Annotated in this window: 44 protein-coding genes, 1 other RNA gene and 1 riboswitch (1 of these 46 running past the window's edge); of the genes, 30 read left to right on the top strand and 15 right to left on the bottom strand. The window is 28.7% G+C overall.

Annotated elements, in window-relative coordinates; genetic code table 11:
* An RNA gene (rnpB, locus tag ACTQYZ_RS05780) (RNase P RNA component class A) lies at positions 1-237 on the top strand; it begins 107 nt to the left of the window's first position.
* 150 nt (positions 238-387) lie between these two features.
* Here the strand turns inward: rnpB and ACTQYZ_RS05775 are convergent.
* Positions 388-2,217 (bottom strand): phosphoenolpyruvate carboxykinase (GTP), encoded by a 1,830-nt coding sequence (locus tag ACTQYZ_RS05775; RefSeq protein ID WP_441021919.1) that lies wholly within the window; start codon positions 2,215-2,217, stop codon positions 388-390.
* Positions 2,218-2,408: 191 nt separating this feature from the next.
* Here ACTQYZ_RS05775 and ACTQYZ_RS05770 point away from each other — a divergent pair, with 191 nt between their 5' ends.
* The gene (locus ACTQYZ_RS05770; protein ID WP_441416194.1) at positions 2,409-4,166 is read left to right on the top strand and encodes an ABC transporter ATP-binding protein; all 1,758 of its coding nucleotides are present in this window, start codon (positions 2,409-2,411) and stop codon (positions 4,164-4,166) included.
* 12 nt (positions 4,167-4,178) lie between these two features.
* Here the strand turns inward: ACTQYZ_RS05770 and ACTQYZ_RS05765 are convergent, their stop codons facing one another.
* Entirely contained in the window at positions 4,179-5,504 is a 1,326-nt protein-coding gene (locus tag ACTQYZ_RS05765) for an MATE family efflux transporter (RefSeq protein WP_441021915.1), read from the bottom strand.
* Positions 5,505-5,726: 222 nt separating this feature from the next.
* A complete protein-coding gene (locus ACTQYZ_RS05760) occupies positions 5,727-6,665 on the bottom strand; it encodes a sugar-binding transcriptional regulator (protein WP_441021913.1) in 939 nt (312 codons plus the stop codon).
* Positions 6,666-6,890: 225 nt separating this feature from the next.
* Between ACTQYZ_RS05760 and ACTQYZ_RS05755 the strand changes: the two genes are divergently transcribed.
* From ACTQYZ_RS05755 to feoB, 6 genes are all read left to right on the top strand, one after another.
* Complete coding sequence (locus tag ACTQYZ_RS05755) at positions 6,891-7,877, top strand: thiamine pyrophosphate-dependent dehydrogenase E1 component subunit alpha (RefSeq protein WP_441416193.1); 987 nt, start codon at positions 6,891-6,893, stop codon at positions 7,875-7,877.
* A gap of 11 nt (positions 7,878-7,888) precedes the next feature.
* Complete coding sequence (locus tag ACTQYZ_RS05750; protein WP_441021909.1) at positions 7,889-8,863, top strand: alpha-ketoacid dehydrogenase subunit beta; 975 nt, start codon at positions 7,889-7,891, stop codon at positions 8,861-8,863.
* Positions 8,864-8,877: 14 nt separating this feature from the next.
* Positions 8,878-9,888, top strand: a complete 1,011-nt coding sequence (locus ACTQYZ_RS05745; RefSeq protein WP_441021907.1) for a dihydrolipoamide acetyltransferase family protein — start codon at positions 8,878-8,880, stop codon at positions 9,886-9,888.
* An 18-nt stretch (positions 9,889-9,906) separates the two neighbouring features.
* On the top strand, positions 9,907-11,916 hold the full coding sequence (gene lpdA, locus ACTQYZ_RS05740) for a dihydrolipoyl dehydrogenase (RefSeq protein WP_441021905.1): 2,010 nt from the start codon (positions 9,907-9,909) through the stop codon (positions 11,914-11,916).
* A 106-nt stretch (positions 11,917-12,022) separates the two neighbouring features.
* Positions 12,023-12,244 (top strand): FeoA family protein, encoded by a 222-nt coding sequence (locus ACTQYZ_RS05735; RefSeq protein ID WP_441021903.1) that lies wholly within the window; start codon positions 12,023-12,025, stop codon positions 12,242-12,244.
* Between the two features lie 64 nt (positions 12,245-12,308).
* A complete protein-coding gene (gene feoB, locus ACTQYZ_RS05730) occupies positions 12,309-14,450 on the top strand; it encodes a ferrous iron transport protein B (RefSeq protein WP_441021899.1) in 2,142 nt (713 codons plus the stop codon).
* A 5-nt stretch (positions 14,451-14,455) separates the two neighbouring features.
* Here feoB and ACTQYZ_RS05725 read toward each other — a convergent pair whose 3' ends face one another.
* Positions 14,456-14,731 carry a hypothetical protein gene (locus ACTQYZ_RS05725; RefSeq protein WP_441021897.1) on the bottom strand — a complete coding sequence of 92 codons (276 nt, stop codon included), beginning with the start codon at positions 14,729-14,731 and terminating at the stop codon, positions 14,456-14,458.
* A gap of 174 nt (positions 14,732-14,905) precedes the next feature.
* On the opposite strand from ACTQYZ_RS05725, the gene ACTQYZ_RS05720 reads away from it, so the two are divergent.
* From ACTQYZ_RS05720 to ACTQYZ_RS05705, 4 genes are all read left to right on the top strand, one after another.
* The gene (locus ACTQYZ_RS05720; protein ID WP_441021895.1) at positions 14,906-17,122 is read left to right on the top strand and encodes a leucine-rich repeat domain-containing protein; all 2,217 of its coding nucleotides are present in this window, start codon (positions 14,906-14,908) and stop codon (positions 17,120-17,122) included.
* A 133-nt stretch (positions 17,123-17,255) separates the two neighbouring features.
* On the top strand, positions 17,256-17,630 hold the full coding sequence (locus ACTQYZ_RS05715; protein WP_441416192.1) for a helix-turn-helix domain-containing protein: 375 nt from the start codon (positions 17,256-17,258) through the stop codon (positions 17,628-17,630).
* A gap of 6 nt (positions 17,631-17,636) precedes the next feature.
* Entirely contained in the window at positions 17,637-17,819 is a 183-nt protein-coding gene (locus tag ACTQYZ_RS05710; protein ID WP_441416191.1) for a hypothetical protein, read from the top strand.
* On the top strand, positions 17,765-18,205 hold the full coding sequence (locus tag ACTQYZ_RS05705; RefSeq protein ID WP_441416224.1) for a GyrI-like domain-containing protein: 441 nt from the start codon (positions 17,765-17,767) through the stop codon (positions 18,203-18,205). Before ACTQYZ_RS05710 ends, ACTQYZ_RS05705 begins: the two co-directional genes overlap by 55 nt.
* Here ACTQYZ_RS05705 and scpB read toward each other — a convergent pair.
* From scpB to lysA, 4 genes are read right to left on the bottom strand one after another with little or no spacing between them, the layout of a single operon-like run.
* On the bottom strand, positions 18,145-18,768 hold the full coding sequence (gene scpB / locus ACTQYZ_RS05700) for an SMC-Scp complex subunit ScpB (RefSeq protein WP_138269105.1): 624 nt from the start codon (positions 18,766-18,768) through the stop codon (positions 18,145-18,147). The two genes, ACTQYZ_RS05705 and scpB, sit on opposite strands and share 61 nt — an antisense overlap.
* Before the next feature lie 8 nt (positions 18,769-18,776).
* Positions 18,777-19,496 (bottom strand): segregation and condensation protein A, encoded by a 720-nt coding sequence (locus ACTQYZ_RS05695; RefSeq protein WP_441021887.1) that lies wholly within the window; start codon positions 19,494-19,496, stop codon positions 18,777-18,779.
* A gap of 9 nt (positions 19,497-19,505) precedes the next feature.
* The gene (locus ACTQYZ_RS05690; protein ID WP_441021885.1) at positions 19,506-20,114 is read right to left on the bottom strand and encodes a site-2 protease family protein; all 609 of its coding nucleotides are present in this window, start codon (positions 20,112-20,114) and stop codon (positions 19,506-19,508) included.
* Positions 20,115-20,130: 16 nt separating this feature from the next.
* A complete protein-coding gene (lysA, locus tag ACTQYZ_RS05685) occupies positions 20,131-21,405 on the bottom strand; it encodes a diaminopimelate decarboxylase (protein ID WP_441021883.1) in 1,275 nt (424 codons plus the stop codon).
* Between the two features lie 120 nt (positions 21,406-21,525).
* Between lysA and rnr the strand changes: the two genes are divergently transcribed.
* Genes rnr through ACTQYZ_RS05645 form a run of 8 tightly spaced genes read left to right on the top strand, consistent with a single transcriptional unit; the run spans position 21,526 to position 33,070 of the window.
* On the top strand, positions 21,526-23,637 hold the full coding sequence (gene rnr / locus ACTQYZ_RS05680) for a ribonuclease R (RefSeq protein ID WP_441416190.1): 2,112 nt from the start codon (positions 21,526-21,528) through the stop codon (positions 23,635-23,637).
* A gap of 28 nt (positions 23,638-23,665) precedes the next feature.
* Positions 23,666-24,382 (top strand): pseudouridine synthase, encoded by a 717-nt coding sequence (locus tag ACTQYZ_RS05675; protein WP_138269110.1) that lies wholly within the window; start codon positions 23,666-23,668, stop codon positions 24,380-24,382.
* A gap of 1 nt (position 24,383) precedes the next feature.
* The gene (locus ACTQYZ_RS05670; protein ID WP_441021879.1) at positions 24,384-24,947 is read left to right on the top strand and encodes a class I SAM-dependent methyltransferase; all 564 of its coding nucleotides are present in this window, start codon (positions 24,384-24,386) and stop codon (positions 24,945-24,947) included.
* A 10-nt stretch (positions 24,948-24,957) separates the two neighbouring features.
* Positions 24,958-26,271, top strand: a complete 1,314-nt coding sequence (gene miaB, locus ACTQYZ_RS05665; protein ID WP_441021878.1) for a tRNA (N6-isopentenyl adenosine(37)-C2)-methylthiotransferase MiaB — start codon at positions 24,958-24,960, stop codon at positions 26,269-26,271.
* Positions 26,272-26,288: 17 nt separating this feature from the next.
* Positions 26,289-28,964 carry a DNA mismatch repair protein MutS gene (gene mutS, locus ACTQYZ_RS05660; protein ID WP_441416189.1) on the top strand — a complete coding sequence of 892 codons (2,676 nt, stop codon included), beginning with the start codon at positions 26,289-26,291 and terminating at the stop codon, positions 28,962-28,964.
* A gap of 2 nt (positions 28,965-28,966) precedes the next feature.
* On the top strand, positions 28,967-30,883 hold the full coding sequence (gene mutL / locus ACTQYZ_RS05655) for a DNA mismatch repair endonuclease MutL (RefSeq protein ID WP_441021874.1): 1,917 nt from the start codon (positions 28,967-28,969) through the stop codon (positions 30,881-30,883).
* Positions 30,884-30,885: 2 nt separating this feature from the next.
* Positions 30,886-31,812 (top strand): tRNA (adenosine(37)-N6)-dimethylallyltransferase MiaA, encoded by a 927-nt coding sequence (miaA, locus tag ACTQYZ_RS05650; RefSeq protein ID WP_441416188.1) that lies wholly within the window; start codon positions 30,886-30,888, stop codon positions 31,810-31,812.
* Positions 31,805-33,070, top strand: a complete 1,266-nt coding sequence (locus tag ACTQYZ_RS05645) for an aminotransferase class I/II-fold pyridoxal phosphate-dependent enzyme (RefSeq protein ID WP_441021870.1) — start codon at positions 31,805-31,807, stop codon at positions 33,068-33,070. Before miaA ends, ACTQYZ_RS05645 begins: the two co-directional genes overlap by 8 nt.
* A gap of 18 nt (positions 33,071-33,088) precedes the next feature.
* Here ACTQYZ_RS05645 and ACTQYZ_RS05640 read toward each other — a convergent pair whose 3' ends face one another.
* Together ACTQYZ_RS05640 and sigG are read right to left on the bottom strand one after the other, a co-directional pair.
* Complete coding sequence (locus ACTQYZ_RS05640; protein WP_441416187.1) at positions 33,089-33,703, bottom strand: class I SAM-dependent methyltransferase; 615 nt, start codon at positions 33,701-33,703, stop codon at positions 33,089-33,091.
* Between the two features lie 130 nt (positions 33,704-33,833).
* Positions 33,834-34,604, bottom strand: coding sequence for an RNA polymerase sporulation sigma factor SigG (gene sigG, locus ACTQYZ_RS05635; RefSeq protein WP_441416186.1), 771 nt, complete (start codon positions 34,602-34,604; stop codon positions 33,834-33,836).
* Positions 34,605-34,775: 171 nt separating this feature from the next.
* Here sigG and ACTQYZ_RS05630 point away from each other — a divergent pair, with 171 nt between their 5' ends.
* Entirely contained in the window at positions 34,776-35,495 is a 720-nt protein-coding gene (locus ACTQYZ_RS05630) for a 16S rRNA (uracil(1498)-N(3))-methyltransferase (RefSeq protein WP_441021864.1), read from the top strand.
* An 8-nt stretch (positions 35,496-35,503) separates the two neighbouring features.
* On the opposite strand, the gene ACTQYZ_RS05625 is transcribed toward ACTQYZ_RS05630, so the two are convergent.
* From ACTQYZ_RS05625 to ACTQYZ_RS05605, 5 genes are all read right to left on the bottom strand, one after another.
* On the bottom strand, positions 35,504-35,977 hold the full coding sequence (locus tag ACTQYZ_RS05625) for a GerAB/ArcD/ProY family transporter (protein WP_441416223.1): 474 nt from the start codon (positions 35,975-35,977) through the stop codon (positions 35,504-35,506).
* Between the two features lie 17 nt (positions 35,978-35,994).
* Positions 35,995-36,567, bottom strand: coding sequence for a GerAB/ArcD/ProY family transporter (locus tag ACTQYZ_RS05620; RefSeq protein ID WP_441416185.1), 573 nt, complete (start codon positions 36,565-36,567; stop codon positions 35,995-35,997).
* Positions 36,568-37,638, bottom strand: coding sequence for a Ger(x)C family spore germination protein (locus ACTQYZ_RS05615; protein ID WP_441416184.1), 1,071 nt, complete (start codon positions 37,636-37,638; stop codon positions 36,568-36,570).
* 1 nt (position 37,639) lies between these two features.
* Positions 37,640-39,085, bottom strand: a complete 1,446-nt coding sequence (locus tag ACTQYZ_RS05610) for a spore germination protein (RefSeq protein WP_441416183.1) — start codon at positions 39,083-39,085, stop codon at positions 37,640-37,642.
* 104 nt (positions 39,086-39,189) lie between these two features.
* Entirely contained in the window at positions 39,190-42,333 is a 3,144-nt protein-coding gene (locus ACTQYZ_RS05605; protein WP_441416182.1) for a transglycosylase domain-containing protein, read from the bottom strand.
* 259 nt (positions 42,334-42,592) lie between these two features.
* Here ACTQYZ_RS05605 and ACTQYZ_RS05600 point away from each other — a divergent pair, with 259 nt between their 5' ends.
* The 9 genes from ACTQYZ_RS05600 to ACTQYZ_RS05560 form a co-directional block, all read left to right on the top strand.
* Positions 42,593-45,520: an insulinase family protein gene (locus ACTQYZ_RS05600; RefSeq protein ID WP_441416181.1), complete on the top strand. Its 2,928-nt coding sequence runs from the start codon at positions 42,593-42,595 to the stop codon at positions 45,518-45,520.
* A gap of 24 nt (positions 45,521-45,544) precedes the next feature.
* Complete coding sequence (locus ACTQYZ_RS05595; protein WP_441416180.1) at positions 45,545-47,050, top strand: serine hydrolase; 1,506 nt, start codon at positions 45,545-45,547, stop codon at positions 47,048-47,050.
* A 2-nt stretch (positions 47,051-47,052) separates the two neighbouring features.
* Positions 47,053-49,443, top strand: coding sequence for an endonuclease MutS2 (locus tag ACTQYZ_RS05590; protein WP_441416179.1), 2,391 nt, complete (start codon positions 47,053-47,055; stop codon positions 49,441-49,443).
* Positions 49,444-49,600: 157 nt separating this feature from the next.
* The gene (gene recO / locus ACTQYZ_RS05585; RefSeq protein WP_441021848.1) at positions 49,601-50,362 is read left to right on the top strand and encodes a DNA repair protein RecO; all 762 of its coding nucleotides are present in this window, start codon (positions 49,601-49,603) and stop codon (positions 50,360-50,362) included.
* Positions 50,363-50,393: 31 nt separating this feature from the next.
* Complete coding sequence (locus tag ACTQYZ_RS05580) at positions 50,394-51,782, top strand: glycine--tRNA ligase (RefSeq protein ID WP_441021846.1); 1,389 nt, start codon at positions 50,394-50,396, stop codon at positions 51,780-51,782.
* Positions 51,783-51,944: 162 nt separating this feature from the next.
* Entirely contained in the window at positions 51,945-52,451 is a 507-nt protein-coding gene (locus tag ACTQYZ_RS05575; protein ID WP_441021845.1) for a hypothetical protein, read from the top strand.
* An 87-nt stretch (positions 52,452-52,538) separates the two neighbouring features.
* A complete protein-coding gene (gene ppdK, locus ACTQYZ_RS05570) occupies positions 52,539-55,172 on the top strand; it encodes a pyruvate, phosphate dikinase (RefSeq protein ID WP_441021843.1) in 2,634 nt (877 codons plus the stop codon).
* A gap of 50 nt (positions 55,173-55,222) precedes the next feature.
* Positions 55,223-55,636: a GNAT family N-acetyltransferase gene (locus ACTQYZ_RS05565; RefSeq protein ID WP_441416178.1), complete on the top strand. Its 414-nt coding sequence runs from the start codon at positions 55,223-55,225 to the stop codon at positions 55,634-55,636.
* A 152-nt stretch (positions 55,637-55,788) separates the two neighbouring features.
* Positions 55,789-55,955: riboswitch (Lysine riboswitch) on the top strand.
* Positions 55,956-56,054: 99 nt separating this feature from the next.
* Positions 56,055-57,671 (top strand): Na+/H+ antiporter NhaC family protein (locus ACTQYZ_RS05560; protein WP_441416177.1); only part of this gene is annotated, 1,617 nt, incomplete at its 3' end.

The raw sequence follows: 57,671 nt of genomic DNA, 5'->3' as shown, positions 1-57,671 counted from the left end.
AGAAAGGAAACCGCCTTTTAAAGGTAAGGGTGAAAGGGTGAGGTAAGAGCTCACAGGCAAATAGGTAACTATTTGGACGTGTAAACCCCATCGGGAGCAAGACCAAGAAATAACCAGACTTTATGTCAGGTGGCTGCCCGTCACTGGTTAGTGGTAGGTCGCTTGAACTTATTGGTAACAATAAGTCTAGATAGATGATCATTAAAACAGAACTCGGCTTATGAACTTGCTATAAAGAAACACCTTTTGGTGTTTCTTTTTTTGTATAATTAAGTTTTTTATCATTTATGAGCAGACGTATTATACCAATTTTAAAACTTCATTAATATATCTATAATCAATTATACAATCTATAAAAAAAGCATCTGTAAAAACAGATGCTTTTTTTTATTTATAAAATCTGAAAGGTGAAACAACCGCTCTGTCAAATTCTTTTCTTGCTTTTTTTAGTTTATCCATTTCGTTATTAAATTCAACTTTGAATTCATCAGGAAGATTTGTATTTTTAAATGCTTCTTTCATTCTTGCCATTTTTTCAAGATATCTGTCAAGTCTTATGGCAAATTGAGATTTGTATTCATCTTCTGTATAATCTTTATCAAGAGTTTCTTTAAATAATTTTTTTAAATCTTCATATAATGGAATATTTCCAATAGGTGTTTCAACTGCATCATAATCTTCGTGAATTCTTCCTTCAGCCCAAAGTAACCATACTTTTTTATCAAGTTTTCCATTTAAGAAATTGCCATCAATATCTTTTAAGAAATAGTTTGTTGCATATATTCTTGGAATATGTTTTAACTTTCTTCCAAATTCAAAATGTTTTTCAATAAATTGTTTGAAAGGTACTGAAATAAAGTCACAAGTTGCAAGAGGGTCGTGAGTTCTTACACCTTCTTTTCCAATTGAAGCCATTGTAGTTTCTGATTCAATGATGCTTCCTGTTACCATACCTTGATTCCAAGATGATGATTCAGCTATTGGAACTGTTGTATGAGCATCTCTTCCTCCGAATATCATTGCATCAAGAAGAACCCCTTCTTTATTATTTAGATTTTCATCTGCATTAGCAAGTTCTTCTATTTTCATTGTATATCTTGCATTTTTACTTGATGGAATTATTCCGTATTCTTTTTTCCATTCTCCGCTATGGTTAAATCCTTCTTCAGGAAGTTCAACTCCCATTTTATTCCAATACGTTTTTCCATCACTTACAAGTGTATTAGAGAAAATTACTTCTCTTGGAGTTGTTAATGCATCAAATATAACAGGGTCATCTTTACCGTTTATTTCGTTTATTATACCAAATATACCTTGTTCTACATTTACGGCTTTTGGATTACCATCTATATTTCTTATATATGTTATATCATCTCCTACGATACTTTGTCCTGAAATCATGGCTGTACTTGTTTTACCACATCCAGAAGGGAAAGCACCTGCCATATATGTTTTTCTTCCATCTTTTCCGTGTACTCCCATTAAAAACATATGTTCAGCTAACCAATCTTCGTCCATTGCTTTTTTTATTGCAAGTCTGAAACATAATTTTTTTAGTCCTAAACTGTTTCCTGCGTATTGGTTATTACAAGTATATACAGTGTTATTATTTATATCTATGTAAATTCTTCTTTTATCTATGTTTTTAGTAACGCCGTTTACTAATTCTCCTGCACTATGTATTAAATAAAAAAAGTCATCGCTACCATTTAAATTTTTAAAATCTGAATAACCTTGTCTGTATAAAAGGTTTTCGCTGTGTACTACATAAGCAGAATCTGTTATTTGTAAAGCTGGAATAGAGAAAATTGAATTGCTTGGTCCTAGGCAGTAAAAAGCAACGAACATTTCTTTGCCTTTCATCATTCCGTCCATTATTGAGTATATTTCTTTAAGTCCACTGTCTCTGTTTGTCCAGTTTATATCAAGTCCCCAGTTAACTTCTTTATCAAGTAAATATTTTGTGTTTACCTTGTCTCTTGCTTGGTCAAGTGGTGAATCAAAATGATATGTATGACCTTCAAGATTTAAAGGTGTTTCTTCTCCGTTATTTATTGAAATTTCTTTAATATAATTCTGATCTTCAATACTGTCTGTTAAAACAGTAACTTTATTTGGTTTTAATAGTGAAACCATATTTATTACTTTTTGCATAACATATGGATTTTTCAATGCTTCAAGTTTCTTTAGATTTTCAACGCTAATAATATCTTTCATAGTTGTCTCCTTCTTCCTTAATTGTTAAACGTATACACCACATATAAATAATTTACTACAAATTTGATTTTTTTTCAAGATAAGATTATTTATATATTTCAAATTAAAAAAGGAAAAGTTATATTTATTGATAAAAAAAGGCTTTTAATGTATAATAATTTAATTGTAAAAATAAAATTAAGGAGTTTAAAGTGTCTATATTTAGAAAATTTATTAGTTATTATAAACCTTATAAAAAACTATTTTATCTTGATATGTTTTTTGCATTTATTGTTTCGATAGTTGATTTGGCTTTCCCTCAAATTTTAAAATATTTGACAGGTGGGCTTTTTACTTTAGGTAAAGAAACAATACTTAAATATATATGGTTAGTAGCGATTTTAATGTTAATTATGTACATTGTAAGAACATACGGAGAATTTTTTATTACATCTTGGGGGCATATTATGGGTGCAAATATGGAAAGTAATATGCGTCAAGATTTGTTTGATAAATATCAAAGATTATCTTTTTCCTACTATGATGAAAACAATACAGGGGATATGATGTCCAAACTTGTATCAGATTTATTTGATATTTCTGAACTTGCACATCATGGACCGGAAAATATTTTTATTTCTACGTTTAAAATTGTAGGTTCATTTATTTTCCTTTTATTTATAAATATTCCTCTAACTTTAATTTTAATATTAATAACTTTTAGTATGCTTGTTTTTTGTTTGTATTTAAATAGAAAAATGCAAGCTACTTTTACCGATAATAGAAAAAAAATTGCAGGTGTAAATTCAGCTGTTCAAGATAGTTTGGCAGGTATAAGGGTTGTAAAGTCCTTTGCAAACGAAGAAATAGAACATGATAAATTTGATTATAGTAATAGACTTTTCTTATCTTCAAAAACTGCACAATATAAAATTATGGGTAAATATCATGCTGGTACATCTTTCTTTAAAGGTCTTTTATATCTTGCTGTTATAGTTTTTGGAGGATTATTTGTAGCTTATGGAAGTATGAATGCTGCTGATCTTGCTGTATATGCTTTATATATAGGTATATTTATTACTCCTGTAGAAGTTCTTATAAACTTTACGGAACAATTTCAAAAGGGATATGCAGGGTTTAAAAGATTTTTAGAAGTAATTGAACTTAATCCTGACATAAAAGACAGTAAAAATGCAGTGGAACTTAAAGATGTTGAGGGAAATATTACTTTTAAAAATGTTTCATTTTCATATGAACAAAATAATAAAGTATTAAGTAATATTAATATCAATATTGAAAAAGGGAAAACCGTTGCTTTAGTTGGGCCGTCAGGGGGAGGAAAAACAACTCTTTGTTCATTGATTCCAAGATTTTATGATGTTGACAGTGGTGAAATTTTAATTGATAATACAAATATAAAAGATGTAACTTTAAAATCCCTTAGAAGTTCAATCGGGGTTGTTCAACAAGATGTATATATGTTTGGCGGAAGCATAAAGGAAAATATTGCATATGGTAAGCCTGGTGCAAGCGACGAAGAAATAATAGAAGCTGCAAAAAATGCAAATATTCACGATTTTATTATGAGTCTTGATGATGGGTATGACACTTATGTAGGGGAAAGAGGTACAAGACTTTCAGGAGGACAAAAACAGAGAATATCAATTGCAAGAGTATTTCTTAAAAATCCTGAAATACTTATACTTGATGAAGCAACTTCTGCTCTTGATAATGAAAGTGAAAGACATATTCAATTATCCCTTGAAAAACTTTCTAAAGACAGAACAACTCTTGTTATTGCTCACAGATTAAGCACTATAAAAAATGCTGATGAAATAATTGTTATTGTAAATGGCAGAACCACAGAAAGAGGAAACCATTTGGACTTAATGAAGAAAAATGGATTATATGCTAAATATTACAATATGCAGTTTGATGGGCTTGAAAAATTTGATATATATGAAGAATAAAAAAGAGATAGTTTAAACTATCTCTTTTGTTTTTATAAAACGTAAATAATATATTATTCCAACAACCATTGGAATAATAGGGGAGATGAATTCTGCAATATATATTCCTATATAAGATAGATTAAATATTTCTATTAATATTATGCTTAAGGAAACTCGTATTATAACTGCTTGAAGAATTGAGTTTAGCATTGCCGTAAAGGAATCTGATACTCCTGTCATAAATGAATCCATAATATACATTACTGCATAGGATACAAAATTTATTGAACAGCATATTCTTAAATATTTTACTCCTTCATTTATAACCTGTATATCAGTTGTGAATATGCCTATAATTTTATAAGCATATATTTGGAAAATCATAATAAGTATAAAACAACTTAATATTGCATAAATTATGGAAAGATGAATTGTTTTTTTTATGTTATTAATATTTCTTGCTCCATAATAATAAGATACTAAATTTATTACAGCTTGACCTATTGCCCAGCATGGTAAGGCAGCAAAAGTATTTATCTTTAGTCCTATTCCTGCTGCTGATGCTATTGTTGTTCCATATCCGTTTAATATTTTTGTAATTATTAAATACGAAATATTTAAAATAGTCATTTGTACTGCACAAGGTAATCCGATTTTTATTATTTTTATCACGTAATCTTTTTTCATATACATATGTTTATATCTTATTTTTAATAATAGTTTTGTTCTTAAATATATATAAGAACAAAAGAAAGATATTCCTTGTGAAATTACTGTCGCAAAAGCCGCTCCTTTTACTTCTAAATTTAGTTTATAAATAAATATATAATCTAAAAATATATTTACTAAGGTTGAAAGTATCACAAAAAATAAACAACTTAAAGAATCTTCATATCCTTTAAGAATTGAATAGACTGCATTATATCCAAAAGTAAAAATAATTCCAAAGGAAATTATTTTTATATAATCATTTGCATAATTTAATGCACTTAAAGGTACATTCATAAACTCAAAAATGTTTTTATGCGATAATAAGATGATTATAGTAAGCATAAAAGATATAATTACGGAAAGTGAAAACAACGTAGCTATGGTATGTTTTATATTTTCTTTATTATGTTCCCCGTTAAATTTTGAAATCATAACGCTGGCACCTGTTGTTATTCCCATACAAACAGAATTTATTATGAATGAAATCATTATTGCACTACTAAGTGCCGTTATAGCATTTTTACCCACAATATTTCCTACAAAAGCAATATCAACAACTGAGTAAAGCTGTTGTAATATATTAATAAAAAATAATGGTAAAGCAAGTTTAATTAATTTATTATTTATTTTATATTCTTTTTTCATGTTATTCTCCTTATCTTGATATAAAAATAAAAGACCTAAGATAAAACATTATCCTAAGCCTTTAAATTTGTATTAAAATAAGAATTTCATAATATTAAAACATGAAATAGGATTTTTATATTAAAAATCTTTTATTTTTGGCTTCGTATAATGTTTTATCAAAACTTAACTTATACGAAGCTTGGATTATGCAAAGTTTCATTTTTATCTCCTTTAAGGATACTAATGATTCATTATATAGTCTGCCGTATCTTTATCAATTACAAGAGTATTAATATATTTACCTTTTAAAGCTGCAAGAATTGCTTCGTGTTTATCTTCTCCTCCTGTAATACATATGACGTTTTTACTTCTTTTTATTGCATCTATATCAATAGACATTACTCTATTATTAAAATCGCAGTCTATTTTATTGCCGTCTTTATCAAAATAGTTTAAGCAAATATTTCCTACTGCGCCTTTTTCTTTTAATTCGTTGTAGTCTTTTGGATTTAAAAACTGTTCTTTTAGAGAAGATGTTGAACTTGCCATTAATCCAACGCTGCCAAGAATTATATCGCAGTAATTAAATAGGTTGAATAATTTTTTTAAACTTTCTTCTTGCATTAAAGTTTGTTTTGTTTCTTTTTTTGAAACAAATGTAGGTGCAAACATATAGTATGCTTTTGCATCTATTTTTTCTGCAAAGTTTTTTGTTATGTCATTTGTTAGGCGTGTATCTCCAAGATTGTTAAGACTTCCAACCAATTGAAGCGCTTTAATATTTTTGTATTTACCTTTTAATGCAGGGAAATAATTTACTGTATTGTATATTGTTCTTCCCCATGATATACCTATTGTTAAATTATCTTCAAGTAAATCAGTTACAAGCTCTACTCCGGCTCTACCAAGTGAATGGAATATATCTTCGTCTTCTTGAGGCTGTGCAACCATTACTCTTTTTAGTGAGAACTTCTTTTCTATTTCTGATTCAAGATTAATAAGATATTCTTCATATCCTTTAATGTTGATGTCAACAATTCCAAGTTCTCTGCTTTTTTTAAGAAGTCTGTTTACTCTTTGTCTGGACATGTGTAATCTTTGTGCAATTTCACTTTGGGTTAATTCTTGTTTATAATAGTAATATGCTATCTTTGTAAGGATTTTTTCTTCAACTGCCATAACCAACCTCCATAACAAATGTTATTTTTCTAAATTATATCATAATATTGAGCAAATGTGTCAAATTATTTTTAAAAAAAGTTAAAATTGGTACAAATTATAGTTGAAATTTTAATTGTAATGCTTTACAATGTGTTTAAAGAGAAAGTCATTTGTTACTTTTGTAAACAAATGCTCGTTTAAGAAAATTTTTTCTAACAGCATTAAAAAATAGGAGGATTAAAAATGATGACGTTTGAAGAAAGAAAAAAAGACAAAAACGAAATGCTAAAAGTCTTAAAAACAATGCTTACTTCTAGACATTTTGAACTAAAAGTAAACGAAATGTTTATGGCTGGATTGATTCACGGTACAACTCACCTTGGAGTTGGTGAAGAAGCCTGTCATGCAGGAATTAGTTTAGGTCTTAAGGAAGATGACTGGATTGTTCCTACACATAGAGGACACGGACATTGTCTTGCTAAAGGTGCAACTCCTTATAATATGTTTTGTGAACTTTTTGCAAATTATGAAGGTGGTTGTAAAGGACTTGGCGGTTCAATGCATTATATTGATTTAGAACATTGTAACCTTGGAAGTTCTGCAATTGTAGGTGCAGGTGTTCCAACAGCCGTAGGTGTTGCATTTGCACTTAAAAAACAAGGAAAGAAAAATTGTGTTGCCGCATTCTTTGGTGACGGTGCTTCAAATCAAGGAATGGTGCTTGAAGGAATGAATCTTGCAAGCATTTGGGATGTACCTATTTTACTTTGCTGTGAAAACAATAGATACGGAATGTCTACACCAGCAAAATTCACAGTACCAGTTGAAGATATTGCAGTTAGAGGAGAAGGCTTTAACATAAAATCTAAAGTAGTTGACGGAATGGACGTACTTGCCGTTATGGAAGCTGTTATGGAAGCCAGTGAATATTGCAGGGAAGAATGTAAACCTTATCTATTAGAATTTAAAACATATAGATATCTTGGACATTCAAAATCAGACCAAAGAAAATACAGAACAAAAGACGAAGAAGAAGATATGAAGAAAAATCATGATGCTATCGAAAGACAAAAAAATTATATGATAGATCAAGGTATGATTACACAAGAAGAATTTGAAGAATTAGATAAAAAGATCGAAAAAGAAATTGAAGATGCTGCTGAACAAGCAAAGAAAGTTAGCAAAATCATCTCTGTTGAAGAAGCGATGAATTATGTTTATGCTGAGTAGGAGGAAATAAAATGGGAAAAATATCTTATTTACAAGCAATAAAAGACGCAATGAGCGAAGAAATGCGCAGAGATGAAAATGTGTATTTCTTAGGTGAAGATATAGGTTTATACGGAGGATGTTTCGGTGTAAGCAGAGGAATGTTCGATGAATTTGGAAGAGAAAGAGTTATTGATACACCGATTTCTGAAACAAGTTTTACATATGCTGCATTTGGTATGGCAATGTTTGGACTTAGACCAATAGTTGAAATTATGTTTGGTGACTTTGTTTCATTAGTAGTAGATCCAATAGTAAACGGTGCCGCAAAATATAGATTCATGACAGGCGGTCAAGTAAAAGCTCCATTGGTTCTTAGAACTCCATTTGGTTCTGGAACAGGTGCTGCTGCACAACATTCACAATGTCTTGAAGCTTTATTTTTAAATACACCTGGACTTAAAGTTGTTATGCCTGCAACTCCTTATGATGCAAAAGGCTTATTAAAATCAGCAATTAGAGATGATAATCCTGTATGCTTCTTTGAAAATAAACTTTTATATAGAACAAACGGTGAAGTTCCTGAAGAAGAATATACTATCGAACTTGGCAAAGCTGATATTAAAAAAGAAGGAAGCGATATAACACTTGTTGCATGGTCAAGAACTTTACTTTTCTGTTTGGAAGCAGCAGAAAAATTAGCTGAAGAAGGAATAAACTGTGAAGTAGTAGATGTTAGAACTCTAAGACCATTAGATACAGAAACGATAATTAATTCTGTTTGCAAAACAGGAAAAGCGTTGGTAGTTTACGAAGCTCCAAAATTCGGAGGTTTTGGTGGAGAAATAGTTTCAACAATAAACGAAAGTGAAGCTTTCTATCATTTGGATGCGCCTGTTGAAAGACTTGGTGGAATGGAAATTCCTGTACCTTACAATCCAATTATAGAAAAACAAATTGTTCCTTCTGTTGATGATATTGTAGCAAAAGTAAAAGAAATGATGTAAAGGAGGGTGGTAATATGAGTAAAATATTAGCAACTCCTGCTGCCAGAGTTTATGCAAAAGAGAAAAATATTGATCTTGCAAATGTGGTTGGCAGTGGCAAATATGGTGCAATCGTATTAAAAGATTTGGAAAATGTTCTTCCTGTTATGAGAGAAAAGGGAGTTAAGATTACCCCGGTTGCAAAGAATGTTATGAATTATTACGATGTTGACATTAAAGATGTAGCTTATTCTAATAATAAAATAACGAAAAATGATGTAATGAGTGCCGTTGGTTTGGAAAAAGAAGAAAAAACAGCATTGGAAAACGCTACTGTTGTTAATGCTCCTATTCTTGAAGATAAAGTTATTCCATATAAAGGAATGAGAAAAGCAATCGGAGATAACATGATGACATCAATGTTAAATGCTCCTCAAGTATCTCATTTTGCAGATATAGATACAACGGAATTTATGAATATATTTGAAAAAACCAAAGCTGTATTTAAAGAAAAATATAATAAAAAACTTACCGTTACTGATTTATTAATGAAAGCTGTTTGTATGACTTTACAAAGATGTCCTAAAGTAAATGCAAACTTTGACGGAAAAGAAATTCATAGAAGAAGTACAGTAAATATAGGTTTGGCTGTTGCACAAGAAGATGGGCTTGTAGTTCCTGTTTTCAACGGTGTTGAAAATAAAAATATCTTTGATATTTGTGATGAAAGAAGCGAAATTGTACCTCAAGCAAGAGCAAATAAATTAAGCGGTAAATATTACAGAGGTGCAACTTTTACAATCAGTAATACAGGTAGAAGTGTAAATAATTTCTTTACACCAATAATCAATCCTGGTGAAGTTGCAATTCTTGGGGTAGGAAGAACTGCTCAAATGCCTGCTGTTGTTGACGGAGAAATTGTTGTAAGAACATTTACAGGATTTAGTATAACAATAGATCATAGGGTATTGGACGGTATGGATGCTGTTGGTTTCTTAAATACTTTAAATGAAGTTTTAAGCAATCCTATAGGTATAATAATTTAATCAGGAGAATGTTTTAATATGGGAAAATATATGTTAATGCCAAAACTTGACATGTCTATGGAAGAAGGTCAAATTCTAAAATGGATGTGTAAAGTAGGAGATAAGATAAAAAGAGGCGATATAGTCGTAGAAGTTGAAACGGGCAAGGTTGCTTTGGAAGTTGATAATCCAACAGCCGACGGAACAGTTCTTGCCCTTTATGTTGACGAAGGAGAAGATGTAAAAGTAAATACTCCTATAATGTATATTGGAGAAGATGGCGAAGTTCCTCCTACAAAAGAAGAAGCCATGGGGAAAGATGAAGAAGTAAAAGAAGAATCAAATTCTTCCGGTGATGTTTCAATGGATGATTTTGATGGTAAATTTATGTTAATGCCAAAACTTGATATGTCTATGGAAGAAGGAGAAATTCTAAAATGGATGTGTAAAGTAGGGGATGATATAAAACGAGGCGATATAGTTGTAGAAGTTGAAACAGGTAAGGTTGCTTTGGAAGTTGATAATCCAACAGCTGACGGAACAGTTCTTGCTTTATATGTTGAAGAAGGAGATAATGTAAAAGTAAATGAACCTATAATGTTTATAGGTAAAAAAGGTTCAACTCCTCCAACAAAAGAACAAGCTCAAATGCTTACAAACCCAGATAAAAAAGTTGAATCAAAACCTAAAAAACAAGAAAAAGAATATGATTATGATTTAGCTGTTATCGGTGCAGGTCCTGGAGGATATGTTTGTGCTATAAGAGCTGCTCAATTAGGAGCAAAAGTAGTTATATTTGAAAAAGAAAATATAGGTGGGGTATGTTTAAATAAAGGATGTATTCCTACAAAATCATATGTAAAAAATGCAGAAGTTTTAAGAGAAATAAAACATGCTGATGAAATGGGTATTGAAATTGATTCGTTCAATGTAAACTGGTCTAAAGTTTTAGATAGAAAAAATAAAGTTGTATCAAAACTTACAGGCGGTGTAAAAGGTTTATTAAAACGTCATAAAGTTGATGTTGTTATGGGCGAAGCAGTAATCAATACAAACCATGAAATCTTGGTAGGTAATGATTCATACAGCGTAGATAATATCGTTGTAGCTTGTGGTAGTGAATCTGTTATGATTCCTATTGAAACTGATAACAGTGTTGAAATTTTCGATTCTGAAAAAATACTTAACTTAGATAAGTTACCAAAAGACTTGGTAATTATCGGTGGTGGTGTTATCGGTGTTGAATTAGCCGGTGTAATGAATGAATTTGGTGTTAAAGTAACAATAGTTGAAATGCTTGATAGCATTCTTGCAATGGCAGATGATGATGTTATTAACGTAGTTGACAAAGAACTTAGAAACCACGGTATAGATATTATAACAGGAAAAGGTGCAAGCAAGATAGAAGGCGGTAATGTAGTATTATCTGATGGTACTAAAGTTAAAGCTGACTGTGTACTTATGTCTGTTGGTAGAAAACCTGTTAAAGTTGCAAGTAATGTAAATATTGTTGTAAGTGCTAAAGGATTTATTGAAATTGACAATAAATTAAAAACAAGCATTGACAATATTTATGCTATCGGTGATGTTACAGGTAAAGTTATGCTTGCTCATACCGCAAGCAGACAAGGTATTGTTGTTGCAGAAGATTTATTCGGAGAAGGTGAAGAAGTTGATTACAGCATGATTCCTTCTTGCGTATTTACAATACCTGAAGTTGCTTGGATAGGTTTAAATGAAAAACAAGCAAAAGAACTTGGTATTCCATATAAAACAAGCAAGATGCCTTTCGCAGGAGTTGGAAAAGCGCTTGCAATGAATGATACAACCGGATTTGTAAAAGTTATTACAGATGAACGTTTTGATGAAATAATCGGTGTTCATATTGTAGGACTTAATGCTTCAGATATAGTTGCACAAGGTGCAATTGCAATGGATCTTGAAGCTACAAGTGAAGAAATTGCCAATATTACTTTTGCTCATCCTACTTTATCAGAAGGTTTTATGGAAGCATGTGAAGGTATTAAAGGTAAAATGATACATGGATAAGTATTAATTAAAGAGCTTGATAAATTCAAGCTCTTTTTTTTATTGTCTTATAACAAAATTTTATTCAAGTTCATATAATGTAATGTATAATCAGGAGAATATTTATATGAAAAAATTAACTAATGTAAAAATAGGGCAGACAAAAAAAGTAAAAAAAATATTTGCAAATAAAGATGACAAAAGAAGATTTTTAGACTTAGGACTTATAAACGGAACAAAAATAAAGCCTGTATTTGTAAGTCCTTTAAATGATCCTGTTGCATATGAAATAAGAGGAAGTATTATAGCCCTTAGAAAAGAAGACAGTGATAAAATTTATGTATATTGATTATTTGTAACCAAAAACCTCTTTATGCATATTCTATTATTAGGAAGCATAAAGAGGTGATTTTATGGGGTTAACTATAGGTTCAACAGGTTCTAAGTTATTAAAAAAAAATGTGTTTGAAAAAGTTGTTGGATGTGATTTTACCATAGGTCTTTGTGGAAATCCCAATGTTGGTAAGTCTACGGTATTTAATGCTTTGACAGGTATGCATCAACATACAGGGAATTGGACTGGTAAAACAGTAATTAATGCTGTTGGAGAATATGAGTATAAAAATAAAAACTTTCTTTTGGTAGATATTCCCGGCACTTATTCTTTAATGTCAAATTCGAAAGAAGAAGAAATAGCGAGAGATTATATTTGTTTTGGTAAAGCTGATTTAATGGTGGTTGTTGTAGATGCAACTTGTCTTGAAAGAAATTTAAATTTAGTTTATCAAGTTATGGAAATAACAAATAATGTTATTGTGTGTGTAAATTTACTTGATGAAGCAAAGAAAAAAGGAATAAATATCGATTTAAAACTTTTAAGTGAGTATCTTGGTGTGCCTGTTGTAGGAGTAAGTGCTAAATATAAAAGGACTTTATTTGATTTAACAGAAGAAATTTATCGTATTTGTGTAGGTGAAATAAAAATAACTCCAAATAATATTAAATATGACATAAAAATAGAAAATGCAATAGAGCATATATCTTCTGTCCTAGAGGGATATGATTTAAAAAATACATATATCAAAAGGTGGATATCATTAAAGTTTATTGAAGATAATAAAAAAATTTTAAATTCAATTGAAGAATATTTGGAAATTGATTTAAAAAATAATGCTAAGCTTAAAGAAGTAATTGATTATGAAAAAAATAGATTAAATGAATGTTTATCATATGATTTTACTGAAATGATTATGCAAACTATACTTAAAAATAACGAATTTTTATGTTCTAAAGTAATCCGTTTTAATAACAGAAATTATAACGAGCGAGACCGAAAGATCGATAAAATTCTAACTTCAAAATTATTTGGAATACCTATAATGCTGGGTTTTCTTTGTTTAATTTTCTGGATTACAATATATGGAGCAAACTATCCGTCGGAAATACTTTCTAAGTTTTTTTCTTTTATAGGAATTAAACTATATGATTTGTTTGATTATATGAATATTTCTGTATTTTTTAAGGGCATGTTGTTAGATGGTATGTATAACACATTAACCTGGGTTATAAGTGTAATGTTACCGCCTATGGCAATTTTTTTTCCATTGTTTACGATTATGGAAGACCTTGGGTATCTTCCAAGAATTGCATTTAATTTGGATAGATGTTTTAAATGTGTATGCGCATCCGGCAAGCAGGCTTTGACAATGTGTATGGGATTTGGCTGTAACGCAGCCGGAGTTGTTGGATGTAGGATTATAAATTCTACAAGAGAGAGGCTTATAGCTATTATTACAAATGTATTTGTTCCTTGTAATGGACGTTTTCCTTTTTTAATTACGGTTGCAACAGTATTTATAGGTGGAGTTGGATTAAATTTTAAAAAGTCACTATTATGTACTTTAACGGTTTTACTTGTTGTATTATTGGGTGTTTTTATGACTTTTGTTGTTTCAAAATTTTTATCGGTTACTTTTTTAAAAGGAGCACCTTCAACTTTGGCTTTGGAACTTCCATCTTTTAGAAAACCAAAAGTAACAGGCATAATAATAAGGTCCATATTTGATAGAACTTTATATGTTTTATATAGGGCTATAATTTTTGCTGCTCCTGCGGGAATAGTAATATGGCTTATGGCAAATATTACAATAGGAGATATTAGCATTTTAGGTTTTGTAGCAAATTTTTTAGACCCATTTGCAAAGCTTATGGGACTAGATGGTTATATTTTAACAGCTTTTATTCTTGGTATTCCCGCAAATGAAATAGTTCTTCCTATTATTTTAATGTGTTATCTTGGTAATGGAAGTATTGTTGATATAGGAAGTACCATGCAAATAGGAAATATTTTAATTCAAAACGACTGGACAATATTTACTGCAATAAATGTTATGATATTTATGCTTTTGCATTTTCCTTGCGCCACTACTTTAATGACAATAAAAGCTGAAACAAAAAGTATAAAATATACTGTTTTATCTTTTTTAATTCCAACTTTTTTAGGGGTTATGTTATGTATGTTTACAAATTTAATATTTAATTTGTTTTTTATATAATAATATTATTTATTTTCAATTTTATAATATGTTAAAACTTTTTTTAGTACATTATTGTATTCACCACTAAGAAAAGAAAAAACATTTTGTATATTTATATTTTCTTCTTTTAGTGGTGAAATTTCTTTGTAAATCAAATTATAATAAATTTTTATTTTCTTTGATAATCTTTTTTTATCTCTCTTTTTATTTTCAAATAATAAAAGATTCTCAAGTCCAATTATATTGCTTAAATATTTTACGACATTAAAACGAATACCATTTAATTTTTTTTCATTCATATTTTTTATCTTCCTTTACAAAATTTTTAATACGAAAGTATATATAACTATTTACCATAAATATGGTAAATAAAGGTAGTAAATTATTGATAAAAAAATTAAAATGTGGTACTATTTTTGTATATAAAAGAGTTTTTAATCTAATTATATAATTATTAGATAGGAGATATTATAATGTGTAAAATAAATAAAACAGAAGCAAGTTGTGTTAGTGAATATACAGTTCCTGCAGATATAAAAGTAATTGAAGAAAAAGCTTTTAAAGACTGTAATAACTTAAAAAAAGTTATTATTTCTGAAGGTGTAACTGTTATAGGAAACAGAGCATTTGATAAATGTAAAAATTTGGAAGAAGTTGTACTTCCTTCTACTCTTAAAATAATAGGAAACAATGCATTTAAAGAATGTTCAAGTTTAAAGAAAATAGTTTTTCCTGAAGGACTTGAAAAAATAGGTAATATTGCTTTTTATATGTGTGAATCTTTGGAAGAAGTTGTAATTCCAAGAAGTATGAAAAGTATTGGATACTACGTATTTTACGGTTGCTCAGGACTAAGAAGCGTAACAATTCCTGATACAGTGGAAAATATTGATTTATTTGCTTTCCATGGATGTACATCTCTTAAAGAAATTAACTTACCTAATAGCTTAACAAGCATTGGCGGTTATGCTTTTTCAAATTGTACTGGGCTTAAAACAATTAAATTACCTGAAAGCTTGGAAAGCATAGGTATTTGTGCATTTGATGGATGCTCAAATCTTGAAGAAATTTTCCTTCCAACAAGTCTAAAAAGCATAAGCGATTATGCATTTGATGGAGCAAACGGACTTAAAAGATTATTTATTCCAAAAACAGTTGAAAAAATCGGCGCATATGTTTTTGCAAACTGTTCAAATTTAGAATGTATAAATGTTGATGAAGAAAATGAATATTATTCAAGTGTAAATGGTGTTTTATATAATAAAGATCAAACAACACTTTTATGTTGTCCTGGTGGAAAAGATGAAGTTGATATTCAACCAAATGTAACTGCAATAGGACCAAGAGCTTTCCTAGGTTGTGTAAATCTTGAAAGTATTGATATTTTAGATGGTATTACAAGTATTGGAAATTCTGCTTTTGACGGATGTAAGAGTTTGGAACAAATCAATATTCCTAACAGCGTTGAAAGTATTGGTGCAGGAGCATTTAGCGGTTGTAGACATATTATAGATATGGTTATTCCAGACAGCGTAAAAGAAATTAAGAGAAGCGTATTTAACGGATGTTGGAGACTTGAAAGATTAACACTTCCATTCATTGGTGAAAGTGAAGAAAAAAATACTTATCTTGGATATTTATTTGGGGCAAGTTCTTATTATGAAAATGAAACTGATGTTCCTGCTTCTTTAAAAGAAGTAACAATAACAAGAGGTGGTATTGATGATTATGCATTCTTCTTATGTTCTGATTTAAAACAAGTTAACATTAAAAACGGTGTTACAAGAATAGGTAGACTTGCTTTCCATAAATGCACGGGACTTAAAGATATTTATATTCCTGAAAGTGTTGAAGAAATTGGCATTGAAGTATTCTCAGGATGTAAAAACTTAACAACACTTACTGTTGATGAAGATAATAAGAAATATTCAAGTGAAAGCAATATTTTATTTGATAAAGAAAAAACAACAGTAATTTGTTGTCCATTTGTAAAAGGTGCGGTTGTAATTCCAAGCGGAGTTAAGAAAATAGAAGAAAGAGCATTCAGTTACTGTGATAGAATTTCAAGTTTATCACTTCCAAAAACAGTTGAAGAAATAGGAAGAGAAGCCTTCTTCGGATGCAGGAGTTTAATTCAACTTGCAGTTCCAAGTGGTGTTAAAAATATAGGTGATTATACTTTTGCAGGTTTTACAGGACTAAAAAGCATAACAATTCCTGAAAGCGTAAAAAGTATTGGTGCATATGCATTTGACGGTTGTACAAATCTTGAATATATTACACTTCCAAGCAGTGTTGAACAACTTGGAGTAGGTGCTTTCAATAACTGTGCAAGCCTTAAAGATTTTATCATTCCAGAAGGTATGAAACATATTTCAGGTTTTGCTTTCTATGATTGTATTAGCTTACAAACAATAAGAATTCCTGATAGTGTTGAATATTTAGGTGAAAGAACATTTGATGGATGCAGCGGACTTACATCTGCAACAATCGGTAAAAATGTTCAAAAAATGGGAAGATATATATTCAACTATTGTAAGAACTTAAACAGTGTAACTATTGAAGGTAGCGATACTGAAATAGGAGAACACGCATTTAAAGCTTGCGATAATCTATACATGTTTGTAAATAAAGGTTCAAAAGCTGAAGCTTATGCTAAAGAAAATGATATTATTTGTATAGCTGAATAATAAATAAATTTAAAAGACACACTTATGTGTGTCTTTTTTTGTATATAATATTTTCATATCATTTAACGGCACTGTAAATCATGAAGTGAATTTCTTTTCTTGCTATAGTATTATCATGGAAGGAGGAAAAAGTATGAATTTGATAGATGGATTACAAAATGCAATAAATTACATGGAAGATAATATAACAGAAGATATTGATTATGATAAAATTGCAGAAGTTGCTTGTTCTTCAAGTTTTCATTTTCAAAGAATATTTCAAATTGTTTGTGGATATACATTAGGGGAATATATAAGAAGTAGAAGGTTATCTTTGGCAGCGGAAGAACTTTATAATAAAAACGTGAAGGTTATAGATGTTGCCTTTAAATACAGCTATAATTCCTGTGAAAGTTTTAGCAGAGCTTTTACTAAATTTCATGGAATTAGTCCAAGTCAAGTAAAAAGCGGTAATTCAAATTTAAAATCTTTTTTTAAACTTTCCATAAAAATTGTAATAGAAGGATGAAAAGACATGAATTACAGAATTGAAAAAACAGGTGAATTTACTATTATTGCCAAAAGAACAAGGTATGGAGGGGGTAAGGAAATAAGCAATAAAAATATAAAAAAACTTGGCAGACATATTTTGAAGATGGCACTATTAAAGAATTATGTTCTTATACTAAACCCGATAATATGTTTAAGGGAGCAATAGTAGGAGTATGTTTTGACGATCCAACAAAAGGAGATTTTGATTATGCAATTGGGACTTTATATGATGGGGGAAAAGTAAATGAAGAATTATCTCTTGAAAATGTTCCAAAAAATACATGGGTAGTATTTCCTTGTGTAGGGAAAATGCCAAAGGCGTTTGAAGAATTATATAAAAGAATATATACAGAATTTTTCCCTACAAGTAAGTATCAACCTTACGGAGGAATGTGTATAGAAGTATATTATAGTGATAATATTTTAAGTGAAGATTATAAATGTGAAATATGGATTTCTGTAAAGGAAAAAAAAGACCCTGTTAGAGGTCTTTATATTTTTTCAGTAAACATTAATTGTTCTCCTGATTCTTCCATTTGTTCGTCTATATGATTTTCCAAATCATTAATAAAGTTTTCAAAATCAGGTAGTTCAGATATTTTTTCTATTCCCGCAAGTCTTAAAAATTCTTTTGTTGTTTTAAAACTCATAGGTTTTCCTATTACGTCTTCTAATCTTCCAGCTTGTTCAACAAGTCCTCTGTCGATTAATAAGTCTAAAGAACTGCTGGATTTAACCCCTCTTACAAGCTCAATATCCAGTCTTGTAACAGGTTGTTTATATGCGACTATTGCAAGTGTTTCTAAAGCTGCTTGTGAGAGGTTTGTAGTATTATAATTTGTAAGAACTTGTTTTACATAATCAAAGTATTCACTTCGTGTTGTTAGTTGATATGTATCATCTGTTCTAACTAACTTTACACCTCTCATATTATAATCATATTCGCTTTGTAATTTTTTTAGTAAAGATGTTGCATATTTTTCATTAATATTAAGTACTTTTTTTATTGTATCAATATGCACTTTATCTCCTACAGCAAATAAAATACTCTCAATAATATGTAAAAGTTCATTTTCATCTTTGTTTATAAACTCGTTATTATTTGTTTCGCTCATCTTTACTCCTAAATCTTTTCTAATAAAATATCTCCGTATACTTCCGATTGTGTAAGTTTTACGGCATTGATTTTTAATAGTTCCAATGTTGCAAGGAATGTTGCAATAATATATCCTTTTTTATGATTATTTTTAAATAATGATAAAAAACTTATCTTGTTTTCTGTTTCAAGTATTTTAGATATGGTTAAGATAGAATCGTCAACAGAAAAAGTATCTGTTTCTATTGTTTGATGGTCACTTATTTCGTTTACTCTTAATTGATGTTTTACAAGAATATTTTTAAGAGCTTTTGCAAGTAATGATACATCTATGTCTTTTACGACATATTCATCTTTTATTTCACTGAAATATTCCGGATCTTTTGTAAGTGACTTATTGTAAACTTGTTCGCCTTCTTTTAAGTTTTTAGTAAGCTCTTTAAAGGCTTTGTATTCGATAAGTCTATTTACAAGTTCTTCTCTTGGGTCGATTTCTTCATCATTTTCATCTACCTCAACAGGAAGAAGCATTTTTGATTTTATTTCCAGTAATGTAGATGCCATTACAACAAATTCACTGGCAACTTCCATATCTAAATCGTTAAATTTATATATATAATCTAAATATTGTTTTGTAATTTCAACAATTGGAATATCATATATATCTATTTCATTTTTATGTATTAAATGAAGTAGAAGGTCCAAAGGACCTTCAAAACTACTTAAATGTAAAATATTTTCTTTCATAATACTCCTTTAAAGCAGTATATTTAAAAACGGCATCATTAGAGGAGATAATATAAATCCTATTACTCCAGTAACAAGTAAAACTATAAGTATGATATATAAATATCTTTCATATTCATAAAACTTAGCTTCATATTTATAAGGAAGTAAACTTGCAAGTATTTTTGAACCATCAAGAGGTGGCACAGGAATAAGATTAAATATCATTAAAGATATATTTATTATTACTCCGTATTGTAAGATATAATATAAAGCGAAAATATCAAACATGGGTGCAACAAATTTATATAAAATTGAGAAAATGATGGCTAGTATCAAATTAGATAAAGGTCCTGCTAAACTTACGAGTATCATTCCTAATTTTCTTTTTTTGAAATTCATTGGGTTAATTGGAACTGGTTTTGCCCATCCAAATCCAAAGAATAGTAGAGCAAGAAACCCTAAAATATCTACATGACTCGTTGGGTCCATTGTCATTCTTCCAGAAATCCTTGCAGTAGGATCTCCCATTTTGTCCGCTACAAATGCATGTGCAAATTCATGAACACTAAGTGCCAATATAATTGGAATAAGCATATATAACATTTGTATTAAATTTTGATTACTAAATAAATTCATTACATCTCCTTTTTAATTAGTCCTCAAGCCAGCTTGGAACTACATCGTTTTGAATTAGATTTTCATAAGTATCTCTTTTTACCATTAATTCTGCTTTGTCATCTTTTAAAAGTACAACAGGAGGAGTTTTAAGTCTGTTATAATGACTTGACATTGAATAGTTATACGCTCCTGTGTTTAATACTGCAAGAATATCTCCAGGTGCTGCTTTTGGAAGAAGAATATCTTTAATAAGAGTATCTGTTTCACAGCATTTACCACTTACAGTATAAAGTTCATTTGCTTCTTTGTTGTATTTATTTGCAATAACAGCATGGTAAATCGCATTATATAGAGCTGGTCTTGGGTTATCACCCATACCACCGTCAACACTTATATATTTTCTTAAATAAGGAATTTCTTTTATTGTTCCTATTGAATATAAAGTTATACCTGCAGGACCGATAATATATCTACCAGGTTCAACTATAATCTTTGGAATTTTTATTCCAAGAACATCACATTGTTTTCTTATTATTTTGCTGATTGTATGTACATATTCTTCAACATCGAATACAGGGTCGTCGTGTAAGTAGTTTATTCCAAAACCACCGCCAAGATTTAAAGCTTCAATTTCAACACCCATTTCTTTTATGTTATATACAATTTCAAGCATTGTTGTTGCTGCTATTTCAAAAGGTTTAGGTGAAGAAATATCAGAACCTATATGACAGTGTACCCCTGTTAAGTTTAAGTATTCTTCATCAATAATCATTCTTGCTGCTCTTACAGCCATATTTACAGGTATACCGAATTTTGAATCGATTCTTCCTGTTTGTATATATTCATGTGTATGAGCTTCAACCCCAGGAGAAACTCTGAAATGTACGTTTTGAACCTTTTTAAGTTTCTTTGCTATTCTTCCAACCAAACCTATTTCATAAAGGCTGTCGATTGTAATAACACCGACACCTGCTTCAATAGCTTCTTTGATTTCTTCTGCTGATTTATTACTTCCATGGAAACATATTTTTTTAGGGTCAAGACCAGCTTGTAAGGCTGTATAAATTTCTCCGCCTGAAACAGTATCAAGACAAATTCCTTGTTGTTTTATTATTTTAACCATAGCAATATTTGTAAAAGCTTTTCCGGCATAATTTATATCATAATCAAGTCCGTATTCTTCAAAACTTTCTTTGATTAAATTAATGGCTTCTACAATTTTATTTTCACTTATAACGTAAAGTGGTGTTCCGAATTCTTTTGCAAGCGCCACGGTATCATGACCTGCGAAAATAAAATGTTCATTCATGTCTACTAACTCCTAATTTTAATTATTTTTTCTTTAGCTTAATTACACATTATATCAGATATTTATTTCTTTTTAAATAAATTATATTAATTTTTAGTTAAATAGTATATAATAATTTGTATGAAAAATGATAAATTAATATATTTAAGCGAACAGATTTATTTACTAATGAATAACGATGATTATAAGCCTATGAAATTTAAAGATTTTGCTTATATTTTTTCTCTTCATTCAAAGAATCAAAAAAATCTTTTATCTAATGCGCTAAATCATCTAATCAGCGAAAAAATGATAAAGTATGTTGACGGAAGATATTCTCTTACCAAAAATAAAGTATATGAAGGAATATACGATAGAGGTAAGGGTTTATTTGGTTTTGTCAGTGTTGATGAACTTGATGAAGATATATTTGTCTTAGGAAGTGATTCAATGGATGCTTTTAGCGGAGATAAAGTAAAAGTAGAAATAATAAAAGAAAAACAAGGAGATAAAAAAAGAGAAGGCAGAATTATCGAAATAACAAGTAAGGTTAAAAGACAAACTGTCGGTACATTCTTTAAAGAAAAAACTTTTGGCTTTGTTGTAAGTGATAATCCTAAATTTACAAATGATATATACATTCCAAAATCAGGAATAAAATATGCAAAAAATAAAGATAAGGTTGTTGTAGAAATAACAGATTTCCCAAAAGATAAAAATTGGGTTGGAAGAATAAAAAAAGTACTAGGACACCAAGGTGATGACGGCATTGAAATAGAATCATTAATATATGAATATGATATCCCAAATGATTTTTCAAAAGATGCAATCAAAGAATCTAAGGAGCTTACTTTTGATAGTCTTGATAAATTTGAAAATAAAAGAAAAGATATAACAAAAGAAAATATTTTTACAATAGATGGTATAACGGCAAAAGATCTTGATGATGCAGTTAGCATTAAAAAAGACGGTAAGGATTATATTTTGTCAGTTCATATTGCAGACGTAAGCAATTATGTAAAAAGAAACAGTGAAATTGATAAAGAAGCATATGAAAGAGGGACAAGTGTATATTTCCCTGATAGAGTTATTCCAATGCTTCCAAAAGCTTTATGTGAAAATTTATGTAGTCTAAATCCAAATGAAAAGAAAAAGGCTTTTAGTGTTGACATGAGGATAAATAATCAAGGTAAACTTATATCATATGAATTCTATAAATCAATTATTATGTCAAAAGCAAGATTTGTTTATGATGAAGTAAACGAGCTTTTTGAAGGAAGTAAAGAATTAAAAGAAGAATATTATATATTTAAAGACGATTTGTTTTTAATGAAAGAGCTTTACGAAATTTTAAGACAAAGACGTTTTAAAGAAGGAAATATAGATTTTGATGTTGATGAAAATGAAATAATTGTAAAAGATGGAACTGTTGAGGATGTTAAAATTAGACATCGAGGTATTGCGGAAAGAATAATAGAACAGTTTATGCTTATAGCAAATACTTCAGCTTGCGAATTCTTTTCATCAATGGGAGTAAATGGTATATACAGAGTCCATGAACAGCCGGACAAAGAAAAAATTTCCGATTTTGTTCGTTTTGCAAATGCTCTTGGTTATAAATTGAGACTTCATGACGAACATTATAATAAAGAGTTACAGCAGTTTTTAAAAGAAATAGAAGGGGATAAAAACGAGCAGCTTTTTAAAACCGTTCTTTTAAGATGTATGAAGAAAGCTGTTTATACTACCGATAATAAAGGACATTTTGCCCTTGCAATACCGAACTATACCCATTTTACATCTCCAATAAGAAGATATCCTGACTTAATGGTTCATAGAGTTTTATCAAATATTTTACTTGGTAACATTAATTTGGATAACCTTGAAAAAGAAAGAGAAAAAATGGAGAAAAAAGCAAATTATATTTCAAAAGCTGAAAGAATAAGCGAAGAAATAGAAAGAGAAGCAGATAAAATTTTTATTTGTGAATATATGGATAGATTTATAGATGAAGAGTTTAAAGGAAGAATTTCCGGTTTCAGTCAAAAAGGTATGTATGTAAAATTAGAAAATGGTGTAGAAGGCGTTATATATTTTAATAATTTAAAGGACGATTATTATATATATGACGAAGAACATTATTCTCTAATCGGAAGAGATTTTGGCAAAAAATATATGATGGGTGAAGAAATTAACATTAAAGTAATTGGCGTATCTAAATTGAAAAGAGAAGTAGAATTTTGTATAATATAAGATAAATGTTTTTAAAGAGAGAGTAGTTATGGAAGAAAAAATGAGAATAAACAAATATCTTGCAAGTTGTAATGTTGCATCCAGAAGAAAATGCGAAGAAATTATTTCAAGCGGAAAAGTTACATTAAATGGAAAAGTGGTAAAAGAACTTGCAACGATGGTTGATGTAAAAAAAGATAAAGTAAAAGTATTTGGAAAGCCTGTAGAACTTGATAACAGCAAAGTATACTATATGTTAAATAAACCTGCAGGTGTAATAAGTGCCAGCAAAAGCAAATATGGAGAAGAAACAGTTGTTGATATTATAGGGAAAAAAGAGCATAGATTATTCCCTGTGGGAAGACTTGATAAGGATACTACAGGTCTTATTATTCTAACAAATGACGGAGATTTTGCATATAAGCTTACTCATCCAAAATATGAAAAAGAAAAGACATATGAAGCTTTGGTAAAAGGTCATATTGATTCTAAAGGATTAGAAAGGCTTAAAAAAGGTGTTGTAATAGACGGTAAAAAAACATCAAAAGCGAAAGTAAGACTTATTAAAATGGCTGGTAATAACTCTTTAATAGAAATAACCATAATTGAAGGAAGAAAAAGACAAGTAAAGAAAATGTGTGAAAGAGTAGGGCACAAAGTACTAAAATTAAAGAGAACCATGGAAAATGGACTTGGGCTTGGAGATTTACAAGAAGGAGAATACAGAAAGCTTACTAAAAATGAAGTAAATAGGCTTTTAAGATAATATGAATTTATTTGATAATGTTACGGATATAACAAATTTTATAATAAACAGTAAAGTTAAAATAGGAGATACCGTACTTGACCTTACAATGGGGAATGGAAACGATACTTTATATCTTGCAAAAAAGGTATCACAAAAAGGTAAAGTATATTCTTTCGACATTCAAAATGAAGCAGTGGAAAATACGAGTAAACTTCTTAGAGAAAATAATATAAAAAATGCGGTTCTAATAAAAGACGACCATAAAAATGTATTAAATTATGTTAAGGAAAAGGTTGATTTTGGGGTTTATAATCTTGGGTATTTGCCAGGTTATGATAAACATATCGTTACCAAAAGCGAAAGCACTGTTGAAAGTTTAAAAAATGTAATGACACTTTTAAATATAAAAGGAATTATATGTATATGTGCTTATATTGGTCATGAAGGCGGATTTGAAGAATATTTAAAAGTTAAAGAATATTGTATAAATCTACCTAAAAGAAACTTTAATGTATTACTTCTTGAACATATAAACAGGAGTGAGAATGCTCCTAGAATGATAATAATAGAAAAAATAAAATAGTGGAGATAATATGAAAAAATATTTAATAATAACTTACGGATGTCAAATGAATGAAAACGACAGTGAAAAAATGAGCGGGATGCTTGATAATCTTGGATATATACAAACAGATAAAGAAGAAGATGCTGATCTTATTATCATGAATACATGTAGTGTAAGAGAAAATGCAAATAACCGCTTCTTTGGAAATTTGGGTAATTTTAAGAAGCTTAAAAAGAGAAAAAAAGATTTGATTATCGGCGTTTGCGGATGCATGATGCAGGAAGAACATATTGTAAAGAAAATAAAAGAAAAATATTCTTTTGTTGATATTGTTTTTGGAACACATAATATTGCATCTCTTCCTTCTTTACTTGAAGAATGCGAAGCAAAGAGAAAACTTGTTGTTGAAGTGTTAAGTGACAGTGATTCCCTTCCTGAAGGACTTCCCGTTCACAGACAGTTTAAACATAAAGCCTTTGTAAGTATAATGAAAGGTTGTAATAACTTTTGTACTTATTGTATAGTTCCATATACAAGAGGAAGAGAAAGAAGCAGAGAATATAAAAATATTTTAAGTGAAGTAACAAACCTTGCAAAAGACGGAGTAAAAGAAGTTACATTGCTTGGTCAAAATGTTAATTCATATGGAAAAAATTTGGAAGATAGAATTTCATTTGCCGAACTTTTAAAGAGAGTAAGTGAGGTTGAGGGAATCGAAAGAGTAAGATTTATGACTTCTCATCCAAAAGATTTAAGTGATGAACTTATTGATGTAATAAAAAATAATGATAAGATATGTAATCACATTCATCTTCCAATGCAATCAGGTTCAAGCAGAATATTAAAATTAATGAATAGACACTATGATAAAGAAACATATATAAATCTTGTTAAGAAAATAAGAAGTGAAATTCCTGATATTGCAATTACGACAGATATTATTGTTGGATTTCCAACTGAAACAGAAGAAGACTTTAATGATACTTTAGATGTATATAAAGAATGTGAGTTTGATACTGCTTTTACTTTTATTTATTCAAAAAGAGAAGGTACAAAAGCAGCTGTAATGGAAGGACAAGTTGACGAAGATGTTGTAAAGGTAAGATTTGATAAACTTGTAAAACTTCATGATGAAATATTATTTAAACAAAATCAAAAATATCTAAATAAAACCGTTGATGTATTAATTGACGGAGTAAGCAAAACAAATGATAATGTGCTTACAGGTAGAACTGATACATTTAAACTTGTTAACTTTACTGGAAATGGTAAAGCAGGGGATATAGTTAAAGTAAAAATAACAGATGTAAAAACATTCCATTTAAGTGGAGAACAATTATAGAATAGGAGAAAAATTTTATGGCTTCATTGACACCAATGATGAGACAGTATTTGCAAACACATGAAACAGTGCCGGATACTATACTTTTTTATAGACTCGGTGATTTTTATGAAATGTTTTTTGATGATGCAAAGACTGCAAGCAAAGAACTTGATCTTGTTTTGACAGGCAGAGACTGTGGGTTGGAGGAAAAAGCTCCAATGTGCGGAGTTCCTTATCATAGTGCAGATACATATATTGCTAAATTGGTTGAAAAAGGTTATAAAGTAGCTATATGCGAACAAGTAGAAGACCCTAAAACTGCAAAAGGACTTGTAAAAAGGGAGATTCAAAGGATTATTTCACCGGGAACAATTACAGAAGGAAAAATGCTAAAGGCAAGTGAAAATAATTATATTATGTGTATATATTATAACAAGCTTGAATTTGGTGTTACATACTGTGATATAACAACGGGAGAATTTAATGTTCTTAATTTAAGTGGTGAAAATAGAGAAAATGAGTTATTATCTTTACTTTCAAGAATAAATCCTGCTCAGATAATAGTAAATACTATTTTATTTGAAGATTTATCTTTAAAGAAGAAAATTTCAAGTGTAACAAAAGTTCAACTTGAACCTCATCCATTAAATTATTTCTTCTTTGATAAAGGAAAAGAGCTTATACTAACTCAGTTTAATGTTTATTCTCTTTCTTCAATAGGTCTTGATAATAATGAAATAATAGTAAGAAGTGCAGGGGCTCTTTTAAAATATTTGGATGAAACCCAAAAAAGATCATTAATGCATATAAATGAAATAAAAATAAACGAAGATAAAGGATATATGCATCTTGATTACAATACAAAAAGAAATCTTGAAATAGTAGAAAATTTAAGAACAAATAATAAAAAAGATACACTTCTTGACGTTCTTGATGAAACTATTACTCCTATGGGCGGAAGAGAAATGAAGAAGTGGGTTTTGGAACCTCTTCTTGATAAGGATAGAATTATAAATAGACAAGATGCAATAAAACTTTTTTATGATGATGTAATGATTCTTGAGGATATTAGCTCAAATTTAAAATATGTTAAAGACATAGAAAGAATAATATCAAGACTTTCTCTTGATATTGCCAATGCAAGAGATTTGATAGCTTTGAAAGAATCAATAGGTGTAATACCAAGAATAAGAATTCTTCTTTCAAAGTTTATGGAAAAATCAACACTTGTAAAAGAGATATATAATAACTTAGATGAGCTTGGAGATATTTATGATTTAATAAATAATTCCATTGATGATGATTGCCAAATAAGCCTTAAAAATGGTGGTTTGGTAAAACTTGGATATAATGAAGAAATTGACGAACTTAAGAATTTAAAAGAAAATTCTGCAGGAATTCTTGCAAACATTGAAAAAGAAGAAAAAGAAAAAACAGGTATAAAAAATCTTAAAATAAAATATAATAAGGTTTTTGGTTATTTCTTAGAAGTTACTTCTTCTTATAAAGATTTAGTTCCTGACTATTTTATACGTAAACAGACTTTGGCAAATTCTGAAAGATATTTTACGGAAGAATTAAAAGAAATAGAAGTAAAATTACTTAGTGTTGAAGAAAAGTTAAAAGAAAAAGAGTATGCTGTCTATGTTGATATAAAAAATAGGGTTCTTGAAAACATAAAGAGAATACAAAAATCTGCAAAAATGATTGCCGTTATTGATGTTATTTTATCATTAAGTGTTGTTGCAAAGAAAAATAGATACATAAAACCAACAATAACAACAGACGGAAGTATAATAATAAAAGAAGGAAGACATCCTGTTGTAGAAAAAATAACAGGAATAGATAATTTCATTCATAACGATACATTGCTTGATAATGAAGAGAATAGAATGCTTATTATAACAGGTGCAAATATGGCTGGGAAATCTACATATATAAGACAAGTTGCACTTTTATCTATTATGGCGCAAATGGGTTCTTTTGTACCTGCATCGTTCGCAAGCATAAGTATAGTTGACAGAGTGTTTACCAGAGTAGGAGCAAGTGACGATCTTGCAAATGGACAAAGTACATTTATGGTTGAAATGAGTGAAGTATCTAATATTTTAAAATATGCTACAAAAAAATCACTTGTAATTCTTGATGAAGTTGGAAGAGGTACCTCTACATTTGATGGACTAAGTATTGCTCATGCTGTAATAGAATATTTGCTTGACAAATCAAAAATAGGAGCAAAGACACTATTTGCAACTCACTACCATGAATTAACGGAACTTGAAAGTGAAAAAAGCGGTGTGAAAAATTATTCTATCAGGCTTGAAAGTAATGGTGATGAAATTATTTTCTTAAGAAAGATAGAAAGAGGCGGAATTGATAAAAGTTATGGTATTGAGGTAGCAAAACTTGCAGGACTTCCTGATGAAGTAATAAAAAGAAGTATACAGATACTTGATGTTTTAGAAGAAAATGAAGAATCCTATAAAACAAAAATAGATAATGTAAATAAGAGTTTAAATAATGGAAGTGAAAAGTTTACTCAGCTTGTTCTTGGAGCTGATGTGAATAATGATAAATTAATGGAAGGCTATGAATTAAATAAAAAAATAGTAAATAAAATTAAGACTTTACCTATTGAGAGTATGAGCCCAATTGAAGTTATGAATTTTATTTACGAACTTAAACAATCTTTAGAAAAAGAGGAAATTTAGTCGTGGCACAAATTATAAAACAATTATCGAATGAGCTTGTAAATAAAATATCGGCAGGAGAAGTTGTTGTTTCTCCTGCTTCGGTTATAAAGGAACTTGTAGAAAATTCAATAGATGCAGGTTCAACTCATATAAAAATAGAAATAGAAAACGGTGGAAAGACAAAAATTCTTGTAAGTGACAATGGATGTGGAATAAAAGCTGATGAATTAAGTTTGGCTTTTAGTAAAAATGCAACATCTAAAATTGATAATATAGACAAACTTTCAAGTATTGATACGTTAGGATTTAGGGGAGAGGCTTTGTTTAGTATTTCCGTTGTAAGCAAAGCTAAAATTAAAACTAAATTTAAAGATGAAAAAATTGGGACAAGGGCTATGATAATAAACGGAAAAGTTCAAAATGTATCAAGCATTGCCCTTAATACGGGAACTAGAATAGAAGTTGATGATTTATTTTATAATACTCCCGCAAGAAAAAAACATATGAAAAGTGCTAAGGGAGAAAAGACATCTTCTTTGGATATAATTTCAAAGCTTGCAATAGCAAATCCTAATATTGCTTTTAGCGTGTATAGTGACGGAAGGGAAGTTTTTGTTACAACAGGAGATAATGATATAAAAAATGTTATTACAACAATTTTAGGTTATGATTTTATAACAAAAATGATAGATGTAGACTATGAGGACGAGCCTTTAATTGTAAAAGGAGTTACATTATCGCCTAATTATTTAGATAGACAAAATGAAGAAAGTATTTTTATAATAAACGGCAGATATGTAAAAAATGATTCTTTATCTAAAGCAATAAATAATATTTACAGAGAACAGTTTGGGCTTTTTACAAAAAGAATATCATATGTTTTATATATTAATCTTCCTTATAATTTCACTGATGTAAATGTGCATCCTTCAAAGACTACAATTTCTTTTAGAAATGAAAGTCTTATTACAATGCTTATTTGTGAGGGAATAAGAAAAGCAGTTAGAGAATCTATAAATTTAAATGAGAATTCAAAAATAAGAAAAGAGAAAAAAGAAAATCCTCTTGATGCTCAAATTGCTTTTGAAACTGCAGAAGAATATGTAGTAGATGAAAAAGAAGTAGAAAATAAACTTTACAGCATAAAGGATAATGAACAAGAGAAAGAAGATAATAATTTAAAAGGTGAGATAAAAAATACCATAGATATTACTGAGTTTTACGAACAAAGTAAATATCCTTCTTTCGTTGACTTTGAAGAAAAACCTTTATTTGAAGAAAATAAGACGAAAGAAGTTATAAGTAAAGATACAAATATTTCTGATAAAGAAAATATTGTTGATAAAAGTATTTTTGATAAAATTTCAAATATGAAATTTATCGGTACGGCTTTTAAAGCTTATGCTATGTTTGAAAGTGGAGATACTATATTTGTAATGGATACCCATGCAAGTCACGAAAGAGTATTATATGATAAATATTTAAGGGAATATCAAAATGAGGATGTAAGAACTCAAATTTTAGCTGCTCCTTTTGTATTAGAACTTGGAGTTACATTAAAAGATGTTTGTATTAATAATTTGGAAAGTTTGAGAAAATTAGGATATGAAATAGAAGATTTTTCCGGCAGTAATGTGATAATAAGAGAAATTCCGGAAATGTTATCTATTGAAGATACAAAAGAAATAATATTAAATATTCTATCTACACTTAAAAACACATCGGTTTTATCAAATGATATAAACAGAAATGAAAGATTAATTAAATCAGCTTGTCACCATGCCGTTAGAGGGCATGATGATATATCTGAAAGTGAAGCAAGAAAACTTTTAAATGATTTAAAGAAAAGTGATAATCCTTTTTCTTGCCCACACTCAAGACCAACAATTTCTAAAATAAAGAAAAAATATTTTGAAAAAATGTTTCAAAGGATTTAGATATGAACAAAATTATTGTTATCGCAGGACCTACGGCTTCTGGAAAAAGTGGGTTATCTATAGATTTAGCGAAGAATATAGATGCGGAGATTATTTCTGCGGATTCAGTGCAGGTGTATAAATATATGGATATAGGTTCGGCAAAAGTTACAAAAGAAGAAATGCAGGGTATAAGACATTATCTTGTAGATGAGTTTTATCCTGATGAAAAGTTTAATGTATCTGTATTTGTTGAAAAGGGGATAGAATATATAAATGAAATCTTAAATAAAGGCAAAGATGTAATTATTGTCGGGGGAAGCGGTCTTTATGTTGATGCGCTTATTTACGATTCTTATGAATTTAAAAAAGAAGATTCTGACGATGAATATAGAAACTATCTTGAAAACCTTGCAAAAGAAAATGGAAAAGAATATATTTATAATATGCTTTTAGAAGTTGATGAAGAAAGTGCAAAAGAAATTCATCCAAATAATTTAAAACGTGTTATAAGAGCTCTTGAAATATATAAAAATACAGGTAAGAAAAAATCTGAATTAAATGTAAAAAAGAAAAAATACAGGTTTGATAATACACATTATTTTTGTTTAAATGATGATAGACAAAAATTGTATGATGGGATTGACCTTAGAGTAGATAAAATGGTTGAAGAGGGACTCATTAAAGAAGTTAAATCTTTACTTGATATGGGATATGATGAAAATTTAACTTCCATGAGGGCTTTAGGATACAAAGAGATTGTAAGTTATTTAAAAAATGAAATATCTCTTGAAAAAGCTATTTATATTATAAAAAGAGATACAAGACATTTTGCAAAAAGACAGCTTACATGGTTTAGAAGAAATGAAGATATAATATGGATAGATAAACAAGAATATAAAAATAATAAAGAAATAATAGAATTTATGAGGGGTTGTATAAATGAGTGAGTTTGCAAGTGAGAAAGCAATAAAAATAGTTAAAGACGCAGAAAAGCAGGTTGAATATAAGTTTAAAGAAATTGATGAAATATGTGAATATAATCAATTTAAGGTTTTATCAGCAATGCAAAAATATAGGTTAGCTCTTCGTCACTTTAATGAAAGTACAGGATATGGTTATGATGATGAAGGAAGAGAAATAACCGAAAAAATATATGCCGAAGTTTTTGGTGGGGGAGCTGCATTGGTAAGACCTCAAATAGTAAGCGGGACACATGCAATAAGTCTTATGCTTTATGGTGTTTTAAGACCAGGAGATACTCTTTTAAGCATTACAGGAGACCCTTATGATACAATAAGGTCTACAATTGGTATAAATGATAATGGAGAAGATTTAGGCTCTCTAAAGGATTATAACGTTGATTATGATAAAGTTGAGCTTTTAGAAGATGGTTCAATTGATTATGAAAAAATAAAAGAAAAATTAAATGATAAGGTAAAAGCAGTATTTATACAACGTTCTAGCGGATATAAAGACACAAAAGCTCTTTCAATTAGAAAAATTAAAGAAGCTTGTGAATTTGTTAAGGGAATAAAAAAGGATGTTATTATTCTTGTGGATAACTGCTATGGTGAATTTTTAGAAAAACAAGAACCTTTAAATGTAGGGGCAGATATGATTGCCGGTTCACTTATAAAAAATCCCGGTGGTGGACTTGTATCTGTTGGAGGATATATTGTAGGAAGTGAAAAAAATATAAAGAAAGTTGCTGCTAGACTTACATCTCCGGGAATAGCTCTTGAAGTAGGTGCAAATCTTGGAGTAATTCGTTCATATTTACAAGGACTTTTTATTGCTAGTAAAGTTACAAGCGGAGCAATAAAAGGAGCAATACTTGCTGCGAAAGTTTTTGAAAGCATAGGGTATAGAGTATTCCCTGGTGTAGACGATGAAAGAAGTGATATAATACAAGCTGTTGTTCTTGGAAGCAGTGAAAAAGTTTGTGCATACTGCAGAGGTATACAAAGTGCTGCTCCTGTAGATTCTTATGTTACTCCTGAGCCTTGGGATATGCCTGGATATGATGATCAGGTTATTATGGCAGCAGGAAACTTCATTGAAGGTTCATCAATTGAGCTTAGTGCTGATGCGCCAATGAAGGAGCCTTATATTGTTTATCAGCAAGGCGGACTTACATATGAACATTCAAAAATAGGAACAATAAAAGCTTTGGATGAAATTTTAAAAATTGACGATAAAAAATAATATGATATTTTAATCATATTATTTTTTTGCAATAACCGTATAAATAAATCCTTTTTCTTTTTTACTCTCTATAATTGTAAATCCGCATTTTATCATCATTTTTTCAATTCCTTTTTTGTTTGTTGTTTTATAATCTCCACTTTTTAGGAAAGGAAAAATAAAGTGATTATCAATAAACGCAGGAATTCCTCCTACTCCGGTATCAGATAAAATATATAGTCCTCCTTTTTTTAAAACTCTGTAAGCTTCTTTCATTGCTTCTTCTTGATATGGGTAGTGATGGAAACTTTGTATACATGTTACTATATGGAAAAATTCGTTTTTAAAATCTAGTTTATTTGATTTTCCAACAGTAAAAAATGTATTTGGAATATTTTTACTTTTTGCTACTTTAATCATATTTTCAGAAATATCTATGCCAAAATAATTTTGTCCTGTTTTTAAATTTTCAAATAAAAAACCTGTTCCACATCCTACATCTAATATATTATCGTATTTTAAATTATTTAAATATGCCAATACACTATTGCAGCTTATTTTTCCTTCTTTTGAATAATATATTGTGTTTTTTTTATCATAATCTTTTGCTTGCTTATTAAAATGCGTTCTTGATAATTTTTCAATATCGTTCAAAATAAAACTCCTTTTTTATTTAGAATAACATAAAAACAAGTTAGCTTCAACTAACTTGTTAGATTTTAATTATAAACTTTTTATTAACTTCTATAAATATATTTAAATATAATAAATTTTTATAATTATTCTAATTAAAAGATATTTCATTTTTTATTTTATTAAGACCATTTTTTTCAAGTCTGGAAACTTGTGCTTGACTTATTCTGATTTCATTGGCAACTTCTATTTGAGTTTTACCCATATAGTATCTTTTTAATATTATTTCTTTTTCTCTTCCTTTTAATTTGTCAACGGCTTCTTTTAAAGATAAATTTTCTGTCCAATTTTCTTCTATATTTTTTTTGTCTCCTACTTGGTCAAGAAGGTATATACTATCCCCGTTATCGTTATACATTTTATCATATAAAGAGCAAGGTTCTACTATCGAATCAAGAGCAAAGTTTAGATCTTTTTCCTTTATTCCAAGACTTTTTGCAATTTCTTTGTTTGATATATTTTTATCTTTATTTAACTCTTTAAATTTAAGAGCTTTATATGCAGTGTCTTTTAATGAACGGCTTACTCTGATACTTCCGTTATCTCTAAGGTATCTTCTAACCTCCCCGATAATCATAGGTACGGCATAGGTACTGAACTTTACATTGAATTTTGTATCAAAATTATTTATGGCTTTAATAAGGCCTATACATCCTACTTGAAATAAATCATCCATATTTTCATTACGGTTTGAAAAACGCTGAACAACACTTAAAACAAGCCTTAAGTTGCATCTTATAAATTCGTTTTTTAAATTTTCTTCACCATTCTTTATTCTAAGTAACATATCTTCAATTTCTTTATTTGATAAATTGGGTAATGATGATGTATTTATACCGCATATTTCAACTTTTCTTATCACTTGGCTTCTCCTTTGTATGAAAATTTGTATATTAAAATTTTTACCTTAGATAAGAAAGTTATTCCAATACAATAAAAATTTATAAGGGAGATAATGGAATGGATTTTTCTTAGCTTTTATTTAATTTAAGTTTGTAGTATAATATTAATAATTTTTATAAAGGAGAAAAATATGCCAAGATTTTTTTGTATTGATAAAGAAAACGATACTTTTTATTTAGATAAAGAAGACAGCAAACATATAAAAAAATCCCTTAGAATGATTGAAGGGGATAGTATAACCATTTGCGATAAGAATGGGTATGATTATGAATGTATATTAAATTATGAAGGAGAAAATGTTGTTGCAAAAATAATATCTAAAAAAGAAAATGATACGGAACCAAGTGTAAAAATAACATTGTATCAAGCAATGCCAAAATCAGATAAATTTGAAACGATTGTTCAAAAAGCTGTTGAACTTGGAGTTAGTGAAATAGTTCCTGTAATGACAAATAGATGTATTTCTAGACCTGATAAAAAATCAATGAAAAAGAAAATTGAAAGATATAACAAAATTTCTTTATCTGCTTCAAAACAAAGTGGCAGAGGAATAGTTCCATTAGTTAAAGAAATGGTTTCTTTTAAAGAAGCAGTAGCACAAATGAAAAAAAGTGATATGGCAATAATGTTTTATGAAAATGGAGGAAAGAATCTAAAGGAATTTGATTATAAAGATATAAAATCAATATCTTTTATTGTGGGAAGTGAAGGAGGTTTTGATGCTTCTGAAGCTGATTATGCATCTAAAAATGATATTATTTTAATGGGACTTGGAAAAAGAATTTTAAGATGTGAAACAGCTCCTATTGCTGCGCTTTCAGCTCTTATGTTATTTACGGATAATATGTAAAAGCCTTTCTATAAGGCTTTTTTTGTTGCTCGTTTTATTAAAATTAGTATAGGCAGTACAAATGAAATAAAGATAAAAAAGTATTTAAAATTGCTAAAAACAACAATAACTTTGTTTGTTGTTTGAGGCAGTAATGTAATGATAAAAAATACTAACATAGAATAAAATAGTCTTATATTTTTTATACTTTTTAAATTAAATATTTTTTTTATTCCAAGTAGAGCTACAAATGTATATATTGAGATTTTAATAAGAGTTGTTATAAAAAAATTAAATCCAACTACTATTTCCATTCTTGTAATATAGGTTCCAATGCTTGAAACTCCCATGGTAATGAAATTAGGGAAAGGAACTTTTAAAATTAATGGAAACCCCAGTAATAGTACGTTTGTAAAATATGTTAATAATATAATTACATAACTTATTGTTATACCTATAATATATGTTTTTTTTGTATTTTCAAATTTGTTAAGTCTATTTATTATAAAAGAAAATAAAATTATATCGCTGTAAGGAAGTAAGGAGTTAAAAAAATATCTTTGTTCATGTCATTATAAGTGCTGAAATTTAATATTTCATTTATATTGTTTATATCAAACATTTTAATAGGAAATAAAAGACAAAAAAATACTATTAGAAGATTTACTGGAATCAAAAATGTTGATATTTTACCAAGTGTCAATATTCCGTTTTTTAAAGTAAGAAATATTAATAATAAAAATATTATTGTAGTTACGATGATTGGTGTTTTTGTAAGAATATTGCCTTTAGTAAATAATACAAAATATTTTAAATGTATTGCTTCAAGTACTAAAGAATATACAATAAAACAAAGAGTAATAAAAATTGCAAAAATTTTATTAAAACTTGAAAATATTATATCAAATAAATTTTGTTTATACTTTAGTAAGAAAATTAAGCTTATTATAATCGGAATAATAGATGAGATAAAAGATATTAAAATATAAACTGGGCTTTTTGCTGTATAAAAATAATATCCCGTAAGTACAGATGTTCCTAAGGTAAATAATATCATCATTGAAATAATTTCTTTTGTTGAGAGTCTATCCATCTAATCCTCCGTCATTTCTTTTATTTGAACATTTATTTTTACATTTGGTGATAGATTAATAAAATAATCATTCCAGTCACTATGATTATTTTTTATTTTTTTATTGTTTAAATTAAATCCATAACCGAAAATATCAACTTTAAATTTTTTTTGTGTAATATTTATAAAAGAATAAATTTCTTTTGTAATTTGTTTTTCCAATTTTTTTTCTATTTGTTTTTGTGAAATATTATTGTCATTGCTTTCTATATATGCATTTATGTCCATTTTTATATTTAGTTTATTATTTTCGATTTTATCTTTTGTTTTATTTAAAGATATTTTTGTGTTTACTATGCTGTCATCAATATTTAATTCTAATTGTATTGAATCTTTTTTATTTAATAAAAAAGAATAGTAGTTTACATCTTTGTCTTCTATATATCCAAATAATTTATCACTTTTAAATACAGCAATTTTATTTGCATAAAAATTCTTTTTTTCATTCTCATTTGTTCTTTTTATTACAGGTAATGTCAATTCAATACCTTGATTTTCTATTGCGTTTATTACTTTGTATGCTCTTGCACTATCATTAAATAATTTATTTTTGCTTAATTGCTCTAATATTTCAAATCCGTGAAAAGTTCCGTTTTCTGATGATGAGTTTAAAATTTCTTTTGCCGTTGAATTATATGTTGTTGTAAATGTTGTATTAAATCTTAGATTATTTTCTTCAAATACTAAATTTAAGATATCATTTATTCCGTCTTCTCTTGCATATTCTTCACCCACAATAATAAGTCCACAGTGGCTTAAATTTACTTTATTGTTAAATTTACCGTCAAGTTTGCTTAATGCTTCATATATTGAAACTCCTGTTGATGTTATAACCTGAGGTTTGATGGAAAGCTGACCTCCATAATCTTCAGCCTGCAATGTTTCTGCGCTTACTTCGTATCCAGTTTTAATTTTATCTACTCCTATCGTGAAAATCAGTATTTCTCTTTCAAGTTCGGTATAGTCAAAACAGGATGTAAGAAGTGGAAGCATAATTATTAAAAATATAACCGAAATTATTTTATTTTTCATGCTAATTTATCCTATCTTTCTTTTCAGACATATCGGTAGGTCTTGTTATCATTTTGTACCATGGAGATCTGTAAAATGAATCTTTAAATTGCTGCATTGATTGAAAAGTAACGTTTGCCATATAAGACATACCAAAAGATTTTATTGACGATAAGTGAACAATTAAAAGTAAAAAAGCAATGGTAAATCCATATAAACCAAGTATTGAAGAAAGAATTATAAATATAAATCTAAATATTATAGTAGAACCTTTTACACTTGGAATCATTAATTCACTTATAGCAGATAGAGCTACAACTATTATCATAGGTGCACCTATAAGTCTTGCTTCAACTGCAGCCTGTCCAACCACAATACCACCTACAATACCAAGAGCAGTTGTTGCTCCACTGCCGCTTCTATTACCCGCCTCTCCTAGAATTTCAAATATAATTATCATAAGAATACATTCCGTAAAACTTGAACATGGTATGCCTTCTCTTGCTCCGATTATGCTTATGGCAAGAGAACTAGGTAAAATTTCTTTATGAAATGTTATTATTGCTATATATAATGCCGGTACACATATAGATAAAAAATAGCTTATTATTCTTATCATTCTTGTAAAAGATGCAAAATAATAATTTAGATAATAATCATCGCCCGACATAAAATTTTCAATAAATAAATAGGGAACAGTCATAACAATTGGTGTCCCATCAACAAATAAAGCTACTCTTCCCTCCAGTATTTTACTTGCGATTACATCAGGTTTTTCGTAAGTCCCAGCTGTTTTAAAAGGGGAGAATCTGTTATCTTTTACGGATTCCAAAATATAATTCACATCAAGGACTGAGTCAATATTGATTTTTTTTATTCTTCTTTTTAATTCCTTTAAAACCTTTTTATCAACTATTCCTTCGATGTATGCAAGGCAGGTTTTTGTTTTTGTAACATTACCGATAGTTGAAAATTCAAATTTTAAATTTGGGCTTTGTATTTTTCTTCTAAGCAATGATAAGTTTGTAAGGATATTTTCTCCAAAGCCTTCTCTTGGCCCTTTTGCAATTTTCTCACTAGGGGGCTCCATTATAGCTCTTAAAGTAAAACCTTTTGTATCAATACTTAAAGCTTTATTTTGCCCTTCTATTAGTAAAATTGTATTTCCGTAAAGCAAATCGGAATAAATATCTTCAAATGTATTTTTTTCTTTTACATCATTTGAAAATAATATTTTTGTTTTTAATTTATCTAAAATATTAAATTTAAAACCAATTTTTTTATTTTCTAAAATTGGTTTAATTATATCTTCATCTATTCTTTCGCTGTTAGACATTCCGTCAATAAATAAAAGAAGATAATCTATTCCTTTGTTTTTAAATTCTCTGTATCTTATTGTGTCGTCATTATTAAATTGATTTTTTATTATTGCCTTGTTAATTTTTAAATTTTTATATAATTTATTCATTGTATACCTTTGGGAAAATTATTTATATAGATTATTTTTTCCAAAATATTAATTTGTATACTTTTTAATAAAATAAAAAAGCACCTTTTATAAGGTGCTTTTTTTTAAAATAAGCTATAAAACATATTTTTTATACTGAACGTATTAGAACTTTTTAAACTTGCTTGGGTTACTTTATTATTTCTGATTCTTCCTTCATTATCTTTAACATGTACAGTAAATGTTTTTTCTCCAAGTTTCGTTCCGTTATAGCTTACTGAGCAAGTCATTGAATATGTTCCCGGAGAGTCGCTGTCAAAGTCATCATCATCAATTATTGTTACAGAACCATAATCTGTTGACCCATCAGATAAAGTTACTTTGGCTGATGGTGAATAATAATTTTCGCCTTTATTTATCCATATTGATGAAGGGTTTAACGAGAATGAGGTTACTGTAGGGCTTGATGAGCCACTAACACTAATTGTAGCACTTGCAGTTAAGGTTGTTCCTTCTTGTGTGTATTTTGCGGTAATTGTTGCACTACCGCTGCTTACACCGGTTATTGTGCTTCCTGATACTCTTGCTACAGAGCTGTTACTTGAAGATAGACTTGCACTAATATTCTTAGTTGATCCATCTGCTAATGTTCCTGTAACCGTTGCTGTAGCTGTTTGTCCAGCTTCAATAGATCCTGGGCTTATTGTTAATTTTATAGAATGTATAGTTGATTTTCCATGTACATCACAAGAACCTTTTAGACTGTATTTTGCTTGTGATCCAATTTCATTTTTACCTGTTACTCCAGGTGGATAAGTTATCTTACTTAAATCTAATAGTACAGATGTTTTAACTTGATCCGTAGGACAATATTCTGTTGCTTTTTTCTTTGATGCTTCACATATTTTTGCTGAAACATGAATGTTATCACTTCCGCTTGGTCCTTTTCCTGTTAAGAAATATTCTGTATATACTTTTGAACCTCTTGGATCTTTATATGATAGGGAAGTAGGGTTTTTACCCGATACTCCGTCTACTTTTGCTTGGTATACATCATCAGGTTGGGATGCAAATTTACTATTTTGTATGTCTTTCTTACTGTATATTTCAGTAAATGCTTCTTTCCAGAAAGCTGCAGGTCCGTTTGTAGAACCCCCATAAGTACCGATATTCAAGTTATAGGTTGTTCCATCTACCGTGACGACGTTCTGGTCATATCCATACCAAACAGCTCCGGAATATTCAGGAGTATAACCACAGAACCATGCATGTCTATTTTCATCAGTTGTACCTGTTTTACCTGCTACTTCTGTGCCGTCAATTGAAATATATGTTGTACCACCTTTTACAACATCTTTAAGAATGTCTGTAATAATAAATGCAGTACCTTCTTCAAATACTTTTACTTTTTCTGATTTGTTACCTAAAATTACTTCTCCGTTTTTATCGGTTATTTCAGTATACATTATAGGAGTTTGTCTAACGCCTCCATTTGCAAAGGTAGTATAAGCACTTGCCATTGCAACTGTTGTTTGACCATGTGTGTAACCTCCAAGAGCCAATGCAGCAGGGTTTAAGTCATTTACATCATCTTCATCTTTTACAATATCAAGTCCAAGCTTTTCAGCATATGGAAGAATTGTTTCAGTACCTGTTTGTAACATTGCCTGAACAGCTACCGTGTTGACAGAGTTAGTAAGACCTTTTCTTACTGTCATCAGTCCTTGATTTCCTCCGCCGGAGTTCTTAGGTGACCAGCCTCCATAAGAAATAGTAGTATCATTAAATGTTGTTCCTGCTGTTATTTTGCCGGAATCTATTCCTGGACTATAAGTTGTAAGTGGTTTTGTTGAAGATCCAGGTTGGAATTTTTGAGTTGCTCTATTCATAGATAAACTTGCTGTTTTTTCTCTTCCTCCAACTATACCTACTACATTTCCTGTTTTATTTTCAATTACAGTCATACCTACTTCTGGATTATATTCAACTTCTTCACCCTTTTGTTTTGACATAGCTTTACTTGCTTGTTGAGCCGAATATGATTGTGAAGGGAATATAGAATCATCTTTTGCTGTTTTTTCAAGTGCATTTTGAACATCAGGGTCAACTGTTGTTTTTATTGTTAATCCATTATTAAGAATAAATGTTGATGCATCTTCTTTTGAATAGTTGTATTTTTCTGCTATATCATTTACAACTTGTTCATATACAGCATCTGTAAAATAAGAATATACGGTGTTACTTTTATTTTCAACCAATCCGATCTTGTTGTTTTTCAACTCGTCCACTGCTATATCATATTCTTCTTTGCTTATATGATTTAAATCATACATTTTTTGGACTACTTCCAATGCTCTTTCTTGGTTGTTTTCATCATATGCAAGAACTGTTTTTCCTTCGGAATTTTTTTCTTTTACAAGTGTATATTCACCGTCTCCGTTTTCATCTTCATATACAAGTGGATTGTAATATGTAGGGGCGTTAATTATTGATGCTAAAACAGCAGCTTGAGCAATGGAAAGCTCATCAACATCTTTCTTGAAGAAATATTGTGCTCCTGATTGAATACCCCATGCTTGAGACATGTTTACTTTATTTAAATATGCTTCAAGAATTTCTTCTTTTGATAATTTTTTTTCAACTTCTATCGCTAATTTCCATTCTTGAACTTTACGTTTTATTGATGTTTCACTTGTTAAGTGTGTTAATTTAATTAGCTGTTGTGTTATTGTACTTCCACCCGGACCATCAGTGCTTCCTGATGTTAAAACTCCAAGAATAGCTTTACCAGTACCTATAAGGTCAACGCCTCCGTGTTCATAGAAACGTTTGTCTTCTATTGATACAAAAGCTAATTGAACAATTTCCGGTATTTCTTCTATACTTATAGGTTCTCTATTTTCAGAACCTTGAAGTTCCTGATAGTATTTTCCATCTTTATCTAATAAATGAGTTGCACTCGCATAATTAAATTTATCTAAATCAAGTGCAGGTGCTTGAGCCATCCATACAAGCATTAGAGCGAACCCACCTATAAAACATACAATACCTAAAGTAACAATAGCTGCAAGAACTCTTTTGAAAGTTATTTTTTTGCCTGGTCCTTTTTTGAATTTTCCTTTGCCAGCTTTATTTTTACCTAAGATGCTTTTCTTGGTAATGTTGCTTTTTTTCATGTTGTCTTTAGGTTTTTTAACTCTGACTCTTTTCTTACGCACTTTTACTTTTTTTTGCATATTATTAGGAGTCATGTTGTCGTTTGTGCTCATTTTTTACCTCCAAATTTATATGACATAGCATATTCTTTAACATTATATAGCATAGAAATATTTTTATCAATGCTATATGTTCCATTTTGGAAATATTTAATAAAATTTTAACATTATCATCACTTTTTTGTAATTAATTTTATTTATAAAAAAAGTAAAATATTTAAATTTATATAAATAAAGTATTTATAAAAAGAGCAAAATTATATATAATATATTTTTATGATAAGTAAAATAAAGAATACATTTGGAGGTACAAATGAAATTAGAACAAAATAAAGTATATTCAAACTTTATATTGAAAAATGTAAAAAATGTTCATGAAATAAATTCTGTTTCATATGAATTTGAGCATATAAAATCCGGTGCAAAACTTTTATATATTAAAAATGATGATAACAACAAAGTGTTTAGCATAACATTTAGAACTCCTCCTGTTGATAATACGGGAAGTGCTCATATTTTAGAGCATAGTGTTCTTTGTGGTTCAAAAAAATATCCTTTAAAAGAACCTTTTGTTGAGCTTATAAAATCATCACTTAACACTTTTTTAAATGCGATGACTTTTTCAGATAAAACAATGTATCCAATCGCAAGTACAAATGAAGCTGATTTTAGAAATTTAATGGATGTTTATTTGGATGCTGTTTTTAATCCTTTAATATATGATAAAGAAGAAATTTTAAAACAGGAAGGATGGCATTACCATATAGAGAATAAAGACGACGAAATAAAATACAATGGCGTTGTTTATAATGAAATGAAAGGTGCTTTTTCTGATCCTGAAGATATCCTTGCAAGAAGCATAGAGTCCAATTTATATAAAGATACTCCTTATTTCTACGAATCAGGAGGGGATCCTAAATATATTCCTGATTTAACTTATGAAGAATTTTTGAATTTTCACAAAAGGTATTATCATCCAATTAATTCTTACATTTATATATATGGTGATACAGATATTTTACATCACCTTGAGTATATAGATAAATCTTATCTTTGTAATTATGACAAAATAGAAATAGATTCAAAAATCAATGAACAAGTTGATTTTAGTAATATTGCAAAAAGAGTGGAAAAAGAGTATTCTGTAAATTCAAATGAAGATATAGACAGTAAATATTTGCTTGCTTTGAATTACAGTATTGGAAATGTTTTAGATGTTAAGCTTGGTCTTACGTTTGGAATATTATGTAAGATTCTTTTTGATTCAGATTCTTCTTATTTAAAGAAAGCCCTTCTTGATGCTAAAATCGCTGATGAAGTGGTTCTTGATTATAATAATGGAATACTGCAACCTGTATTTAGTGTAGTCGCTAAAAATGCAAAGAAAGATAAAATAGAAGTATTTAAAGAAACTGTTATTTCTACATTTAAAAAAATTATTAATGATGGTATAGATAAAGATATTATTAAATCTGCTATAAATAATTTTGAATTTGAATTAAAAGAAGCAGATACAGGAACATATCCAAAAGGATTAATTTATGGTATTACAATAATGGAAAGTTGGTTATATGATGGAAATCCGACTTTACTTTTAGAATATGAAAATGCATTAGAACAAATAAAAGAAGAAGCTGAAAATGGTTTGTTTGAAAATGTTATAAAAGAATTTATTGTAGAAAATGATAAATATAACTTTGTGATACTTTCTCCAAAAGAAAATTTATCAGATAAAAATGATGAAATTTTAAAAGAAAAACTTGGTGAATTCAAAAAAAGTTTAAATGATAAAGAGTTGGAAAGCTTGGTAGAAAGTACAAACGCTTTGCTAAAAGCTCAACAAACACCTGATAGTGACGAAGTGAAAGCTTTGGTTCCAAGAATATCTATAAAAGACATAGATGAAAATCCTATTGTTGTAAATGATATTGAAATTATTCATGAAGGAATTAATGATATTTATGTAAGAGTAGATGATACAAAAGATATAACTTATTTAGATATAAATTATGAAGTACCTTTAAATTCAAATGAAGAAATTCACGCTTTGTCTCTTCTTACAAAATGTTTTGAGAATTTTGATACTAAAAACTTTGATATGATTCATTTAAATAACGAAATAAATGAAAATTTAGGTGACATTTTATTTACTGTTTCACCATATCAAAATGTAAAAAATACTGAGGAATTCAGATCATTTTTTACTTGCTGCATAAAGGCATTTAGTGAAAAAGAAGATAAAATGTATGATATAATGGAAGAACTTTTGTTAAGAAGTGATTTTGATAACAAAGAAAAACTAAGAGATGTTATTAAGGAAGAATTATCAAAAACACAATCTAAGATAATGTCAGCAACACATAAAATGGTACTAAATGAAATGTTTGCTAAAATAAGTAAAAAATTTAAGTTTATTACTCTTTTAAGTGGAATAAGTTATTATAATTTTTTAAAGGAAATAAATGATAATTTTGAAGAAAAATATGAAACAATAATTAAATTATTTAAAGAACTTGTGGATAGAATTATATCTTCAAGAAAAGATGTTATAATAACTGTAAGCAAAGAAGACAAACAAACAAGTATACAAAAAGCTAAAGACTTTTTAAATAAATATCAAAGTACATCTAAAACAACAATTAACTTTGATTATGAAGAAAACAAAGAAAATACTTCTATTATAATGCCTTCACTTGTTAACTATGTAGGACAAGGATACCTATACAAAGATTTAGGATATGAGTATGAAGGTTCAATGCTTGTATTAAAAAAATATTTGTCAACTGAATATTTATGGAACAATGTAAGAGTTATGGGCGGTGCATATGGTTCATTTATTCAAATTGATAAATATGGAAATTTAGGTTTAGTTTCATATAGAGATCCAAATGTAAAAAGAACGTATGATGTGTACCAAAATCTTTTTGAGTGTATAAATAATCTAGATTTAACTGATGAGGATGTAAATAAACTTATAATCGGTACAATATCTGACATGGATGTTCCTTTAACAGTTTATGGAAAAATAAGAGAATTTGTTTCAAGAGTATATACATTAGATACTTATGAAGATATAAAGAAAAGAAGAAAAGAAGTATTAACAACTAAAAAAGAAGATTTAATTAAACATGCAAAAATGTTTGATGATGTAATTAAGAATTCGGTTAAATGTGTTGCCGGAAATAAATCAAAAATAAATGAGTGTAAAGACTTGTTTGATAATGAAATAACATTGTTTTAGACTAGTATATCGAAAGGATGCAATATGCAAAACAAAAGAAGATTAAAAAGAGTTGTTTTAAGCTTTTTAATGACTTTTATATTAATATTTAATATCAATTCAAATATAAATGCAGCTGCACCTACTGTTAAAGAAGGTTCAAGCTTGGGGCTATATTTATATGAAGATTCAACCCAAAGTGAACTTTATAATTATAATGGAAATAAAAAAATGTACCCAGCCAGTACGACAAAAATTATGACAGCAGCCATTACTTTGGATTATGTAAAAAATTTAGATGAAGAAGTTACCGTAGGAAGCGAACTTGATTGGCTTCCTGCTGGTAGTTCTGTATCTGATTTAATAAAAGGTGAATTCTTATCATATGAAGATTTGCTATACGGTTTAATGATTCCTTCCGGTAATGATGCTGCCATTGTTCTTGCATGTAATGTTGGAAATATTATAAATGGAGAAAAAACTTCCAAGGAAAAAGCATATGATATTTTTGTTGATGCAATGAATAAAAAAGCAAAAGAACTTGGAATGAATGACACTCATTTTGCAAATCCTCATGGATTTCATGATAGTAATCATTATTCAACACCTCATGATATGGTTTTAATTGCTGCTTATGCAGATAATTATGATTTTTATAATAGGGTTGTTAATTCTACATATTATGAAACAACTACTAATAAAACAACTCATAAATGGTCAGGTCATAACTATATTATAGTTAAGTCTAGCGATTATTTTTACAATCTTGCAAAAGGAGATAAAACTGGATATACATCAGAAGCTGGAAGATGCGTAATTGTTTCTAGTGAAAATTCACAAGGTGTTAAATATTATGCAGCAGTACTTCATGCATCTTCAACAAAAGAACAATTTACATATGCAAAAAATCTTTTAAAATATGGTAATACAGAAACAAAAAAATTACTAATTGAAGAAAAAGAGAAAACTTTATATAAATATACTGTTCAAAATCTAGCTCTTGGAGAAACAGGAGAGTTAAAAGTTAAGGTTAATGACGATATTTATGTTTATACTAATAAAAATTCAACTGAGGAAAATTTTAGAATAGAATTTTCTCCAAATGAAGATTATTTAAAGAAAACAGCAGGAGAAGAATTAGGACTTGTAAATTCAATACATGAAGATGACAATATTGGAGATATAAAAGTTTATTATAATAATAAACTTTTTAAAAGTGTTCCTGCATTTTCTAAAAGTGATGTAAATATGAGGTCTACTTTTGATATATTTATTACAAATGCTCTTATATTTATAGCATTAGCCTGTCTTATTGTTATGGCTCTTGTTATTTCTTCAAAACACAGAACAAAAAAAAGATTAGAAAAGAGGAAAAAAACAAGAAGAAGAAGACTTCAAAATGAAATAAAAGCATATGGTTCACAAAGTGTAAGACCTAGACCTGCTTATAATTCAGAAGGAAAAAAGATTAAAATTGTTAAAAAAAATAAACCTCAAAAAAGACGCCCAATTACAAAAAAAGTTTATAAAAAAGGGAAAAGAAGAAGATAAAAATGAATGATAAAACTTTTAAAGCTTTAGAATTTAATAAAATAATTTCATTAATAAGTGAACATGCTTATAGCGATAATGCAAAAGAAGAGATATTAAGTTTGCTACCTACAGATAATATATATTTAATTTCTGATAAATTAAATGAGCTTGATGAACTTGTGAGATTTTCTCATTCTTTTTCATCGCTTCCTATTTATGGTTATAAAGTAAATAAAGATATAATATCAAGAGCATCTAAAGATGGAATACTTATAAATGATGATTTTATAAATATTTCAAAAAGTATAAAATGTGCTTCTTTGGTAAAAAAACATATTTTATCTAATCTGTCACAAGAAGATGTTTTCCCTACATTAGAAGATTACGCAAATAATATTGAAGATTTATCTTATCTTCAAAAGGAAATTGACAGAGTAATAATAGATAGTGAAACCATAAGTGATAAAGCAAGCAGTACTCTTTATGATATAAGAAGAAACATAAAAAATACAAATAATAAAATAAGAGAAAAATTAAACAGTATTATAAATTCAAATAAGTATCAAAAATACTTAAGTGAAAATATTGTAACTATAAGATATTCGAGATATGTTGTTCCAGTAAAATCTGAATATAAAGGTGAGGTTAGAGGTATTGTTCATGATACATCTCAAAGTGGTGCAACATTATTTATTGAACCTGAGGCAATAGTAAATTTAAACAATAAATTAAAAGAACTTGAAATAAGTGAACAAAAAGAAATTGAAACTATTTTAAAAATTTTATCACTAAAGATAAAAGAAAATGCAAATAGTTTGAAATTTAACGAAAACATTCTCTTATATTTAGATGTTTTAAATGCAAAAGCAGATTTTTGTATAAAAAATGAATATAGTAAACCTGTTATAAGTGAAGATAACACTATTGATTTAAAAAAAGCAAGACATCCTCTTATAGATATTAATAAGGTTGTCCCTTCAAATATTGTTTTAAACAATGACTTTAAAGCATTGATAATTACAGGTCCAAATACAGGAGGTAAGACTGTTACTTTAAAAACGGTTGGCTTATGTTCACTTTTAATGCAGTGCGGACTTTTTATTCCTGCAAATGAAAACAGCTGTTTGCCTGTGTTCGAAAATATTTTTGCCGATATAGGAGATAAGCAAAGTATTGCTCAAAGTTTAAGTACTTTCTCTTCTCATATGACAAATATAGTAGATATAGTTAATTCTTCAAACGATAAAACACTTGTATTAATAGATGAATTAGGAGCCGGTACAGACCCTATAGAAGGTTCTGCTCTTGCGGTTGCAATTATAGACAGACTTAAGAATATCGGAGCAAAGGTTTTTGCGACAACTCATTATAGTGAAATAAAGGAATATGCTATAACTAAAAAGGATGTAATGAATGCAAGTGTTGAATTTGATGTTGAAACATTATCACCAACATATAAATTAATACTTGGTATACCAGGTAAATCAAATGCATTTGAAATTTCTAAAAAACTTGGACTTGACAGTGCAATAATTGAAAAAGCAAAGAAAAACATAAAAAAAGAAAATAGAGATATTGAAGAGCTTATAAGGGAACTTAATGATAAAACAGCTTTAGTTGAAAAAGAAAAAAATGAAGTAGAGAAATTGTTAGCTGAAAATGAAAAATTAAATGACGAGCTAACAAAGGAAAAAGAATATTTAGAAAATAATAAATCAAAAATTATGCTTGATGCTTCCTTAAAAGCTAAAGATATTATTGCTGATGCAAAAAGAGAGTCTAAAGAAATTATAAACAAATTAAATAAAATTAGCATTCCAAAAAATGTTAATGCAAATAATGATAAATATAAAAAAGATATAGATAAAATTAAAAACCAAATTAAAGAAAAAGAAGAACTTTTAAATTCTTATATTCCTTCTCATGAAATAAAGAAACAAGAGAATAAACAAAGTAAAAAAGAAGATTTTAAAGTAGGCCAGGAAGTATATATAAAGAGTTTGGATCAATATGCGACAATACTTGGATTTGATAATAAAAATAATGTATTTATTCAGGCAGGTATAATAAAAACAAAGATTCCAATTTCTAAAATAGAGCCTTCAAAAAGAGAAAAAGAACAGTTACAAAAATCAGTAATTAAATATTCAAATACCAAAGCGAAAACTATTAAAACAAGCTTGGATTTAAGAGGAATGTATGCGGATGATGCTATTTTAAAAGTTGAAAAATATTTAGATGATGCATATTTAGCAAACTTAAAACTTGTTACAATAATTCATGGGAAAGGTACTGGTGTACTAAAAAAAGCCGTTAGTGAATTATTAAAAAATCATCCATATGTAAAAAAATACAGACTTGGTGATATAGGTGAAGGTGGAGATGGTGCTACTGTTGTAACATTGAAATAATATATATTACTTTTTATTAAAATTTTTTCTTATATTTTAAATAATGTAACTAGAAATTTTAAACATGTTAAATTAATTTAATACTTATTGAAAATATAATATATTTATGTAATAAAATCGCATTAGATATTTGATAAATGATATTTTAGAGGGGTTTATGTTAAGAGAATATCATGGTATAGTTATAAAAAATATTAAATATTCGGATAATGATAGGATACTTACTGTATTTACAAAAGAAAGAGGAAAAATAAGTGTTATGGCAAAAAATGCTGCTTCAAAGAGAAGTAAAGTAATAGCCCAAACAAGCACATTTTCTTATAGTTATTTTGTTTTATATCCAGGTAAAAATTTTTATACTTTAAAAAGTGCGGATTATATTAAAAGTTTTCCGGGAATACAAACCGACCTTGAGAGACTTTCTTTTGCAAGTTATATTTGTGAGCTTATTGATATATTTTATGAAGATAAAATGGAAGAAGAAATAACTTTTAATCTTTTATTTTATACTTTAGATTTAATTCAAAAATGTAAAATAGAAAATATATCTTTTGTAGCACTTATGTTTATGTTAAAGTTGCTTGGTATTTCAGGTATTATTCCTGATTTTAAATATTGTAATATATGCGGTGATGTAAAATGCAGTGAGTACTACCTTGATTTTGAAAGCAGTATACTATCTTGCAAAAAATGTACAACAAAGTATTTTTCATCAAATAAATTAACTTTAAAACAAATAAATTTAATTAATGAACTAACTTATATAAACTTAAAGGATATTAAAAATATTGATTTTACTAAGGTATCTTTAAAAGAATGTAACAATATAATTGTAATTTTGAATAATTATATAACTTATAATCTTCAAAAGAAAACAAATAGTTTTAAATTTTTATCAGATATGATAAAATTAAGTTAATATATGCAATAAATAAAAAATGGAGGAAAAAATGACAAGAAGGCTTAGTTTAAATGAAATAATAAGTATTACAAAAATGAGAGGAATAATATTCCCAGGTTCTGAAATTTATGAAGGACTTGCAAATAGTTTTGATTATGGTCCTGTTGGAACACTTATTTTAAATAATGTTAAAAATGCATGGTTTAAAAAATTTATTCAAGAATCACCTTACAATGTTGCGCTTGATAGTGCCATTTTGGTTAATCCAAAAGTTTGGGAAGCAAGTGGTCATCTTAAAAACTTTAATGATCCTTTAATGGATTGTAAAAACTGTAAATCACGTTTTAGAGCTGATAAATTAATTGAAGATGATTTGGAAAAGAAAGGTCTTGATGCAAATGCTGATGGATGGAATAATGAAAAAATGGAAAATTATATTGAAGAAAACAATATAGTTTGTCCAAATTGCGGTAAACATGATTTTACAAAAATAAGACAATTTAACTTAATGTTTAAAACTTTCCAAGGTGTAACAGAAGATAGTGTAAATACAATTTATCTAAGACCGGAAACTTGTCAGGGGATTTTTATAAACTTTAAAAATGTTCAAAGATCAACAAGAAAAAAATTACCTTTTGGTATAGGACAAATTGGTAAATCTTTCAGAAATGAAATTACACCTGGTAACTTCATTTTTAGAACAAGAGAATTTGAACAAATGGAACTTGAATTTTTCTGTGAACCAAAAGATGAAATGAAATGGTTCGAATATTGGAGACAATATTGTTTTGATTTCTTAGTTTCTCTTGGAATTAATAAAGAAAACATTAGATTTAGAGATCATGCAAAAGAACAATTATCTCATTATTCAAATGCTACAACAGATATTGAATATGAATACCCATTCGGATGGGGAGAACTTTGGGGAATAGCAGACAGAACTGATTTCGATTTAAAATCACATGAAGAATTTTCTGGAAAAGATATGAAATATGTTGATCCTATAACAAATGAAAAATTCCATCCTTATTGTATAGAACCAAGTGTTGGAGCAGGTAGATTATTCTTTACACTTCTTTGTGATTGTTATGTAGAAGAAACTCTAGAAGATAACACAACAAGAAATGTATTTAAGTTACATCCTTATTTAGCTCCTTATAAAGTGGCAGTTCTTCCTTTAACAAAGAAATTATCTGAAAAAGCAACTGAAGTATATGCTGAACTTTCTAAACATTTTATGGTTGATTATGATGAAGCAGGTAATATTGGTAAGAGATATCGTAGACAAGATGAAATTGGTACTCCTTACTGTGTTACAATAGACTTTGATACATTGGAAGATGACGCTGTTACTGTTAGAGACAGAGATTCAATGGAACAAGAAAGAATAAAAATTGAAGATTTAGTTAAATATATTAGTGAAAAAGTTATGTTTTAATATAACATAAAACAATAATAGTTACACTTGTCATATTAGTTGAAAAATATGGCAAGTGTAATTTTTTATAGGGTATTTTTATTGTAATTGTTTAAAAATTATAGTAAAATAATATTAATAATTAATGTAAAAGTTTAAATTATATATTTAGAGGAGAAAAGTATGTCATTAAAAGATATTATCAACATGCATAACAGAGAAAAAGAAGAAAAAAAACAGTTAAGGCTTAGAAAGAAAATAGAAAAGAAAAAAACTATTGAGCCTATGACTAGAGAACAAATAGAGGAAAAAGGGGATATATTTGAACTTTTTAAAGAAAAAATAGATTACAGAGCAAGATGTTTGGAACAAAAGCGTATCGTTGATGCAAACATTACCAATAAAGATATTATGACTATTATCGATATTATGTTGGAAGATTTTGATAAATATAAAGAATTTTTATTAGAACAATGTAAAAACGGAAGTTATGAGCTTAAATACTCAGCAAGTGTTATATGCCTTAGAACAGGTTTTAACACAAATGAAGCTTTGGAAAATTTAAGATATTTTGCAAGACATAAAAAACAAAATGGTGTTATTGCATATGAAGCAAGAGAAATTTTAAAAAGGTTTCATGAAAAGAGACTTCCATCTTATGAAGGATTTGAAGTTCAATATAAAAACTAGTTAATATGCTGTTTTACAGCTTATTATAAATATTACAGTTTTTTACTGTGTAATGTCATAAACATTTATTGAGGAGGATGGTTAAAAATGTGTGCTAAAAAATTTGTTTATGCCTTTAAAGAAGGAAATGCAAGCCAAAGAGATTTACTTGGTGGTAAAGGAGCAAACTTGGCAGAAATGACAAGTATAGGTTTACCAGTACCACAAGGTATTACAATTACAACAGAGGCTTGTATAGATTATTACAAAACTGGTTGTGAAATTGACAAAGAAATTGTCAATCAAATTTATGAAAAATTAGCTGAACTTGAACAAATAACAGGAAAACAGTTTGGCGGAGTTGAAAATCCATTGTTGGTTTCAGTTCGTTCTGGAGCAAAAATATCAATGCCTGGAATGCTTGATACAATATTAAACTTAGGTTTAAACGACAGAACAGTTGAAGCTTTAGCAAGGAAAACAGGAAACGAAAGATTTGCATATGATAGTTATAGACGTTTTATACAAATGTTTTGTGATGTTGCACTTGGAATGAATAGAAATTTATTCGAAGATATTCTTACAACAAGGAAAAAACAACAAGGTTATAAATATGATACCGAACTTACAACTTTTGATTTAAAACAAGTTGTAAAACAATACAAAGAATTATTCTTAGATCAAAAAGGATACGAATTCCCAGATGATCCAAAAGAACAATTAATGGCTGCTGTTGAAGCTATTTTTAAATCATGGAATAACCCAAGAGCTATTGCGTATAGAAAGTTAAATGATATACCAAATCGTATTGGTACTGCTGTAAACGTTCAATCAATGGTTTACGGTAATATGGGGCAAACATCAGGAACAGGTGTTGCATTTACAAGAAACCCTGCCACAGGCGAAAATAAAATTTTCGGTGAATTCTTGATGAACGCTCAAGGTGAAGATGTTGTTGCAGGTATTAGAACACCTCAACATATTGATACTTTAAAAGATGTGATGCCTTCAGTTTACGAAGAATTTATAAATGCATGTAAACTTTTGGAAAATCATTACAAAGATATGCAAGACATTGAATTTACAATTGAAGAAGGTAAATTATACTTACTTCAAACACGTTCAGGGAAGAGAACTGCTCAAGCTTCATTAAAAGTTGCAGTAGATATGGTTGAAGAAGGTTTGATCACAAAAGAAGAAGCTATTTTAAGACTTGAACCTTCAACATTAAATCAATTATTACATAAAGGATTTGATACTGATGAGCTTGCAAAAGCAATTCCTTTGACAAAAGGTCTTCCTGCTTCTCCTGGTGCTGGATGCGGTAAAATTTATTTCTCTGCAGAAGATGCTGTTGAAGCAAAAGAAAGAGGAGAAGAAGTATTACTTGTTAGAAAAGAAACTTCTCCTGAAGATATTGAAGGAATGAACTCTGCAAATGGCATTTTAACTGCTACAGGAGGTATGACATCTCATGCTGCAGTTGTTGCCAGAGGTATGGGTAAATGTTGTGTAGCAGGTTGTGAAGCTGCCCATGTTAATGAAGAAGAAAAATATGTTGAAATAGGTGGTAAGATATTCTATGAAGGGTATTACTTATCAATAAACGGTTCAACAGGTAATGTATACGAAGGAAAGATTAAGACTGTAGATGCTGTTTTATCAGATGACTTTAATAAAGTAATGGAATGGGCTGATGAAATAAGAAGACTTAAGATAAGAACAAATGCAGATACAGTAAAAGATGCAACTGTTGCTGCTAATTATGGTGCAGAAGGTATCGGATTATGCAGAACAGAGCATATGTTCTTTGAAGCTGATAGAATTTTTGCTTTTAGAAAAATGATTTGTGCTAAAACATTAATTCAAAGAGAAGATGCTTTAGCTGAAATTTTACCAATGCAAAAGAATGATTTCAAAGGATTATTCAAAGCAATGGGTGGAAAACCAGTTGTTATCAGACTTCTTGATCCACCACTACATGAATTCCTTCCTAAAGAAGATGAAGATATCAAGCAACTTGCAAAAGATATGGGATTAACATTTGAAGAATTGAAAGCAAGAGTAAATGAACTTCATGAACTAAACCCAATGCTTGGTCATAGAGGTTGTAGACTTGCTGTTACTTATCCTGAAATTGCAAATATGCAAACAAGAGCTATTATAATGGCTGCAATTGAAGCAAAACAAGAAGATAATTTAGATATTACTCCTGAAATAATGGTACCTTTAGCAGGTAGTTATTTAGAACTTAAATATGTAATTGATAGAATAAGAGAAACTGTAAATGATATATTTAAAGAAACAGGAATTAAAATTGATTACAAAGTTGGTACTATGATTGAAATACCAAGAGCTGCTTTAACTTCTGATCAACTTGCAAAAGTTGCTGAATTCTATTCATTTGGTACAAATGACTTAACACAAATGACATATGGATTTAGTAGAGATGATGCCGGAGTTTATATTAAAGAATATATTGAAAAAGGTATTTTCCCTAAAGATCCATTTGCAACAATTGATACTGAAGGTGTTGGTCAACTTGTTGATATGGCAGTTAAAAAAGGTAGATCAGTTAATCCTGCGCTTCACTGCGGTGTTTGTGGTGAACAAGGTGGGGATCCTGCAAGTATAGAATTCTTTGATAGTGTAGGACTTGACTATGTATCATGTTCTCCATTTAGAGTTCCTATTGCAAGACTAGCGGCTGCTCAAGCAAGAATAAAAAATTCTAAAAAATAAATATTAAAAAAAGGCACTTATAAAAGTGCCTTTTTTTGAAGGTTAAATATATGAATAAAGACTATAAGATAAGAAAAATAAAAAGTAATGAAGTATCTTTTTTGAAAGATTTTACTTATTATGCAATTTATGTTGGGAATAATATTACAATTTCAAAAGATATTTTAAAAGATCCAAATATTAAAATATATTATGAGAATTTCAAATTAAATAAAGATATTTGTTATGTATGTGAACATAAAGGAAAAATTATTGCTATGATTTGGAGCATATTGTTTGATGAAAATTTTCATGGATATGGATATGTTTCGAAAGAGATTCCTGAATTATGTATGTCTGTAGAAAAAAGTTACAGAAATAAAGGTATTGGAGAAAATTTATTAAAAATATTTTTACTAAATTTAAGACCAATGTATAATAGTGTATCTTTATCTGTAAGTAAAGATAATTATGCAAAGGATTAATATTTAAAATATGGGTTTAAAATTTATAAGGAAAACAAAGATGACTATATAATGTTAAGTGGAAAACAGAAAATTTTTTGATAAATTTATTATATATAAAATATAACTTGACAATATTATGTAAAAATGGTAAAAAAGAAAGGTAAATATATAAAAATGATAGAGGTGCGGTGTTCATCAGTACTTTATATTGTATTTTGGGATTTATATAAAGGAAAGGGGATACTGCCGAAGAGTATAAATTACCCAAATAATTTATATTCTGGTATATTATATAATATGTAATATACTGTCACGATTGTGGAGCGCTATCTATAGTAAATTTATTTTGCCATGAATGCGTCCTAAAGTGATGTCATTTAAGGCTTTTTTATTTGTCTTTATTTACATAATTTAAATAAAATTGAAGGGGTGTACTATGAAAATTTCAAAGAAGAAATTAATGACGGGTATTGCTAGCTTTATGCTTATTTTAATGTTAGTATTCCCAATCTTAGGTGCAGAAACAACTGAAGCAGCTAAACCAGCTATGTATGCAACTTTCTGGTCTTTAGTTCCTCCAATTATTGCTATTGTTCTTGCACTTATTACAAAAGAAGTTTACAGTTCATTATTTATAGGTATTGTTTTTGGCGGTATTTTTTATGCTGCAGGTAGTTTTGAAGAAACTGTAACTCATGTATTAAATGATGGTATTATTGCTGTTCTTTCAGACAGTTACAATGTAGGTATTTTAATTTTCCTTGTTGTTCTTGGAGGAATGGTTGCCTTAATGAATAAAGCAGGCGGTTCTGCTGCTTTTGGTAACTGGGCAAGTAAAAAAATAAAAACACGTATTGGTGCTCAACTTGCTACAATTGTATTAGGTGTTTTGATTTTTATTGATGACTATTTTAACTGTTTAACAGTTGGTAGCGTTATGAGACCTATAACAGATAAACATAAAATATCAAGAGCAAAACTTGCTTATCTTATAGATGCTACTGCTGCTCCTGTTTGTATTATTGCTCCTATATCTTCATGGGCTGCTGCAGTTACAGGGTTTGTTCCTGGTGAAGATGGTTTTTCTGTATTCATTCAAGCGATTCCTTTTAACTTCTATGCATTTTTAACTATTACAATGATGATTTGTTTAGTTTTAATGAAGTTTGATTATGGTCCAATGAAGAAACATGAAGAAAATGCTTCAAAAGGAGATTTACATTCAATTTTAAATGCAGGTTTTGTTGAAGAAGAAACAACAGAAGTAAATGAAAATGGTAAAGTAATCGACTTAGTTATTCCTATTATTTCTCTTATAATTTGTTGTGTTATTGGAATGGTTTATACTGGTGGATTATTCTCTGGGGCAAGTTTTATTGAAGCTTTCTCTGGTAGTGATGCCTCAGTAGGTCTTTCTCTTGGAAGTATATTTGCTTTAGTAATAACAGTTATTTTATATGTTGCTAGAAAAGTGTTAAAATTCAATGAATGTATGGAATGTATTCCTGAAGGCTTTAAAGCAATGGTTCCTGCTATTTTAATTTTAACTTTTGCATGGACATTAAAAGCTATGACAGATAGTTTAGGTGCTGCTGAATTTGTTGGTGGTATTATGCAAAATAACGCAGCCGCTTTAATGAATTTCTTACCAGCAATAATTTTCTTGGTTGGATGTTTCTTAGCTTTTGCGACAGGTACATCATGGGGAACATTTGGTATACTTATTCCTATCGTAGTATCAGTATTTGCAAATTCAAATCCTCAACTAATGATCGTATCAATTTCTGCATGTATGGCAGGTGCTGTATGTGGAGACCACTGTTCACCTATTTCTGATACAACAATTATGTCTTCAGCCGGCGCAAGATGTAATCACGTTAACCATGTATCTACACAGCTTCCTTATGCAATGACAGTTGCTGTTGTATCATTTGTAACATATATTATTGCAGGTTTTGTTCAAACAGCATGGATATCACTTCCTATTGGTATAGTACTAATGGTAGCTGTTTTATATGCTATAAAGAATATAACCTGTCTCTTATACACATAT

The organism is Anaerofustis sp. LCP19S3_F7 (assembly GCF_052119445.1).
Lineage (GTDB): Bacteria > Bacillota > Clostridia > Eubacteriales > Anaerofustaceae > Anaerofustis > Anaerofustis butyriciformans.
The sequence above is the reverse complement of the archived record's forward strand: the minus strand, read 5'-3'. Positions and strand labels throughout refer to the sequence as shown.

Coding starts and splice junctions, on each gene's coding strand:
- ACTQYZ_RS05755 (WP_441416193.1), top strand. CDS start 6,891: ATGATGACGTTTGAAGAAAGAAAAAAAGACAAAAACGAAATGCTAAAA.
- lpdA (WP_441021905.1), top strand. CDS start 9,907: ATGGGAAAATATATGTTAATGCCAAAACTTGACATGTCTATGGAAGAA.
- ACTQYZ_RS05765 (WP_441021915.1), bottom strand. CDS start 5,504: ATGAAAAAAGAATATAAAATAAATAATAAATTAATTAAACTTGCTTTA.
- ACTQYZ_RS05720 (WP_441021895.1), top strand. CDS start 14,906: ATGTGTAAAATAAATAAAACAGAAGCAAGTTGTGTTAGTGAATATACA.
- mutS (WP_441416189.1), top strand. CDS start 26,289: ATGGCTTCATTGACACCAATGATGAGACAGTATTTGCAAACACATGAA.
- ACTQYZ_RS05610 (WP_441416183.1), bottom strand. CDS start 39,085: ATGAATAAATTATATAAAAATTTAAAAATTAACAAGGCAATAATAAAA.
- ACTQYZ_RS05605 (WP_441416182.1), bottom strand. CDS start 42,333: ATGAGCACAAACGACAACATGACTCCTAATAATATGCAAAAAAAAGTA.
- ACTQYZ_RS05620 (WP_441416185.1), bottom strand. CDS start 36,567: ATGGATAGACTCTCAACAAAAGAAATTATTTCAATGATGATATTATTT.
- ACTQYZ_RS05715 (WP_441416192.1), top strand. CDS start 17,256: ATGAATTTGATAGATGGATTACAAAATGCAATAAATTACATGGAAGAT.
- ACTQYZ_RS05675 (WP_138269110.1), top strand. CDS start 23,666: ATGGAAGAAAAAATGAGAATAAACAAATATCTTGCAAGTTGTAATGTT.
- lysA (WP_441021883.1), bottom strand. CDS start 21,405: ATGAATGAACATTTTATTTTCGCAGGTCATGATACCGTGGCGCTTGCA.
- ACTQYZ_RS05750 (WP_441021909.1), top strand. CDS start 7,889: ATGGGAAAAATATCTTATTTACAAGCAATAAAAGACGCAATGAGCGAA.
- ACTQYZ_RS05745 (WP_441021907.1), top strand. CDS start 8,878: ATGAGTAAAATATTAGCAACTCCTGCTGCCAGAGTTTATGCAAAAGAG.
- feoB (WP_441021899.1), top strand. CDS start 12,309: ATGGGGTTAACTATAGGTTCAACAGGTTCTAAGTTATTAAAAAAAAAT.
- ACTQYZ_RS05690 (WP_441021885.1), bottom strand. CDS start 20,114: ATGAATTTATTTAGTAATCAAAATTTAATACAAATGTTATATATGCTT.
- miaA (WP_441416188.1), top strand. CDS start 30,886: ATGAACAAAATTATTGTTATCGCAGGACCTACGGCTTCTGGAAAAAGT.
- ACTQYZ_RS05590 (WP_441416179.1), top strand. CDS start 47,053: ATGAATGATAAAACTTTTAAAGCTTTAGAATTTAATAAAATAATTTCA.
- ACTQYZ_RS05645 (WP_441021870.1), top strand. CDS start 31,805: ATGAGTGAGTTTGCAAGTGAGAAAGCAATAAAAATAGTTAAAGACGCA.
- ACTQYZ_RS05600 (WP_441416181.1), top strand. CDS start 42,593: ATGAAATTAGAACAAAATAAAGTATATTCAAACTTTATATTGAAAAAT.
- ACTQYZ_RS05580 (WP_441021846.1), top strand. CDS start 50,394: ATGACAAGAAGGCTTAGTTTAAATGAAATAATAAGTATTACAAAAATG.
- ACTQYZ_RS05630 (WP_441021864.1), top strand. CDS start 34,776: ATGCCAAGATTTTTTTGTATTGATAAAGAAAACGATACTTTTTATTTA.
- recO (WP_441021848.1), top strand. CDS start 49,601: ATGTTAAGAGAATATCATGGTATAGTTATAAAAAATATTAAATATTCG.
- ACTQYZ_RS05595 (WP_441416180.1), top strand. CDS start 45,545: ATGCAAAACAAAAGAAGATTAAAAAGAGTTGTTTTAAGCTTTTTAATG.
- miaB (WP_441021878.1), top strand. CDS start 24,958: ATGAAAAAATATTTAATAATAACTTACGGATGTCAAATGAATGAAAAC.
- ACTQYZ_RS05695 (WP_441021887.1), bottom strand. CDS start 19,496: ATGAAAGAAAATATTTTACATTTAAGTAGTTTTGAAGGTCCTTTGGAC.
- ACTQYZ_RS05725 (WP_441021897.1), bottom strand. CDS start 14,731: ATGAATGAAAAAAAATTAAATGGTATTCGTTTTAATGTCGTAAAATAT.
- rnr (WP_441416190.1), top strand. CDS start 21,526: ATGAAAAATGATAAATTAATATATTTAAGCGAACAGATTTATTTACTA.
- ACTQYZ_RS05615 (WP_441416184.1), bottom strand. CDS start 37,638: ATGAAAAATAAAATAATTTCGGTTATATTTTTAATAATTATGCTTCCA.
- ACTQYZ_RS05710 (WP_441416191.1), top strand. CDS start 17,637: ATGAATTACAGAATTGAAAAAACAGGTGAATTTACTATTATTGCCAAA.
- scpB (WP_138269105.1), bottom strand. CDS start 18,768: ATGAGCGAAACAAATAATAACGAGTTTATAAACAAAGATGAAAATGAA.
- ACTQYZ_RS05670 (WP_441021879.1), top strand. CDS start 24,384: ATGAATTTATTTGATAATGTTACGGATATAACAAATTTTATAATAAAC.
- ACTQYZ_RS05775 (WP_441021919.1), bottom strand. CDS start 2,217: ATGAAAGATATTATTAGCGTTGAAAATCTAAAGAAACTTGAAGCATTG.
- ACTQYZ_RS05565 (WP_441416178.1), top strand. CDS start 55,223: ATGAATAAAGACTATAAGATAAGAAAAATAAAAAGTAATGAAGTATCT.
- ACTQYZ_RS05575 (WP_441021845.1), top strand. CDS start 51,945: ATGTCATTAAAAGATATTATCAACATGCATAACAGAGAAAAAGAAGAA.
- ppdK (WP_441021843.1), top strand. CDS start 52,539: ATGTGTGCTAAAAAATTTGTTTATGCCTTTAAAGAAGGAAATGCAAGC.
- ACTQYZ_RS05735 (WP_441021903.1), top strand. CDS start 12,023: ATGAAAAAATTAACTAATGTAAAAATAGGGCAGACAAAAAAAGTAAAA.
- ACTQYZ_RS05760 (WP_441021913.1), bottom strand. CDS start 6,665: ATGGCAGTTGAAGAAAAAATCCTTACAAAGATAGCATATTACTATTAT.